Here is a 57671-nt window from a genome sequence, read left to right on the forward strand (position 1 = left end):
CTTAATCTTGTTAATTTTCTTCAATTTATCGTTTATTTTTTAATCTGTTTTAATTGTCGGCATTTTATGTGAATTAGTTCGTTTTTTCACTGACTTTAATTCAAATTTACACAACCAAGTACCTCAGAATCTTGCACAATTGAGCTGCTCATTTTGCGCTTTCATCTGCATAGAAAATCAATGACGCGTCACCTGTCCGGAAACCCATCAGAACCCGATTGAAAATGACACGTTTTAGATCTCTCTGAAAAGCCATAGAGCTCGCTTAAGCATTCAAATGAGCATGTTGCTATTACATCTTGAAACGGCTCAATCACCTCTGATTTCTTTGAGAAATTTTCAACAATAAAAAACGCTCTTGAGCAAAGCAGGAAAGCATTGCTTTCACTGCTTGCGCAAGAGCGTCTTTTTAAACAGGATTCAGGAATTAGATTTTAGAAACCAATTCTGGAATAACCGTGTTCAAGTCACCCACTAACCAGTAGTCAGCAACCGCATTGATTGGCGCTTCTTCATCTTTATTGATCGCAACGATCACTTTAGAATCTTTCATCCCCGCCAAATGCTGAATCGCACCCGAAATACCGACAGCGATGTACAAGTCAGGTGCAACGATTTTACCGGTTTGACCCACTTGCATGTCGTTAGGAACGAAGCCCGCGTCAACTGCAGCACGTGAAGCACCTTGAGCAGCGCCAAGCTTGTCAGCCAATGGATCAAGTACAGTGTGATAGTTTTCACCTGAACCCACACCACGACCACCAGAAACCACAATACGAGCCGCTGTGAGTTCAGGACGTTCAGATTTAACAATCTCTTCAGAAATAAACTTAGAGATGCCAGCATCTTGAACATCGCTTACAGCTTCAACTGCTGCAGAACCACCTGTAGTCGCTACAGGATCAAATGCAGTACCACGAACCGTTGCAACAACGATAGATTCAGAAGACTCTACAGTTGCAATCGCGTTACCTGCATAGATTGGACGTTTGAAAGTTTTAGGGCTTTCAACAGCAATGATGTCAGTGATCATGCTAACGTCTAAAAGTGCAGCAGCACGTGGCAGTACGTTTTTGCCCGTCGTTGTAGAAGCAGCAAGGATATGTGAATAACCTTTGCCTAACTCGGCAACTAATTTTGCAACGTTTTCAGCCAATTGGTGTGCATAAGCCGCGTTGTCAGCAAGCAATACCTTGCTTACACCCGCAACTTGAGCCGCTTGGTCAGCAACGGCCTGAGCGCCAGAACCAGCAACCAATACAGTGATATCACCACCGATTTTTTGAGCTGCAGCAACAACGTTTAAAGTAGCAGCGTTTAGTGCTTTATTGTCGTGCTCAGCGATAACTAAAATACTCATGATTTTATCCTTCTGTATTAGATCACTTTCGCTTCGTTTTTAAGTTTTTCAACAAGCTCGTCAACAGATTTCACTTGTACGCCAGCTTTACGCTCTGCTGGTGGTTCAACTTTAACTGTTTTAAGTTTAGTCGTCGCTGAAACGCCATAATCTGCAGGAGACTTCATATCCAGCGGTTTTTTACGCGCTTTCATGATGTTTGGAAGAGCAGCATAACGTGGCTCGTTCAAACGCAAGTCAGTAGTGATAATTGCAGGAAGGTTCAATTCAACAGTTTGTAAACCACCATCAACTTCACGAGTGACTTGAACTTTGTCGCCAGCAACATTCACAACAGAAGCAAATGTACCTTGACCAGCACCCAATAAAGCAGCAAGCATCTGACCGACCTGATTCGAGTCGTCATCAATGGCTTGTTTACCAAGAAGGATCAATTCTGGTTTTTCTTGTTCTACAATGCCTTTCAAGATTTTAGCCACTTCAAGTGCACCAATCTCATCAGCAGTTTCTACTAAGATACCGCGGTCAGCACCCAGCGCCATAGCAGAACGGATTTGTTCTTGCGCTTCTTTAGGACCGATAGAAACCACAACGATTTCTGAAACTGTTCCTTTTTCTTTTAGACGAACCGCTTCTTCCACTGCGATTTCACAGAATGGGTTGATCGACATTTTAACGTTAGTAAGGTCTACCCCACTATTGTCCGGTTTAACGCGAACTTTAACGTTGGCATCAACCACACGTTTTACAGCAACAAGAGCCTTCATGTAATCCTCGGCTGTTTTAGCAAAAGTAAATGTTGAGAAAAGTTAGAATAACTCTTCACTTAAAAATTTTTAGGTGCCCTATCTTGCAATGTGTATGGCATTTCGGTCAAGTCACAATTATCGAAAGAGCTGTAAAAATGCGTAAATTACTTGAACTAGGCGTTCATATTTTTTTGAAGTGTTTTTATTAAGATGAATTCGCTCAATATTTATTTATTTTTAAACATTGATTTTTATTATGTTTTTATCTAATTAACTTCATCAAAAGTTCTGATTTAACCCCTGTTTTCGATTATTTTTTAGCTCAAACAGCTTAGCCTTCTTGCACAAACGACAAAGTTGCGAACTGTCATTTAAGACAGATAAGAGGTTTTTCCCTGCTATAGCTGTAGCAAAAATGATCATTTTTTAGAATAAACTTGTAATAAATTACTTTTAATTTGCAAATCCAGTTCTACTTAAAAAGCATGCCATCATGACATGCTTTTTATAAGCGTGTTAATGAATGATGAGCCAGGTTGCAGCAAGCATTAATAAACCGCCCGAACCGCCATCAATCCATTTTTGTTTACGTTCATCAATCTGGGTTTTTTGGGTGATTTTGGCAAAAATCAAACTCAAACTGCAGTACACCACAAAGATCAATCCGATAAAAATAAACGATAAGATCAGACCTTGCGTCACGGTATCTCCGGCTTTATTGATAAATTGCGGTAAAATTGCAAAGTAAATCAACATGCCTTTTGGGTTCAGTAAAGCAGTAAAAAAGCCTTTTTGAATCGGTTTCGATGTGCTTTTGTTTTCAATTGCCAATTTTTTATTGCTAAAAACCGACTTGATTAAACTAAAAGCCAAAAATAACAGATACGCAATCCCGAGCCAGCGAATGGTTTCAAATAATACCGGGAAGGAAACGATAATGGCTGCAATGCCTAAGGCCACCAAAACAGAATGCACTAAATACCCCAGGCAAACCCCGACTGTTGCCATCATGCCTGCTTTTGCATCTTTTCCCATCACTTGTGACAGGATAAACAACATATCTGGTCCAGGTGTAAAAATCAGAGGGATAACCGTTAAGGCGAAGAGTGCAAATACAGACATTTCCTTTTCCCTTTCCATGTCTTGAAAGTGGAAATTAGTATCGAATAAATACCACAAAATAGGATTTCAAATTATTCTATAATTATGATTATTTTTCGAATTATATTCTAATTTATGAAACTATCTTCCAAGTATATTTCAGTAAAGCTGGATCGCACCGATAAAAATATCATTCGCGCACTGCAAAATAACGGTCGCATGCAAAATAACGATCTAGCACGTGAAATCGGGCTGTCACCATCTTCCTGTTTGCGTCGGGTGAAATTGCTCGAAGAAGCCGGTGTCATTCAGAACTACACCACTGTGGTTGACCCACAAAAAATTGGCTTGCAGCTGATTTTGTTTTCACGGATTTGGCTGGTCGGTCAGGATGCAGAAACGATCGATTGCTTTATTGAAGCGATGAAAGAACTGCCTCAAGTGATGGAGTGTTATATTATTTTAGGTGAATGTGATGCCATGCTAAAAGTGGTGGTACCCGACCTGGAAAGTTATCGTAAGTTTCAGTCCACGCATTTAACCAAGAAAAATGGCATTACCAGTGTCAAAACGGATTTACCCAGTCAGATTATTAAACAGAGTTTCCAACTTCCCCTGGATGATCTTTAGGACAGCATGATGAGTATACAGCTTGAGACATCGCGTTTAATTTTAAGAGCCTGGAAAGAGTCTGATCTTAAGCCGTTTTATGCACTGAACGCTAACACTGAAGTGATGCGTTATTTTCCCCATTGTTTAACTCGGGAACAAAGTAATGCGCTAGCGCATAAGTTTCAAAGAATGATCGAAACGCAAGGCTGGGGTTTCTGGGTAGTCGAATTAAAACAAGGTGGGGATTTTATTGGCTTCACAGGATTAAATGCCCAACCCAGTCAATTTACCTTTTCGCCCTGTACCGAAATCGCTTGGCGACTTGAGCAGAAATATTGGGGCAATGGTTTTGCGACCGAAGCTGCAACTGCTTGTTTAAACTTTGCTTTTGATTCACTCAAGCTAAACCAAGTGGTTGCATTCACTGCAGTACAAAACACAAAATCCCAAGCCGTTATGCAACGTTTAGGCATGCAATTTAAAGACTACTTCAATCACCCTGCTTTAGATAACAGTAGTCCCTTGCAAAGACATGTACTTTATCAAATAGATGCTGCTCAATTTAGGCAGACTAAAACCACCCATTAAACATGATAATGTTGTAAAAAATCACGGTGAATATGGCTTAAATCAATCAGGTCATATTCCTGAAGATTAAATATTTCCCAAACTTCCAAAAAGTCTTGTTTTAAGTCAACATCCGCCACAGCAATCGGTCGTTGCTGCCACTGCAAGTCTGAAATCCAGATATAGCCTTGTTTCGTCTCCGTATTGAGTGCTTGTACCTTGCCTTCAGCATTGATGCCTTGGACATGGGTATTTTCTGGTAAAGATGGCTCAATAGTGGGCAAACTTATTTCAACAAAATGCTTGACCTGACGCAGACCATAGCCTGCAAAAATCTCTTTTTGCTCAGTACTCAATCGGTCATATTTTTCTTGAATATCTGCCATCATTGTTTTCCCTATCATTTTTGACTTCCAAACTTTGTGTAACATCTAGTGAAACAACAAATTATTTCATTACACTGCATTATTCATGCCACCTATTTCATGTTTATAGTTGATTTTTATACCTGATAAATTGGCTTTTTATTATTCTACAATAGTTTAAAACGCCAGTAATATTGCGCAATATTACCGCTAGATTTATTTAAGTTTCATTAATTTATGTTCTTTTACTGAAAAAATCCAGAATCATTTTGAGACAAAATTTAGAGCTCTTTAGATATCTACTCCGATTTTTTCAGTTGTGCCCGTGGATGCGCCTGATCATACACCTGTGCCAAATGATCAAAATCAACGTGGGTATAGATTTGCGTTGTGGTTAAATTGCTGTGCCCCAACATTTCTTGTACAGCCCGCAAATCTCCACTGTTCGACAACATATGACTGGCAAAACAATGACGTAATAAATGCGGATGCAAGTCGACATTTACCCCTGCACGTTGCGCCTGTAATTTAACCCGATTTTCAATTTGTCGTGCTCCGAGCGGATTGCCCTTTTGGGTAATAAACACATTCGCATCAGGGACAAAGTCACCATTCCATAAGGGATAAACTTGCAGCCACAACATCACCGCATCTTTGGCTTTGGAACCAAAAGGCACCACACGGGTTTTATTGCCTTTACCGGTGATACGTAACAGCTGCCGATTAAAATCGATATCCTTAATGCGTAAGCCTTGTACTTCTGCCAGTCGCAGACCACTAGAATAAAGCAATTCCAAGATCGCTTTATCGCGTAACCACATTTGTTGTTCGACCGGTTTTTCAGGTTTGGGCTGATCTAAAATTTGATTAACGGTTTCAATATCCACCATACCCGGCAGTGGTCTAGGCAGGCGCTTTAACTGAAAATCATCAGCCGGATTAAAAGCCAGATATTGTCCTTGTTCGGCCCATTTCATGAATTGACGAATGGAAGATAAAAGCCGTTGCAAACTGCTGGAACTCAGTTGCTGCTGTTCAACTTTTTGCGCTAAGAACTCACGTAAATCGGTAGATTCAACATCGGCTAAATTGAGTTTTTTGATTTCACAAAAATTTAAAAAATCCGAGACATCACGTTCATAGGCCTGCAAAGTATGTTTGGACTGATTTTGAACTTCCCGCTCTTTTAACCACATCAGCAATAAATCAGCAGGAGAACGTATCTGCATCTCTGGATCAATCACGTTTTTTCTCACTGTATTTAAGGGGCGCTATCAACGGCAATATATTATTCATGTTTAACCAGATTAGCTTCAATAATCAAGCACACCCTAGGATACGCCCTTTCTTTTCATTGTATCTATTTTGATTTTAACTTGCACAACCCATGATTCCACAGATAAAAAAGCACCATCATCATGACAGTGCTTTTTCAGTCAAATTATGCGTTTTATTGCTGGTAAAAACTTAAATCGATACGACCTTCATAGACATTTGCAGTTGGACCGGTCATCCAAACCACATCACCTTCACGCCATTCAATTTGCAGCTTACCACCAGCAAGTTCAATTTCTACCGCATTTGCAAGCAAGCCACGGCGCATACCTGAAACCGCAGCGGCACAAGCACCCGTGCCACATGCCAGCGTTTCGCCTACACCACGTTCGAACACACGTAAACGCGCATGATTTTCATCAATGATTTGCATAAAACCGGCATTGACGCGTTGTGGAAAACGCTCATGCGACTCAATTTGAGGCCCCATGCCAGCAACATCAGCCGTAAGCACATCCGGAACAATGGTCACTGCATGCGGATTACCCATGTTCACCACATCAATGATAATACTTTCATCATTGGCTAAGGCTAAGCTGTATAGGTTTTCAGGCTCATCAGCAAGGAATGGAATCTGGTTCGGCAAGAATTTTGGATAGCCCATATTCACGCGAACCCAACCATTTTGCCCTAGTTCTGGCTCAACAATACCGGCTTTGGTTTGCACTTTAATTTTGGTTTTTGTGGTCAATCGACGTTCATGCACAAAACGGGCAAAACAACGTACGCCATTGCCACATTGCTCGACTTCCGAACCATCGGCATTAAAGATACGATATTTAAAATCGACATTTGGAAGATCTGGCGGTTCAACAATTAATAATTGATCGAAACCAATCCCGAAATGACGGTCAGCCAAGCGCTGAATGGTCATGGTATCCAGATAAGCGCGCTGGCTGATCAGATCAACCACCATAAAGTCATTGCCCAGACCATGCATTTTAGTAAATTCTAAAAACATCTTGCATTACTCCTTAAGGCAATAAGCGTTCTTTATCCCACAATGATTCAATGCTTTCACGCTCACGAATCAAATGTGCCTGATCACCATCGACCATCACTTCAGCAGCACGACCACGGCTGTTGTAGTTCGAACTCATCACGAAACCATATGCACCTGCACCCAATACTGCAAGTACATCATTTTCTTGAAGGGCAAGCTTGCGCTCTTTACCCAAGAAGTCACCGGTTTCACAGATTGCACCCACCACATCCCACTCTTTTGCTTCAACATCGCTACGTGGAGTGACTTCCTGAATATCCATCCATGCTTCGTATAAAGCAGGACGAATCAAGTCGTTCATTGCCGCATCAATAATGGCAAAGTTACGGTGATTGGTCGGTTTCAACAAATCTACTTTGGTCAGTAATACACCGGCATTGGCAGATATACTACGACCCGGTTCCATATACACTTTTAAACCGAGTTTTTCTAAAGCTGGTTTTAGTGCATTGGCATATTCAACAACAGTTGGTGGAACTTCATCTTTATAAGTCACACCCAAACCACCACCGATGTCGATGTGTTTTAGATTGATGCCTAGTTCTTTGAGTTTTTCAATCATCATGATCACACGATCGAGCGCATCCACGAAAGGTTGAGTTTCTGTGAGCTGTGAACCAATGTGACAATCGATACCGACTACATCCAGATTCGGCAGCGAAGCTGCATATTGATAAGTTTCAAATACGCTGTCTGATGGAATACCGAATTTATTTTCTTTTAATCCAGTCGAAATATAGGGATGAGTTTTGGCATCTACATCTGGATTTACACGTAAAGAAATCGGGGCTTTTTTACCCAGTTCAGCTGCCACTTTTTGAATGCGATCCAGTTCGGCATAGGATTCAACATTGAAGCAGGCAATTCCAACTTCCAAGGCTTTTTTAATGTCCGCTTCTGACTTGCCTAAACCAGAAAACACAATTTTAGAAGCATCTCCACCCGCTTTCAGCACACGAGCCAGCTCGCCGCCAGTGACAATATCAAAACCTGCACCCAGCTTCGCCAGTACATTCAATACCGCAATATTAGAGTTCGACTTTACCGCAAAACAAATTTGATGATCGATAAAGCTAAATGCACGATCCATATCGAGATAATGCTTTTCAAAAGTGGCTTTTGAATAAACATAAAGTGGCGTGCCAAATTGCTGCGCAAGTTGTTGCAACGAACATTGCTCTGCGTGCAGAACCCCATTAATGCGGGTAAAACTCATGAATGTATCCTTTCTATGAAAGCGTTAGCAGTTAAAAGCTAAGGGGTTGAAGGCTGATTAGAATCAGCAGGTGCTACCAGCGGTTTCTGTTCAGACGCTTCTTTCTGTTCAGACTGCTGTTTTGAATCGACATTGGGATATAACAAATATTTCGAACGCTTGTCGTAATTCTGATCACTCGGCAACTGTAAAGCTCCAGACTGACCACAACCGACCAAGGCAAAACCTGTTGCCAATAAACTGATGTAGCAAATGACAAGACGCATCTGACCACCTATCCTATGTTTTCGAAGAAGTATAACTCGATCACCGCCGTGACCAAAGTGCTAAACGCTAGAGATTATCGCTAGTTAAAAAAAAACGCCAGTTTCAGACTGGCGTTTTCACAAAAAAAGGCTTATTTATGTTTCGGTTTGTAGAAACCAAAGTAACCAATAATCAAGATAATGAACCAGATTGGACTCACCATCAGCGCTTTCATGGTATCTGCTTCCAAAGACAACACGTAAATCATGCCAATAAAGAAGATGATCACCACCCAGCAGGTAAACAATCCACCCGGTAATTTAAAGGTTGATTTGGCATGCAGTTCTGGACGGGTTTTATAGTAAACAATATAACTCCAGATAATCATCAACCAGACACAGATGAACAAGATGGTTGAAAGCGTGGTTGCCAAAGTAAAGGCTTCAACGGTATTCGGTACAAAGTACTGAAGTGCAGCTCCAAGTAACAAGCAGATCGCAGAGAAATATAAAGCATTGGCAGGAACCGCACGCTTATTTAAGTGTCCAAATGCTTTTGGACCTTGCTCTTCACGTGAAAGACCGAACAGCATACGGCTGGTCGAGAATACCCCACTGTTCATGGATGACATGACTGAAGATAACACCACCAGATTCATGATAATCGCAGCTGCTGCAATACCGGCTTGGCTAAACAGGTTTACAAACGGGCTAATATTCGGATCAATTTTATTCCATGGTGTCACCGACATCACAATCACCAATGCCAATACGTAGAAAATGATGATACGAATCGGAATCGAGTTGACTGCCTTAGGCAAGTTGCGCTCTGGATCTTTGGTTTCAGCTGCAGTTGTACCCACCAGCTCTACACCCACAAAGGCAAAAATCGCAATCTGGAAGCCTGCCAGGAAGCCGGTTACCCCGGTAGGGAAAATACCGTCATGTGACCAGAGATGGGTAAATGAAGCCACCTCACCTGCGGTTGAAGAGAATCCGGTAAAGATCATCCACAACCCAACAGCAATCAGCACCACAATGGCAATAATCTTGATTAAGGCAAACCAGAACTCTAATTCACCGAATAACCTAACCGTAACCAGATTCAGCCCCATAATAAAGATGATGGCGGCAACACTGATCATTACCCCTTCTCCAGGCGAAAATGGTAACCCCCCGTTAAAGAATTGCAGGTAATAAATAATCGCGGATAAATCAGCAATACCAATGGTGATCCAGCACAGCCAATAGGTCCAGCCGACAAAATAGCCTGCCCAAGGACCGATTAAATCTGTCGCAAAATCAATAAAAGACTTGTATTGCAGGTTAGACAGTAACAATTCGCCAAGCGCACGCATGACCAAAAAAACCATAAAACCAATAATCATATAAATGATCAGAATTGAAGGTCCGGCCAGGCTGATGGTTTTACCCGACCCCATGAATAAACCTGTACCAATTGCCCCGCCAATCGCAATAAGTTGCAAATGCCGATTCGATAAACTTCGCTGAAGTTCACCCTGTGCAGCAGATGAACCATGGTTTTCATTTGACATTGTTATTTTCGTCTCTCAAATTTCGTGTGATAAAAGTAGCTCAAATTAAAAAAAATAAATAAAGTTTTTTGAGCGATTATTTAATATTTTTCAAGCCTATGTGTATCTCTGTTGCTTTTTCATCCAAATTCAGTCCCTTTTGTATTGCTGTGTGCATTTCCATTAAATTTAGCAGTTTACGTGCCAACATATAGATTGACGAGATTTTATGCAAAAAATTGTATTTCCATACAGCTATTGCTACATTTCTCATCAATCTTCTTATTTATATAGATAACACTCCAATGAGCAAAGTCAAAACTGTGTACCGTTGCGAACAATGTGGAACTGACCATCCTAAATGGGCGGGACAATGTACAGATTGCGGTGAATGGAATAGTCTGACCGAAGTTCGTCTTGAACCCGCAGTGAGTCACCGTGCACAACCCAAAATGGGCGGCGGATATGCAGGTCAAGTGGCCAATATCACCACCTTAAATAAAGTTTCCGTTTCACATGAATCACGCTTAGCGACGGGCATCAGTGAATTTGACCGTGTTCTCGGTGGTGGCTTGGTCACAGGTTCTGTGGTGCTGATTGGCGGTGATCCAGGAATTGGTAAATCCACGATTCTTTTACAAACCGCGACCCACATGGCATCTGCACAAAGCTCTGCGCTTTATGTCACCGGTGAGGAATCGCTTTCGCAAGTGGCATTGCGTGCCCACCGTTTGGAGTTACCGACAGAGCATCTTCAAGTCATGGCGGAAACCTGTGTGGAACGCATTTGTGAAGTCTTGGCTCAAGTACGTCCTGCTGTTGCCATTCTCGATTCGATTCAAACGCTGTATACCGAAACCTTGCAATCTGCACCCGGTGGTGTTTCCCAAATTCGTGAATCTGCCGCCTTACTGACCCGTTTTGCTAAAAATAGTGGCACATCTTTATTTCTTGTGGGGCATGTGACCAAAGAAGGTGCTTTAGCGGGTCCGCGTGTTCTAGAACATATGGTCGATTGTGTTTTGTATTTTGAAGGTCAATCCGACTCACGTTATCGCATGATTCGTGCGGTGAAAAACCGTTTCGGTGCAGTCAATGAATTGGGCGTGTTTGGCATGACCGACAAAGGCTTACGTGAAGTTTCCAATCCGTCCGCTATTTTCTTAAGTCGTTATGACGAAGCCATCCCCGGTTCGATTGTGATGATTAGCCGTGAAGGCACGCGCCCACTATTGGTTGAAGTGCAAGCCTTGGTGGATGATGCACATGGTCAACCGCGTCGTGTGGCTTTAGGTTTGGAACAAAACCGACTGAATATGCTGCTTGCGGTAATGCATCGTCATGGTGGCGTACAAACTGCAGGACAAGATGTTTATGTCAATGTGGTCGGTGGTTTAAAAATTACCGAAACTGGCTCTGACCTTGCGGTTTTACTTGCCTGTGCTTCAAGCTTGCGTGGTAAAGCATTACCTCAGCAACTGGCGGTGTTTGGCGAAGTGGGGCTATCGGGTGAAATTCGCCCTGTGCCGAATGGTCAGGAACGCTTAAAAGAAGCGGTTAAGCATGGTTTTAAATACATTATTCTGCCTAGAGGCAATGCGCCACAAAAACCAATTCCAAATGTACAGATCATTTCCGTGGCACGGTTACATGAAGCCTTAAGCGAAGCCATGAGCTTAAGTGAAGAATTGGCTTAGGCTTAGACATATGAAACATTATGTAAAAAAAACACCAATTTGATATTGAAATTCGGTGCAAATGACTGCATAACTATAGGGCTATAATTTACTTTTTATTTAGGAAAAATTCGATGGAAGTTCGACAGCGTGGTTTGATGGCAGGTCTTTTAATGGCAGCTTTGGTGGTCGCACCAATGGCTGAAGCGAAACGTGCAGGTGGTGGTAAAAGCCATGGCATGAGTCGTTCTGCTACTCCAAGTCAATCTTACCAACAACCGCGTCAAGCTACTCCTGCCCCACAACCAACTACCGCACCTGCTCAACAATCTGGTTCTGGCGTAGGTAAAATGGTTGCTGCTGGTGTTGCTGGTGCTGCGATTGGTGCAGTTGCCGCGAATGCAATGGCGGATGACAAACCTGCTGCAAGCGGTGCTGATGCTACAGCACAACAGCAGGAAGAAAAAGGCGGACTTCCAAGCTGGATCTGGATTCTTCTGGCAGCTGCAGTCGCATTCTTCTTGTTCCGTAAATTCGGAGCAAAAAAAAAACTAGCCGCTAACAATCCTTATGCACCAAACAATGCTGGCAATACAGCACCGTTTGGTCAACAAACGGCAGCACCACGTACGTCGAATGACAACAGCAATATTTTTGGTCAAACAGTAGGTGGTTCTGCAGCTGCAGCAACTCAAGCACCTTTTGGCGCAGCTTCAACACAAAGTGGTAGTCAATTGCCAGACGGTACTGAACCTGCTGCATTCTTGCGCGTTGCCCGTCAGCGCTTCAACCATATTCAGTCGATGAATACAGCAAGCAACATTGCTGAAATTCAACGTTATTTAACGCCTGATCTTTATCAGTCGATGTATAACGACATTATGGCGAACCAAGACCAGGACGTTGCTGAATTCTCTAACCTAAATGCCATGGTTACAGATTCTGCAAATGAAAATGGTCAATATGTGGTGAGCGTACGTTTCACAGGTACAGTAAGCGAAGATTTAAACAGCTTACCGCAACCTTTTGCAGAAGTTTGGCATTTCACCAAACCTGCAGGTTCTAACCAGGACTGGTTGGTTGCCGGTATTCAACAAGAGGCTTAAGGTCTTTTGAGTTAAAAACAGCGACTTCGGTCGCTGTTTTTAATGAATGCTATAAAAGCAGATTGGATTAAAATCTTCTATAAACAGCCTCTAAGTTGATCATATTTATCTGCTCTGCTTTGTTTGTGGGCTTATGTTTGAGTTATTTTGAATTCAGGATTAAGAAGATTAAAAATGCAACAGTGATTATTTGAGTCGCGAGCACGACCCTTTAGCTCATCTAAAATTGAAAAGTGTAAAAAGCCAATCTTCAGATTGGCTTTTTTGTAGCAAACATTTAGGCTATAGCAATTATGCGCTCTGGATTTTTTAATGTCTGATCTCCCTATTTCTACCGAACTTTTTAACCGTGCGATGGCAGGCAATCGTGATGCACAATTTGAACTTGCTGAAATTTATATGCAAAGTGAAAATGATGAGCATGTTGCTCTTGCTGAAGAATGGGCACTCAAAGCCGCTCAACTGGGTCATATCGAAGCCATGTACTGGCTGGGTGAAGGTTATGCATTTTATGCAAAAGACATGCTGGAAGAAGATCCGGAGGAAGCAAAAACCTATTTTGAACATGCTTACCGTTGGTTAGAACAAGCAGCGAAACATAAACATCCTGCGGCTATTTTAGAGTTATCGAATTTTTATCGTCGTGGCGATGTAGTGGAAAAAGATGTGACCAAGTCGGTTGAATTGGTCAAGCAAGCCGCTGAACTGGGTGAAGTTCAAGCCATGCGTGATTTGGCCTGCATTTATGAACACGGCTTGGGTGTAGATGTGGATGATGAAAAAGCCGATTATTGGCATGATAAAGCACAAGCTGCTGAAGAATAATGGGATTAAAAAGCCCATCAAATGATGGGCTTTTGTTTGATACAGCTTTAAATCTTAACTTTCGATATAATTATGTGCTTCAATCACAATCACTTGTCGACAAATCCCTTCTGCTTGACGTTGTTGTTCAAATATAGTCGCGGGCATCGGATCAAAACTGTCAAAGAAACAGATTTCATCCGCGTTTACATCATAAACAAGTGAGTGATTACCCACATCTTCTAATGTGTCGTAATAGACAATCACAAATTTATTTTGATCAAATGCTTGCTGGATTTGCTGATAATTTAACGCAGGTAGAATAGGCAAACCTAGTTGCTCTGCTTCTTGATAACTGAGTTTTTCACCCTCTTGAAGATCAGGGTCATGATCGGTATAAAACTGAACATTAAAACCGAACTTTTTTAATCCAACAGCTAGACCGATGGTTGTCGTGCCATTTTCAGCATCATATCTACATACATCTACCAGTTGCTGAATATCAGCATCGATACCTAAATGTTGCAGCAACATCCATACCGCAAAAATCCCACCATTTGCTTCCAGATTGGCTAATTCTTCAGGCATTTCTAAAGCCATAATTTTCATCCAAAATATGATTGTGCTGATAATAATCAATTTCAGATTGGAACAAAATCGATTTCCAAGTACAATAGCCCGCTAGTCGAGGGATGCTGCGACTTTTTCACAGGCATATAAATGTGAAATCGCTAGGCTCGACGATTCGGTCAAAGCTTCTGTGAAATACAGGTTTTGATCAAAAACGGCATCCGCGAACATAACGATCCAATCTATTTTTTCTCTAGGAGATCCTGATGAACGCGGTTAATGCTTCATTTACAGATTATAAAGTTGCCGATATTTCACTTGCTGATTACGGCCGTAAAGAAATCAAACTTGCTGAAGCAGAAATGCCGGCACTTATGGGTTTGCGTAAACGCTACTCAGCAGCAAAACCACTTGCAGGCGCGAAAATTCTCGGCTGTATCCACATGACCATTCAAACTGCAGTTTTAATTGAAACTCTGGTTGAATTGGGCGCTGAAGTTCGCTGGACTTCATGTAACATCTTCTCGACTCAAGACCACGCTGCTGCTGCAATTGCTGCACGCGGTATTCCTGTTTTCGCTTGGAAAGGTGAAACTGAAGAAGAATACATGTGGTGTCTTGAACAACAAATCAATATCAATGGCACGCCTTGGGATGCCAACATGATTCTTGATGATGGCGGTGACTTGACTGCTGTTGTTCACGAAAAATATCCAGAATTGATTGCTAAAATCCACGGTGTGACTGAAGAAACCACCACTGGTGTGCAACGTCTTTATGAAATGTTACGTGACGGTACTTTGAAAGTTCCTGCAATCAACGTAAACGACTCAGTTACTAAATCTAAAAACGACAACAAATACGGTTGCCGTCACTCTCTAAACGATGCAATCAAACGTGGTACTGACATGTTGATGTCTGGTCGTCGTGCGCTTGTGATTGGTTACGGTGACGTAGGTAAAGGTTCTGCTCAATCACTTCGTCAAGAAGGCATGATTGTTCGCGTAACTGAAATCGATCCAATCTGTGCGATGCAAGCATGCATGGACGGCTATGAAGTTGTATCTCCATACAAAAATGGCGTGCAAACTGGCAAGAAAGAAGATATCAACCTTGACCTTCTTCAAAATACTGACCTGATCGTAACAACTACGGGTAACTACCACGTATGTGACTCTGCAATGTTAGATACATTAAAAGCAGGTTCAGTAGTATGTAACATCGGTCACTTTGACACTGAAATCGATACCAACTACTTACGTGGCTACAAATGGGTTGAAGTTAAGCCTCAAGTACACCAAGTGTATCGTTCAGAAGATGAAAGCAACTATTTAATTCTTCTTTCTGAAGGCCGCCTAGTTAACCTTGGTAACGCGACTGGTCACCCATCACGCATTATGGACGGTTCATTTGCTAACCAGGTATTGGCTCAAATGCATTTGTTCGCTGAAAAATTTGCTGATCTTCCTGAAGACCAAAAACAAGCTGCAATTCGTGTAGAACTCCTTCCTAAGAAATTGGATGAAGAAGTTGCTGCTGCAATGGTTGCTGGTTTTGGTGGTGTCTTGACTCAATTGACTCAAGAACAAGCGGATTACTTAGGTGTTCAAGTTGAAGGTCCATTCAAATCTGAGACTTATAAATACTAAGTTTTTATAAATACCTCTCCCTAGCCCTCTCCTTTAAGGAGAGGGAACATTCAATACTGAATGTGCTTGAGGGTAAATCCTCTCCTTCTAGGAGAGGATTTAGGAGAGGTTAAAAGAAATTAAAACAGTATTGATAAAAAAGGATTTGAAAAATGACCAAACGTGTCCCAATTTCGTTTGAATTTTTTCCGACCAAAACTGATGTCGGTGCGGAAAAACTTCGTGTTGTTCATAAAGAATTACAACTACTAAACCCTGAGTTTTTCTCTGTAACTTATGGTGCTGGTGGTTCTACTCGTGAACGCACACTCGCTGCAATCAATGACTTCAATGGTAAAGGTACTCCCGTAGCCCCTCACCTATCTTGTATCGGTGATGACAAAGCTCGTATTGCCGAGTTACTGGATTTATACAAATCACAAGGCATCAATCGTATTGTTGCACTGCGTGGTGACTTACCTTCTGGTCAGGTGGGCTTGGGCGAATTGCCTTATGCGCAAGATCTTGTTCGTTTCATCCGTGAACATTCAGGTGATCACTTCATTATTGAAGTCGCTGCTTACCCTGAAATGCATCCACAGGCAGAAAATTTTGATAAAGACATTCAACACTTTGTCGAAAAAGCCAATGCCGGTGCCAATGCCGCTTTAACCCAGTTCTTCTTTAATCCGGATGCCTACTTCTATTTTATAGACCGCATTCAAAAAGAAGGTGTGAATATTCCTGTTGCTCCGGGCATTATGCCCATTACCAATGCAAGCAATCTGATTCGCTTCGCAGATGGTACGGGCGCTGAAATCCCGCGCTGGATTCGTAAGCAATTGGCCACTTATGGTGATGACACCGCTTCAATCAAGGCTTTTGGTCATGAAGTTGTAGTGAAATTGTGTGAACGTCTGCTTGCAGGCGGTGCGCCAAGCTTGCACTTCTATACCATGAACACGACAGATCCAACACATCAACTCGTGATTGATCTTGGTTTAGCTTAATTTTTTATCTGATTTGTGAGTAATACTGAATGCCGCGTTTTTATATTGAGGCTGATTTGGCTGTTGATATGAATGTTGAATTAACCGAAACGGTTTTTCATCATTGGGTGAAAGTATTACGTGCACAAGTCGGTGAAAAAGCCACCTTGTTCAATGGACAAGGTGGTGAATACGACGTGACGCTTGTTGAAATTGCAAAAAAATCAGCGAGCGTTTCTGTCGATACATTCAACCCTGATGATCGTACCCCAGCATTCACAGCCTTACTGGGTCAAGTGATGAGTAAAGGTGATCGCATGGATTATGCCATTCAAAAAGCAGTTGAACTGGGTGTATCCAAAATCCAGCTTCTCACTTCTGAACGCTGCGAAATGCGCCTTAAATATGATCGTGATCAAAAGAAAATTGATCACTGGCAAGGTATTGCCATTGCTGCTTGTGAACAATGCGGGATGAATAAAGTCCCCGAAGTCTTAGCACCGATCTCTTTACAAGACTGGTTAGCCAATGAACTGCCTACCACAAAATTAGTGCTTGCACCCAATAAAGATCAAGTCGATGTTCTAGCCGATGCCACACCTGATATTGCACTTTTAATCGGTCCTGAAGGTGGACTCAGCGAGGCTGAAATACAATTATCCAACGATGCTGGATTCATTAATTGGTGTATTGGTAATCGCGTTTTACGTACCGAAACTGCTCCAATCGTTGCTTTATCTATTTTAAATTATAAAGTAACTGTATAGTTCATCTGATTTTAGATAAATAGTACCTGATTTGATTGATTTTTCTCAATAACATTATTAATCTTGATTTCAACATACAAATGTATATTTAAAATACAGTTTAGTTTTTTTAAACACGATTAATATTTAGAAAGCAATTTATCGCAAAACAAAAATAAGGTTTCTGCTTTTATGTCAGATATTCAAGATGAGTATATTAAACAGCATGTGAGTGCTGCCCAAATTACCAATACGATTCGACTCAGTCGATTCTTTCTTGTCAGTATTCTGATCGTTTCCTTATCTGTTTATTGCATTTACCAATTTTATTTTACAAAACCCTCTTTCTATTTCAATGTATGGTTTATTGCCACTGAACTGTTGAGTTGTTTAAGTTTGCTCATCATCAGTCTCTATTTTAAGCCACATCATTTCGCACTAAATCACGCACATCGCTGGCTGCAATTTCAATGTTTGGCAATAGGAAGTTGTATTGCTATTGGTATTGGTCTGATTTACTACTACTTACCGCAATATAACCCTAATTTCAGCCATGTGAATGCTTTAATTCTCTCGGCTTTATTACTGATTGTGAGCCAAGCCTTTGCTCTGACTTTCTTGACCCAACGTCTAAATTATTTTTGTTTGGCCTTTATTCCAGCCATTTTTCCTTATCTTGCCTCCCAGTTTTTTGCTACAGAGACCTCGAATTATTTATTCCATTTAACGGTCAATTTCACTGTTATTGTCATTTTACTTTGTGCAAATTCTACGACGCGCATTCATAAACGCATTTCAGCACTGTATTCCAAAAATAATCGCTTGGTTAAAAATGCCGAACAACAGGTTCTCTGGACAGATGAGTTATGTCAGCAGTTACAAACTGAAATTAATAAATCCAAAGATATTGAACTGCAATTACAATTAAATAATCAGCTTCTTGAACAGAAAGTCAAAGAGCGAACTTTTGATATTGCTAAAATGAATGCTGATCTGGAAAATCAGCAACAAAATTTGATGTTGGCACACGGAGTCGCGGGACTTCGACCGTGGGACTGGAATATTAAAGATCGAGAAATCCTAGTCACCAATTCTAAACACCAAAAGACCCTAAAACCTTCAAAACAGCACCATCATCAACTGCAAAATATCATTCATCCCGATGATCTCGAACACTTCCAAACCTCGATGAAGCAAAACTTACGCGGCCAAACCGATCAGTATGAAGCCACGTATCGAATTCAACCCAGTAATGGCAAATGGAAATGGGTCCATGATATTGGTAGAGTCATTGCGCGTGACCCTAACAATAACAAGCCTCTGCGTATGGTCGGGATTCGTCGTGACATCCATCAAGAACGGACCGATCAGGAACGCTTAAAACTTGCAGCAAGCGTCCTGCAACAAGCAGCTGAAGGGATTTTCATTCTTGACGAACAACTTTGCTATATCGACGTCAATCCATTCTATGAACAATTGACGGGTTTTAGCCACGAGCAAATTATTGGCAAGCATTTATTTGATATCGCTGCAAATTATAAACCGCATCAAAGAAACAGCCATTCTTCCATCATCAATCAACTAGATAAAATGGGGGAGTTTGATGGTGAGCTCAATGAAAAATTTCTTTCTGGTAAAGAACTTACTGTCTGGATGCGGATTAATGCCATTATCGATGAAAAAAATCGTGTCACGCACTATATTGGTATCGTCTCTGATTTAACGGAACGTAAACTGCAAGAACAACGTCTGTCTTATCTGGAAAATTACGATCCGCTGACCGACCTGCCGAATCGCTTTTATTACAACTATCAATTACATCAATATCTAGTCAGTCAAAAGGATTCGATTAAACAGCTCGCTGTAATTCGTCTGAATATTGATCGCTTCAGACCTTTAAATGAATTCCTGAGCAATAGTGGTGGTGATGAACTGTTACGCCAAGTGGCTCAAAGACTACGGCTCACCAATGCTGAAGCATTATTGGTCGCCCATTTAAATGGTGATGACTTTGCCATTGTCTATGAAATTTCGCATATTCGTCCATCGATTCAGCACCATTGTGAACGGATGAGCAAAGCATTTTCATTACCCTTTAACATTTTTGGTCAGGATCATATTATAACCCTGTCTATGGGGATTGCTTTCTATCCTGAAAATGGCCGCCAACTGGATTATCTGAATAATTGTGCAGAACAGGCATTAATCGAAGCGAAAAGCTTGGGTGGCAATACCATCCGTTCTTACTCCAATAAAAATACCGCCTTACTTGAGCAAGGGATTTATCTGGAACGCGATTTACGACTCGCGATTAACAACAATGAACTGATTGTTTACTATCAGCCAAAAATTAATTTTAGCGACCAAGACATTTATGGTTTTGAAGCTTTGGTTCGCTGGAATCACCCAAGCAAAGGCATTATTCCACCAAATTTGTTCATCCCCCTTGCAGAGCAAACCAGTTTGATTTCTGATATTGGCAGAATTGTTATACAACAAACCGCTAAGCAAATTAGAAATTGGAATGATTTAGGCTTTAATAATATATGTGTTTCGGTCAATGTGGTCGCACAGCAGTTGCAACGTGGACAGTTACTCGAAGACCTCGATCATGCCATTCAGACCTACAAAATTTCAGGCTCGAGCCTGGAGCTTGAGATTACCGAATCATCACTGCTTGAGAACTCGGTTACGGTTAAAAATCTGCTCGATGAAATCAAGAAACGGAAGATCAATATTTCTCTGGATGATTTTGGAACGGGTTACTCCTCCCTATCTTATCTTGCTGATTTTCCGATTGATATATTAAAAATCGACCGCAGTTTTATCTCCAGAATTGGGCAAGACAAACAAGAGGCGATTGTCAGTGCCATGATTGCCATGGGCAAAGCCATGGGCATGGTCGTGGTTGCAGAAGGCATTGAAACTGAGGAACAGCTTCAATATCTACAGGATCTTGAATGTGACATTGCTCAAGGCTTCCTGTTTTCAAAACCCTTACCCGAAAGTGAAGCAACAACCTTCCTGGAACAACACCGACTTATACCTTCTTAATATAAGTCGACACGTCTAAATATCAGTTTGCTTGAAAATGGTATATTCGCGACTGTGCTAAGGTCGCAACAAATGTTATATTCAGGTGAATTAAGCAAAAAACCACCACCAGCTCGGGCTGGACAACTCAAGTAACAATAGAGATACAGATGGACGATCAATCATTAAAACAGCAAGCTTTGTACTACCACGAATATCCAACACCAGGGAAAATCAGTGTTACGCCAAGTAAACAGCTGGTCAACCAACATGACCTAGCGCTTGCTTACTCTCCAGGTGTCGCAGCACCATGTTTAGAGATTGAACGTGACCCATCAACTGCAGCACTTTACACTGCACGTGGCAACCTTGTTGCAGTGGTAAGTAATGGTACTGCGGTTTTAGGTCTAGGTAACATTGGTCCTTTAGCATCTAAACCGGTTATGGAAGGTAAAGGCGTACTGTTTAAAAAATTCGCGGGTGTAGATGTATTTGACCTCGAAATTGCTGAAAACGACCCAGACAAAATTGTTGAAATCGTGGCTGCATTAGAACCTACTTTTGGTGGTATTAACCTTGAAGATATCAAGGCACCAGAATGTTTCTACATCGAGAAAAAACTTCGTGAACGCATGAATATTCCTGTGTTCCATGATGATCAACACGGTACGTCTATCATTGTGGGTTCAGCTTTACTCAATGCTTTACAACTCACTGGCAAAAAAATTGAAGAGATTAAAATTGTCGCTTCAGGTGCTGGTGCAGCTGCATTGTCTTGTCTAGATTTGCTTTGTGCTTTAGGTGCAAACAAACAGAACATTACCGTTGCCGATTCACGCGGTTTGTTGACCACTAAACGTGACAATCTGGATGAATCGAAAAAACGTTATGTTCAAGATATTGAAGGCACGCAACTAGCAGATGTTATTGCGGGTGCGGATATGTTCTTGGGACTTTCAGCGGCAGGCATTTTAACCAAAGAAATGGTTAAAGTGATGGCTGAAAATCCAATCATTTTTGCTTTGGCAAACCCGGATCCAGAAATTCTGCCTGAACACGCGCATGAAGTTCGTCCTGATGTGATTATGGCAACGGGTCGTTCGGATTATCCAAACCAAGTAAACAATGCTCTTTGCTTCCCATATATCTTCCGTGGTGCTTTAGACGTTGGTGCAACCACCATTAATGAAGAAATGAAAATTGCCTGCGTACATGCAATTGCACGTATGGCACACATTGAAGCGGATGCAGCATCTTATGGTGAAAAAACTGCATCATTTGGTCGTGACTATTTAATCCCACGCCCGCTTGATCAACGTTTAATTCTTGAAATTGCCCCTGCTGTTGCCCAAGCTGCAATGGATTCGGGTGTAGCGACTCGTCCGATCGAAGACTTCTCTGCATATCGTCAAAAATTGTCTGAGTTCGTATACAACTCTGCATTTATGATGAAACCAATCTTTGCCCAAGCAAAAACAGCACCGAAGCGTATTGCTTATGCGGAAGGTGAAGATCTTCGTGTACTTCGTGCAGTTCAAATTGCGGTAGATGAAGGTTTAGCGTTCCCAATTCTTGTTGGTCGTACTGCTGTCATCGAAGCAAACATCAAAAAATTGGGCTTGCGTCTTGAACATGGCGTGAACATTGAAATTGTGGATCAAGAGAAAAATCCAGATTACGAATTTTTTGCGGATGATTACTACCAAATCATGCAGCGTAAAGGTGTAACGCCTGAATACGCTCACCGTGAAGCACGTCGTCGCTCTACCCTGATTGCTGCAATGTTAGTGAAACACGGTCATGCAGACGGTATGCTTTGTGGTACATATTCAAGCTATGACATTCACTTAGATTTCGTGAAAAACGTGATTGGCTTAAAAGAAGGTCGTAGCACATTCTTTACCCTCAATGCGTTAATGCTTCAAGATCGCAACCTGTTCATTGCCGACACTTATGTAAACACCAACCCAACGGCTGAACAGTTGGCTGAAATGACCATTTTGGCGGCTGAAGAAGTGCGTCGTTTTGGTGTGACTCCACGTATTGCGTTGTTATCGCATTCAAGCTTTGGTTCTGACCAAACCGATGCAAGCGCACAAAAAATGCGTAAAGTATTTGAAATTTTAAGTGAAATTGCACCTGAACTTGAAGTCGAAGGTGAAATGCACGGTGATGCTGCACTGGATGAAAATATTCGTCATTTTGCATTCCCGAACTCACGTTTCAAAGGTTCTGCAAACTTACTCATCATGCCAAACCTTGATGCAGCAAACATTTCATTTAACCTGTTGAAAGCGACTTCAGGTAACAATGTAACGATTGGCCCAATTTTGTTGGGTGCTGCAAAACCTGTGCATATCTTGACACCGACTGCAACAACACGTCGTGTGGTAAATATGACAGCGTTGACAGTTGCTGAAATTCAACAGTCACAAGAAGGCTAGTATTTAACTTTAGCAAAAAGCTAAGGTTCTTTACTTGAGAAAACCTCTATTCTGTAGCATGATTGCTTGAAGAATAGAGGTTTTTTCATGCGAGTTTATTTAGTAGGCGGTGCAGTACGTGATCACTTACTCGGTCACCCTTATCACGAAAAAGATTATGTGGTTGTTGGTGCAACACCTGAACAACTTCTTGCTCAGGGCTATCAGCCGGTAGGTAAAGATTTCCCTGTTTTTCTGCATCCCCAAACAAAAGAAGAATATGCTTTAGCCCGTACCGAGCGTAAATCCGGTCAGGGTTATCATGGCTTTGAATTTTATACAGATACAAGTGTAACCCTTGAAGAGGATCTGATCCGTCGTGACCTGACCATTAATGCGATGGCAATGGATGAAGATGGCAACGTTTACGACCCTTATAAGGGGCAGCAAGATCTAACAGATCGAATATTACGTCATGTATCCAATGCTTTTGTCGAAGATCCGCTACGCGTTTTACGTATCGCACGATTTGCAGCGCGTTATAAATCACTTGGGTTCACAGTGGCATCTGAAACTTTGGCATTGATGCAACAGTTGGCGGAATCGGGTGAATTACAGGCATTAACGCCTGAGCGGGTATGGAAAGAAACCTCTCGCGCCTTGATGGAAGATCATGCCGATGAATATTTCGAAACGCTACGTCGCTGTGGTGCGTTAAAAGTCCTGTTCCCGGAACTAGATGCTTTATACGGTATTCCGCAACGTCCTGAATATCATCCGGAAATTGATAGCGGTATTCATACCATGATGTCGCTACAACAAGCCTGTAAAGCCAATTATTCACTGGATGTACGCTTTGCCGTTCTGGTTCATGATTTAGGTAAGGCACTCACCCCAAGTGAGGAATTACCAAGACATATCATGCATGAAGAACGTGGTGTCAAACCGGTAACCGAAGTGTGTGATCGCCTCAAAGTGCCGACTAATACCAAGCAACTTGCCATTGCGGTATGTAAAGAACATTTAAAATGTCATCAAGCCTTAAGCTTAAAACCGGGGACTTTATGGCGCTTATTGCAACGATTGGATGTTTTGCGTCGCCCTGAACGCGTTGAAGCTTATGTTCAAGCCTGTGAATGTGATTCACGTGGCCGCCTTGGCCTGGAAGATCGTGAATATCCACAATCTCAATATGTACTAGATGCAATGGAAGTGGTTCGTGGCATTAAAGCGCAGGATTTACCCCCCGATATTAGTGGTCCTGATATCGGTGAAATGTTGATTCAACGGCGCATTCAAGCACTTGAAGAATTAAAAGCCCGACAGATTATTGCTACTGTATAGTTCATAAAAAAGCTTCTCGTTTGAGAAGCTTTTTTATTTTAATCCCTCTCCTTGCGTAGCAGTGCTAATCATCTTTAAAAAATAAAGAACTTACCCCTTCCTTTTTTAAAAGAAGGTTGGGAAGGATTTATAGGATTTTTTAGCAATACAATTTAGCAATACAATTAAGAAACATCTGCAGGGAAAGTAATCACTTTTTCAAGTTTCATCTGTTCAGTCACGACCATTAATAAACGATCAATCCCTAAAGCAATACCTGAACATTCAGTCATATGCGGTAAAGCTGCCAGTAGATATTCGTCAATCGGCATCACATGCAAGCCAAGCTTTTCACGTTCCAGATTATCGGCTTCAAAACGGGAACGTAAAACTGTGGCATCAATCAGTTCATCATAGGCATTGGCCAATTCCAAGCCTTCGATATAAAGCTCAAAACGCGCTGCAACCTGTTCACCCTCTTCATCGACTTTAACTTTGGCAAGCGATGCCATTTCAGGTGGGAAATCGGTTAAAAATACCGGAGTATCAAAGCCTAAACTCGGTTCAACCATATGTGAAAATAACAGGTCGATATAACCCAAGCGGTCATTACCCAAATCCAGATTTAAACCGACTCGGTTACAGCAGTCTTTGAGCTGTTTTAAGCTGGCTTGTAATGGGTTGAGATCCAGACGATCCATAAAGGCATGTTTGTAACTTAAAATAGTCGGACGGACTTCACCAAAACGCTGTGCCAAGGTCACATTCAGCAAGTCGGTGACTTCAAACATCAGTTCTTTCAAGCTTAAATTTGGACGGTACCATTCCAGCATAGTGAATTCACTATTGTGTTTGCGTCCATGTTCATCATCACGAAAGACTTTACAGATTTGGTAAATTGGACCACTGCCACTGGCCAATAATCGCTTCATGGCAAATTCAGGTGAAGTTTGCAGATAATGGGTGTGTTTGCGGCCACCGAGATGACGCTGAGCCTGAATAGATGCTAGATGCACATCGGTGACACCCGCTTGTGACAAGATTGGGGTTTCCACTTCAAGCACATCCCGTTCAGCAAAGAACTGACGGATTTGCGCATACATTTTGGCACGGGCTTGAATGGCTTTTAAGTCACAAGTCGGTTGATAATTGAGGGTTTCTGGATTCGCCATACTCATGCTTTCGGACCTCCGTGCGCTGCCCATTCACGGCGTAAGGGATAGGTTTTACGTAAATAATCAAAGGCTTTTTGATCCACCTTACCCTCTTTCAAACAGGCACGCAGGTTGGCATCGTCACGTGCAATATCATAAATATGAGCAAGATACTGTTTCAGGGCTTGTTTTAAATCTTGATCTTGAAAATATTGCTCGCAGACTGGTAATTGGGTTTCAAATTTTTTATCTGCAGTAAAATTAAAGGTTTTGCAGAAAGCATCGTAAATCATTTGCGTGCCTCGTGCTTTACCTTCCAGGCTATAGCCCGCAATATGCGGCGTTACCAACCGAATTAGATTTAAGAGTTGTTCTGAAATTTCAGGTTCATGTTCAAATACATCTAACACCACTGAACGTTTGGTCTGTTCAATATCCGCAATCAGTGCCGCTTCCTCAACCACTGGACCACGTGCTGAATTAATCAATATCGCTTCAGGTTTCATTTGTGCCAAAGCATCCGCATTGATCAAATGAAAAGTCGGATGATTCCCTGTTTTAGTTAAGGGAACATGCGTGGAAATGGCATCTGCTGTTTTTAATAATTCTTCTAATTCAACTTGCTGGATCTGTTCACGATTCACAAAAGGATCATGACCAATCACATTCCAACCTAACAATTTTGCCATATAGGCCAAACGTGAACCGACATTGCCTAAACCAATAATACCGAGGGTGAATTGTTCATTTTTCTCGATTAAATTGGGTTGTAAATATAACAGTGTGGTAATCACATATTCAGCTACCGCCTGAGCGTTACAACCTGCCGCATTAGACCATGCGATATGGTGTTTATCTAAAGCAGGAATATCCAAATGGTCGGTACCAATGGTGGCACTGCCGACAAATTTAAGTACGGTATTTTGAATCAGTTGTTCATTTACTTGGGTCACAGAACGAACCAGCAAGGCTTCCGCAGCCTGTACATCAGCATGGGTTAAAGTCCGCCCCGCTGCTTGCTGAATTTCTCCAAAATCTGCAAAGAAATATTCGGTAAAGGCCAGATTTTCATCTGCAACGATTTTCATAGCGCGTTCCAATGACATGAAGACCGCTATGATAACCCTTGGAGGCGAATCTGACTATGCACGTTAAGGAAGAAGCAAATGCTTAAAGCGATATAAATGAATGAATATCCAAAATTTTAAGATCTTTTGGATGGTAGTTTTCTGCTGAACGTTCCTGCTCCAGCCTGCATATCATTATTCATTTCCATATCCCTCATTTTCCCAAATGAGTCATTGGCAGCCCTATTATTTCTCTACATTTGCCTAAGGTTCTTTATTATTTTTCTAGCATTCCGTTTGAACTTTAAGCGTGCAAATGCACGGATTTACAAGAATATTTCACGATAAATCTTTTAATTAAAGTTAATTATTGATTTTTTGAGACGAAATATCTCTAGGATGTTCAAGAATGAACATCCTGAATTGACGAACTCAATTAATTACCGAATGCTGCAATACCAGTCTGTGCACGTCCTAAAATCAAGGCATGTACATCATGGGTACCTTCATAGGTATTTACCACTTCCAGATTAACCAGATGACGGGCTACACCAAATTCATCACTAATGCCATTTCCACCCAGCATGTCACGGGCCAAACGTGCAATATCCAAAGCTTTACCGCAGTTATTACGCTTAATTAAAGACGTACCTTCGACTGAAGCAATACCTTCATCTTTCATACGGCCAAAACGTAAGGCGACCTGTAAGCCCAAGGCAATTTCAGTTTGCATATCGGCCAGTTTTTTCTGAATCAACTGATTCGCAGCGAGTGGACGACCAAACTGTTTACGGTCCATGGTGTATTGATGCGCGGTATGCCAGCAGAATTCTGCTGCCCCCATCGCACCCCAGGCAATCCCGTAACGCGCACTGTTCAGGCAGGTAAACGGTCCTTTTAATCCACGGACTTCCGGAAAGGCATTTTCTTCAGGAACAAAGACATTATCCATCACAATTTCACCGGTGATCGAGGCACGCAAACCCACTTTACCGTGAATCGCAGGGGCTGAAAGCCCTTCCCAGCCTTTTTCCAAGATAAAGCCACGGATGTCACCGACATTACCTTCTTTCGATACTTCTTTGGCCCAGACTACAAAAACATCGGCAATCGGACTGTTGGTAATCCACATTTTTGCCCCAGTTAAACGGTAACCACCATCGACCTTTTTGGCACGGCTAATCATGTTACCTGGATCAGAGCCATGATCCGGTTCAGTCAAACCGAAGCATCCGATATATTCACCCGTTGCCAGTTTCGGTAAATATTTCTGCTTTTGTTCTTCAGAACCAAATTCATTAATTGGCACCATCACCAGCGAACTTTGTACACTGGCCATGGAACGGTAGCCTGAATCGACATATTCAATTTCACGGGCAACCAGACCATAGCTGACATAGTTCAGCCCTTCGCCACCGTATTGTTCAGGAATGGTGGGGCCAAGCAGCCCCAACTCACCCATCTCGCGGAAAATTGAAGTATCGGTTTTTTCATGACGGAATTGTTCCAATACACGAGGTTGTAAACGCTCTTGACAGTAAGCATGCGCAGAATCACGAATCATGCGCTCTTCTTCTGTGAGTTGCTGCTCAATTAAAAACGGGTCTTGCCAGTTGAATTGAACTTTTGCTGTTGTTTTCGTATTGATCATTTGATTCATCGCTTCTTCTGCTCGATATCATGTTCTATTTATCTGACTCGATGCTAGGGCGGAAAAATGATTCTTTCAAACGATAAATTTGCATGCAGATATACCATTTACGCATATCTTATTTTAAGTAGATAGATAACAATGGATTTGGAGACTGTATTTATCAGACATGATTCAATTTTTAGACTAAAGTTGAATAGGGTTCGCATCTTCATATGCCATTTTAAAATATCTGGTTCAGATAAAAGGATTTATCTATGCGTCGTCATATCCCATCATTACAAGGTTTGTTGTGTTTTGAGTCTGCGGCTAAACATGCCAGTTATACGCATGCCTCACAAGAACTGTGTATTACCCAAAGTGCTGTGTCACGGCAAATTCAACAACTCGAAGAATTCCTTAAACTTGAATTATTTACCCGTACCCGGCATGGCGTGGAACTCACCCTTGCAGGACAGCAGTATTACAGTCTGATCAAACCCTATTTATTGGGTCTGGAGCAAAGCACTTTAGATATCATGGCGCACAAAGGTCTAGGGGGAACACTAAAATTAGGTGTGGTTCCTACATTCGCCACTTGCTGGCTACTCCCCAAACTGCACCGCTTTAATGAAATTTATCCTGAAATTACCGTACATCTGGAAACCAGCACCAAACCCTTTCTGTTTAATGAAACCATCTTTGATGCCGCAATATATGCCGGAACACCACAACAAATTGCGCACTGGCCAGGCGTACAAACCCATTATCTAATGAAAGAAGACCTGATTGCGGTTTGCTCCCCTCAGCTTATTTTAAAAATTTTTCCGGATGCACAAAGGATTAATGAATATAGCTATGATTTAAGTCCTGAACAGCTCATCCAACTTCCGCTGTTACAACAAACCACCCGTCCGACCATTTGGCATGAATGGTTTAAAACCCATCAAATATTTCATCCAAAATCTTATGATGGTCATCGGCACGAACTGTTCTCTATGTTAGCGGTTGCAGCCAAGCAATCCATGGGCATGGCACTCATTCCACAAATACTGATTAACCCAGAATTACACAACAAAGAATTAGTCATTGCCTCAAGTAAAAAATTGGAAGGAAGCCGTTCTTATTATTTAGTTCATTCCAGTCAAGAATCCTCTCCTCTGATCCAAAAATTTATCGATTGGATTCAACAGGAATTGCTGCTTTCATCCACTCATAATGATAGAAATATAGAAGAATAAAATGACTCATCTCTATGCTTTTTTAGTTCAGCTGAGATCTCTATGATGAATTTAAATAGTGTTTTTAGGCTATTTATTTTTAATCCTAATAAAAGGTGTATTTGCACTGCGTGAAGCAATCTTACCTTCCGCAATCATTCGCAAATCTTAATAATCAACGCTCAATAAGTACCCGCTTAAAGAGTTTTATATTCAATCTTTTAAGTTATTTGTATCCACTGAATACGCACAAATTTATCCAATGTTCTTCTTTATTTAAATTTTAGTATTTTTTATGAATAAAAAATTTAGGCAATAAAAAACCCCGATCAATGATCGGGGTTTTGAATTTGGCGGAAGCGGTGAGATTCGAACTCACGGAGGACTCACACCCTCGTCGGTTTTCAAGACCGGTGCATTAAACCGCTCTGCCACGCTTCCAATGGCGGCTATGATATAAATAAAAATCCATCTTGGCAAATACTTTTATGCTTTTTTCTTACCGAGTGATTAAAATAAAATCAAAATAGATTAATTTGCTGAATTTTCAGGCTTTTCATAACGAATTTGATTGATATACCACTGTTTCTTGCCTAATGGGGTCAGTACCTCAACTTCATCATCAACTTGCTTTCCAAGTAAAGCGCGTGCCATGGGCGAATCAATTGAAATATGTTGTGGATGGTGATCATAAATTTCATCTACGCCGACAATACGTAAAGTTTTTTGTTCGCCTTCATCATTTTCAATATCCACCCAGGCACCGAAATATACTTTGCCCTCTTGCTCAGGCGAAAAATCAATAATTTTAAGCTCTTCTAAACGCTTACCCAAATAACGAACACGACGGTCAATCTTACGTAAAATTTGCTTGTTGTACTGGTAATCCGCATTTTCCGAACGATCGCCGAGACTCGCCGCCCAGTTCACTTTTCGGGTAATTTCTGGTCGTTCTTCATGCCACAAATGCTGTAATTCTGCGACCAGTTTGTCATGTCCAGAACGTGTAATTAAGTTAGATTTCATAGTATTTTTTGATGTTATGCTTACAATTTATTTACAAGAATGGGCTATTTTATCCGCTATTTACACACAACTAAAGTTTATAAAATTAATTCTTCAATTAAATTAATTCTTTATGTTACATATCTCTAAAAAGTTTAGTACAAAATTTGACAAGTTTATTTTTCACGCTTATTATTCGCGCATGTTTTTAAATCGCTTACTTTTTAATCTATGTAGAAATTCTACATTATTCTCCTTTTAATCTAATGTCATTTTGAATGACGTCATGACTGCCCAACCCTTATTGAATTTATCAAACTTGAAAAAGCTTGAGGCATGTGCGCCTTTGCTTTTTAGGGCATAAATTACTTGTAGCGGAGACAACATGCACAGTAGTTCAACTTCTGGGGTGAGGCTTTGCCTTAACTCTTTAAAATCTTCTTTCTCCTTAAAAATTCTTGCGTTCAGTACCCTGTTAATTCCGTTTCATAGTATTAATGCAAGTAAATCGTACCAATACGATTCTGTAGTCAACGGCAAGCAACTCACCGTTGTTTCAGTTGAAAATTCAACTACAGTATTTAAAGATGGCGCGCATCTACATGGGTTTGGTTATGACCTCGCGCGTAACTATGCCAACAGCTTAAACGTCAAACTGGTGTTTAAAACTGTGCCTGATAATGCAACTGCACTGAAATGGGTCTCGCAAGGTAAAGCCAATTTTGCCATGACCACAGCTGATGTCAGTTCAATTGAACAAAAGCGTCTGACTTCTTTTTCAGCAACCTGTGGTGATATCGGCAGCCTGCAACAAAATGGCTTAAATACAAACCTGAATTGGGTCTTTAAACATGCAGATGATCCACTGACACAAACCGCAAGTGGTTTTGTGTGTAAAGGGAAACAGTCCGGTTCGATTCGACAACTTGCATCATTTTATAATCAGAATGCTGTAAAAGAAGAATCATGGGATAGCATTCAGCGTGATTTAAATCAACGTATGCCTATTTATAAAGCCAGCTTTAAAAATACCGCTGCAAAATATGATTTAGATTGGCATCTATTGGCAGCCATTGGTTATCAGGAATCGTATCTGAAACCCAATTCTGTATCACCTACCGGTGTGCGTGGTTTGATGATGCTGACCAACAGTACCGCAAAAGCCATGGGTGTAAGTAACCGAACTGACCCGGCTCAAAGTATTGAAGGTGGCGCGAAATATTACGACCAGATGTTAAGTCGCTATGAAGATGTTCCCTTTCCTGACCGTAACTGGTATGCGCTTGTGGCCTATAATATGGGACCTGGTGCAGTCAATCAGATTCAGAAACGAATTCAGGCACAAGGTAAAAATCCAAATAACTGGGTCAATCTGTATAGTTATTTAGATCGTAACAAAGCCAGCAATGGTCGTTACCGTCAAGCAGTACAGTATGTAACGCGTATCCGCTCTTATTTAGAACATATTAAAACCACACAGTTAGTGAATATTTAATCTCTTCTAGATACAAAAAAAAGCTTACCCAAGGGTAAGCTTTTTTTATACTTAAAATGAATTAAGCAAAGTTCTTAAGTCGTTTGTTCAAGTACTTTCTTGAACAAATCTTTTTGTTCTTGGCTTGGCTTGGCCGTTTGTAAAGCCATCAATTGTGACATATCGCCTTGAACTTTAATTTTGCCGGTCATGAATGCCTGCATAGCAGCTGCCATATCAAATTCCAGGAACACTTTACGAAGGGTTTCACCATCCATGTTCAAAGTGGTTTTAGCATTTGGAGACAGACCTTTTTTGATTGCACCACCATCCAAAGACAACTCTGTATTGCCTTGTGAATCTGTAACGACTAAGTTAATTGCTAAATTTGCAAGTGCAGGTGCCAAGTTTAAGTCGCCCGCTTGAGCAGTTAAGCTTTCTACATTTGAAAACCAATCATCAGTTAAAAAGGTAGGCATGATCTTTCCTCAATTTATTCGTTCATTTGTGTCGCCTATCCAGACAACATCTTTGTGAAGCTATTTGTGCTTGACGCTTGTTATAGCATGTAAAATTGTTTTCTGCTTAACGTTTTTTGCACGACACGTTCAATTTTTATATTTTTAATACATTATTTAACTAAATCAAATATATAAAATAGACACCAATCCTAAAACCGGTGTCTACCGCAACCATTATTCAGCAGCAAAACCTAAATTCACCATATTGATGCGTTTGCTCTGTGGTTCATCTTCTGTTGAACAGCTACCGGTGAAATCAAGTTCACGTTGTTCATCTAAAGCTTCAAAGTCAAACAATTCACGATCGGCCAATTGTGAAGGCGATACGTTTTGCATGGCACCAAAAATACTATGTAAACGCTTCGGATATTGGGCATCCCATTCACGCAACATATTGTTGATCATCGCGCGCTGTAAATTTTCCTGTGAACCACACAAGTTACACGGAATAATCGGGAACTGACGCATTTCTGCATACTTGATGATGTCTTTTTCTTCCACATAAGCCAGTGGACGAATCAGGATATTCTTCTTGTCAGATGACAAAAGTTTTGGTGGCATGGCTTTCAAGCTGCCGCCATGAAACAGGTTCAAGAAAAAAGTCGCCATAATGTCATCACGGTGATGACCTAAAGCTACTTTAGTCGCGCCAATTTCTTGTGCAAAACCATATAACGAACCACGACGTAAACGCGAGCACACTGCACAATACGTTTTGCCTTCAGGGGTCAATTTTTTGGTAATGCTGTAGGTGTCTTTTTCCAGAATGTAATATGGAATGTTATTTTCTTCCAAATAACGTGGCAAGACATCTTCAGGGAAACCCGGCTGCTTTTGGTCAAGGTTCACCGCAACGACATCAAAGTTTATTGGTGCAATGCGTTTAAACTGCAACATAATGTCCAGCAAGGTATAACTGTCTTTACCACCAGAAATACATACCATCACCTTGTCACCTTCTTCGATCATTTTAAAATCACGAATGGCATGACCGACTTGGCGGCGAAGCTTTTTCAACAAACGGTAATATGCCGAACTTGTTGGCAGTTCTGGTTTGAAATTAAATCCTTGTTCGGACTCAACTGGCGAGTACATAGACGAGATTTACCCATAAATAAAAATACCGCGCAATTTTATCCGATTCAGCCTCACATCGCACCAAAAGAATGTAATTTCTGAAAATTGATTATTGTTGTCATTTTCATGTAATCAACCCCATGTTATTTTGGACGGTACAGTTCAAATTTTAGCCACAATGCTTACCAATTGTACTTTTCCACAGTTGTCCACAAAACCTGTGGATAACTTTGTGGATTTCAAAAGGCTTGACAAGGTGTCCGACCTATTATTTAAGGCTTCTATTTAAATTGATCATTTTTTGATCGATTTTATTTTAAATAAAAATCAACAACTTAATAGTGTCAAGTTATCCTGATTAAAAAAAAATTAAAATATTTTTTGATTACTATCTCTGCAATTAGCACTTGCTTTTTACAAACTTGCAGAGAAATTAGTTCCAGAATACTTTTAATTGTGTTTTTTTTTGTTAAACTCCTGTTGAACTGTCTGGAGCAGATTTTTTTCTATATAAAAAAATGAAAAATAACATTGTAAGCATGGGACTTTATTTTTTGGGGTGTGTAACAGTTGGTTCTGTTGCATCGACCAGTTATGCCGGTCAAACCATCTACCAGTTAAAAGAATCGAATGGCACCACCCTACTCACGAATAAAAAGGCTCGCTATAACCATCTAAAAGTGGAAAAAAAGACCTATTATCCGGACAGTAATATCCATAGTTATAGCAATTGGGGCAGCTCTGAAGCTTCGGTATTGCCTAGCTATAGCCGTAATAAAAATGCCTTTGACCCTATTATTAAACAAGCGGCGTCACAACATGGGATCTCTGAAGGCTTAATTAAAGCAGTCATGCATACTGAATCTGGGTTTAATGTCAATGCACGTTCACCTGTCGGTGCACAAGGACTGATGCAACTGATGCCTGCAACGGCGCGACGCTTTAATGTTTCCAATGCATTTGATCCCCACCAGAACATTATGGGTGGGGCAAAATATTTATCTTGGCTGATGAAACGTTTTAACGGCAATACTTCCCTAGTTTTAGCCAGCTATAATGCTGGTGAAGGCAATGTTGCAAAATATGGTGGCATCCCCCCGTTTAAAGAAACCCAAGATTATGTTAGACGGGTCAGCAGCCGTTATAGCAACTTATATTCCAATGGTCTGGGTAACAGCTCAAGTTCAACCAAACCGAGTTCTAATGCTGGAAAAATTGTTGCTCAATCCAACAATTATGAAACAGCCTCATCAGATGTAGCACCTCGTTACAGTTCGCAGCGTCAAATTATTATGGCATCCGATGGCAGCTTCACTGATGCTCCCGGCTCGTACACCACGGCACATGCCACAGCTACTGCGAAAATTTCAATTACAGACTAACAAAGTCATTTTTTGAAATCTGCATCATCCAACAGAATTACTTATTTTTCTTCTTGAATTTTTAAGACTTACACCTCATATTTAGTAGATGATTTTTGATTCATAAATCAGATTATTTTTTTATTATAAGAGGATTCTCTCAATGATGCGGATTGGTTTGTTCTTGCTTACCAACCTCGCGGTACTGGTTGTAGCTGGCATTATTTTGTCACTCTTCGGTGTCGGTAGTTACCATGGCGCGGGTGGCTTAAATCTAGGCAACCTATTAGTCATCTGTTTTGTCTTTGGTATGGTTGGTTCTATCATTTCCCTGTTCATGTCAAAATGGATGGCGAAAAAAACCACTGGGACAGAATTAATTGAACCGAATGCGCCTCGTAACCAAGCCGAAGCATGGTTATTACAAGAAATTGCACAATTGTCGCAACGCGCTGGTATCAATATGCCAGAAGTGGGTATTTTCCCTTCTTATCAGTCCAATGCTTTTGCAACAGGTTGGAACAAAAACGACGCTTTAGTAGCCGTTTCAACGGGTTTACTCGAACGAATGAACAAAGACGAACTTCGTGCAGTACTTGCGCATGAAATTGGTCACGTTGCCAATGGCGATATGGTGACCCTTGCCTTAATTCAAGGTGTCGTCAATGCCTTCGTCATGTTCTTTGCACGTGTCGTTGGTGATTTTATTGACCGTAACGTGTTTGGTCGTGAAGACGGCGAAGCACCGGGACTGGCTTACTTTGGTATTACCATCATCCTGGATATCGTGTTTGGTATTTTGGCATCTTCTATCGTGATGTGGTTCTCCCGTCAGCGCGAATACCGTGCCGATGAAGCGGGTGCACGTTTAGCCGGTAAACAAGCCATGATTTCAGCATTGTTACGTTTACAGGCAGAATCAGAACTACCTGATCAAATGCCTAAAGAAATGAAAGCGTTTGCAATTGCGGAAGGTAAGGAAGAAGGTTTCAGCTTGGCGGCTTTGTTCCAAACTCACCCAACCATTGAGCAACGTGTAGCAGCATTACATCAGTTAAACTGCCCATAATATGGTTTGATTAAAAATACTGGTTGATTAAATTGAATATCAAAAAGCCTCCACATGGAGGCTTTTTTAATGCTGCCAAATCCTCACCCCGAATACACGCACTCTGCCAAGAGCGTTTAGGATCGAGTTCGGAATGATGAGAAAATTCCAGAGTCAAACTGCCACGATGCAGAATCATCCATCCATTGATTGGATTGATCGGTAGATTGAAAACCAAGCATGCGATCAAAATTAATTATGGGTAAATTCGCAGCAATATAATCCATGGTTCTTATCCATAAACCTTATCGAATAAAATCAAAAAGCACTCAATCCTTGAAACCATTGCCATAACCAGCTCAAACCGAACCACATCGCAATCAGCATCAGTACCAAAACGATTGCCCCCAGAAGATCTGGAATATGTAACCACAGCCAGGCCACCACAGGATTTCGCCAAAAGGCTGAGCTCTGCTGTTTATTTTCCAGGCTTTCATGCAAAAATGGATGAACCACATGTGAATCACTGTGAATCTGATATTCCTCTCGAATATGCTCATGCACAATGGTTAAGGCTTTACGGCTTGGACGTATAAAGATATCAAAAACTGTTCCAAGCACTGGAATAAATCCGACCACAGCATCAACCATGGCCAGTTTCATCACTGAATTGAGTTTGCTTTGTGGCACTCCTATTTGCTTGGCTTTATAAATCGCATAACAGGTCAATACAAAACCTGCGACATCACCAGCCACAGGAATCGTACTCAATGCGGCATCTGCCCCGACCCCTTGCTTAGTGAATGGGATACGCACCACGGAGTCCATCATATTGGCAAACTTGGCTAAATCCCGCTCTAGACGCACCACTTCTTGCTGGCTGAGTTTTTTTTGTTGTTGCTCTGGCATAGGCCTCAATTCCAAGGAAAGCATTATCTAAACATTTGAGATTACACCATATCTTCTCTACATACTGTGTAGCGTTATGATAAGTAAAACCGTTAACTGAACTGCCAGAACAAATCCAGATTTAGAGTGCATACATTTTTTAGCTCATAAAATGCAGCGATCAATTAATGACTCGGCAGGCCTCCTGAAAATACCTCTAAGGTGATTGTGATTACTCAAGATTCCTGTTGAGCTTTGCCCTTAAATACAGTTCGGATCAGGACATACATAAATGGAATAAAAATCAGTACCAAGATCGTGGCAAAAATTACCCCACCTAGCACACTGACTCCAATTTCTTGACGACTGACCGCTCCCGCACCAAAGGCAAAGACCAATGGAATCACACCTGCGCCAAAAGCCAATGAAGTCATGAGAATCGGGCGTAACCGCAGGCTTGCCCCTTCCAGAGCCGCTTCAATGACACTGCGTCCTTGCGTCTGTGCAAGTGATGCAAACTCCACGATTAAAATGGCATTTTTACATGACAAGCCAATGGTGGTCAGTAACGCAATCTGGAAATAGATATCGTTGGGAAAGCCGGCAAAATAACTGAACAAAATATTGCCGCCACCCCCCAAAGGAATAGCACTCAATACCGCAGTAGGAATAGACCAGCTTTCATATAAAGCAGCCAAACACAGGAAAATGAAGCCAATTGAAATCAAATAAAGTAATAGTGCCTGATTACTTGATTTCTGTTCTTCGAAAGACACACCACTCCAGGCTAAATCAATTCCGGAAACTTTGCTGACCAGCTGATCAATATCCCGCATTGCTTCCCCGGAACTTGCATTAGACGCTTTATCAGCTTCGAGTTCGATAGCCGTATAGCCATTAAACCGGTTCACAATTTCTGGAGCACCCGACCAGTTGACTTGAGAAAAATTGGTGAATGGCACCATTTCATTATTGCTATTTCTGACCGACCAATATTGCAAATCTTCCGGTTTGGCACGATAAGCTGCATCACTCTGCATAATGACTCTTTTAATTCGTCCGCGATCAATAAAATCATTAATATACTTGCCCCCCAAAGCTGCAGACAGGGTACTGTTAATATCCGTTGGAGTTAAACCGGAAGCCATCGCAGCTTTTTGATCAATCGTCACCTTAAGATTGGCTTTTTCAGGTGCGGTTCGTTTATCCAGATTTTCAAATGATGAATACTGTTTCGAATCTTCTTTAAGCTGATTAAATTTTTGCGTTAAAACTTTGCGACCTTGACCATCAATATCGCGAACCCAAAGGTTTAAACCACTGGTGTCTCCCAGACCATTGACCACTGGTGGCATAGAAACAGTAATACGTGCATTCTGGTTTTTACGGAAAAACTGGGTCGCACGCTCCTTAATTGCATCTGCGGTATTTTCTTTGCCAGAACGTTGATCCCAGGGTTTTAACTTGATAAAACCCTGTGCCAGATGCTGCCCAGTCCCGGTACGGTTTCGACCATAACGCAGCATCACCAAATCCACATTGTCTTTTTCATTTTCCAGAAAATAGCGACGCACCGTTTCCCCCATTTCAATGGTTTTGGTCATCGGTGCATTGTCTTGTAAAGTCACTTGCAGGCTCAGTGAACCCTGATCTTCACTAGGTAAATAACTGGTGGGCAATGCACGGTAAAACAAGGCAAAAACACTGACTAGAGCCAAAGCAACGACCAAAGTAATCAGGCGGTTTTGAATGGTCAAAGAAGACAGTTTAAGATATTTACCTTTCACCTGATCCAGCAAATGGTTAAACCAGTTTGCCCAGCCATAAGGTTTTTCTATCGGTTTTAACACCAATGCACACAATGCCGGAGTCAGAATTAAAGCAACAGCCAAGGAAATGGTCATCGCCGTAACTAAAGTTATGGAGAATTGACGGTAAATCACACCTGCTGAACCACCAAAAAATGCCATCGGAATAAATACCGCAGTCAGCACCAGAGTAATCCCGATCAATGCGCCACTAATCTCCTGCATGGACTGGATTGATGCCTGCTTGGCATCTAAGCTTTGTTCATGCATCAGCCGTTCAACATTTTCAACCACCACGATGGCATCATCCACCAGCAACCCTATCGCGAGCACCAAGGCAAACAGGGTTAAGGTATTGATACTCAGACCCAGCACATATAACACTGCCATAGTACCCAGAATCACCACAGGTACAGTAATCGCAGGAATAAGGGTCGCGCGCCAGTTTTGCAGGAAAATAAACATCACCACAATCACCAGCAAAATGGCTTCAAACAAGGTTTTTACCACCTCATGAATTGATTGCTGAACGAAAGGTGTGTTGTCATTTGGATAGACCAGCTTATAACCTTTAGGCAGTGTTTTGGAAATATGCTCGACCGTTTCATTAATCAGTTTTGAGGTTTGAATGGCATTGGCACCGGATGCAAGAGAAACCGCCATACCGGCTGATGGATAGCCATTGGTCGTATTATAGGATTGATAATTCTCCGCCCCAATTTCTACACGGGCAACATCCCTTAAGTAAACATATTCCCCAGCTTGACTAGACTTGATAATAATATTGTTAAATTCATCAACCGTTTTTAAACGTGTTCCTGATGTGACTTTGGCATTTAAATATTGTTCTTCCAGTCCAGGCAATTCGCCTACTCCACCCGCTGCAACCTGAGTATTTTGTGCTTCTACAGCTTTCTGAATATCGCTGGGCATCAACTTATACTGTTTAAGCTTATTTGGATCCAGCCAGATGCGCATGGCAAACTGTGAACCAAATACATCAACTTCACCTACGCCCTCTACACGGGCAATTTCCGCCTCTAAATAACTTAACAAATAGTCAGATAATTCAATGTTGCTGCTTTTTCTGGTTTCATCATATAAGCCAATCACCATATGGGTATCACCCAGAGATTTGAATACATTCACCCCTTGGCGCTGTACATCTTCAGGTAATCGGCTCACGACGCTATTGATGGCATTTTGTACTTGAACTTGTGCAGTATCCGGGTTGGTGCCATTTTCAAAGCTGATATTAATCCGGCTACGGCCAGTAGAGTCACTGCTAGAACTAAAGTAAAGCAAGTGGTCTAAACCTTTAATTTGCTGTTCTAAAATCTGGGTGACACTTTCTTCAACGGTCTCGGCATCCGCCCCCGAATAAGTGGCGCTAATCGCAATTCTAGGTGGAGCAATATCTGGATAACGCTCTACCGGTAAATTAATGACTGCAAAAAGTCCCAGTGCCATAACAATAATGGCCAATACACCGGCAAAAATAGGTCGTTGAATAAAATATTTCGACAGCATATGATTTAATCGCAGTATAAGTAAGTGGAACTAGGCAATAAAAACTGGTTCTAAAATAGCAAATTAAAGCAGCTATACAGTAACTAAAAGTTAAAAACACAAGATTATGGATATGAAATCTTATTTTTCTCCCTAAATAAGAAGAAGCTATGGAGACACACCGCTTAATCAGTTGCTAAGCGTATGCTTCATCCCGCATCTTTACCATTAGACTGTGAATAGATTATTTTACAAAGTCATTTCATTAAAAAGAAAAGACTGGGCTTTGAATAGGGCAATTTTATTTAACTAAAATTCAGCAAATTTTTTTGTAATATAAAAATACAACTTTCAAGTTTTTTAGAATTAAGCCATATTTAAGCCTTATGATCTATCTTTCCTGAAATTTAGCAAAAAAATTAAGCCATGAATCAACCCTCTCCATACAAAGGCAAAACCGGTTTTAAGCGTGTGATTAATGCAACCCATTATTCTATTTCAGGTTTTAAAACTGCATTTATCAATGAAGCTGCATTTCGTCAAATTGTATTCATAAATTTAATTCTGATTCCAAGTACTTTTTTCCTGAATATATCGCGCGTAGAACAAGCTGTGATGATTGCAGTGTGTTTATTGGCACTGATTGTTGAATTATTTAATTCAGCGGTTGAAGCTGTCGTAGACCGTATTTCTTTGGAAAAACATGAACTTTCAAAAAATGCCAAAGATATGGGCAGTGCTGCGCAATTTGTTGCACTGGCGATTATTTTCTTTACATGGCTGATTATTTTAGTGCCCTAAGCTTTATCTTTCTTCAGTCATTAAAATAAAGAGATAGTTCATTGCGATGCAATTCGCTACATAAAATGAAAAAAGGGAACATAAAAATATGTTCCCTTTTTTATATTCCGTTTTGATCAGCCATAAAAAAACCCTGCTTTCGCAGGGTTTTTGTTGAATCACTCGGGAGGATTAACCACCGAATTGGTTCATTGTGTTTTTAGCGTCATCACCAGCTTTAAGCGCATTGTCACCAGCGAAGATTTCTTTGTGGTCATCACCGATGTCAGAACCAGCCATTGCTTGGTGTTTAACACATGCGATTGTACCGCGGATTTCTTTACGTTGTACGCCAGCAACATAAGCAAGCATACCTTCATCACCGAAGTAACCTTTAGCAAGCTCATGAGTAGAAAGAGCAGCTGTGTGGTAAGTCGGAAGTGTGATCAAGTGATGGAACACACCCGCTTCACGAGAAGCATCTGCTTGGAATGTACGAACTTTTTCATCAGCATCAGCAGCCAATTCAGTTTCGTCATACTCAGCGCTCATTAATTTAGCACGGTCATAAGCAGAAACGTCTTTACCTTCAGCAACATAACGGTCATAAGTTTGTTGACGGAAGTTTAAAGTCCAGTTGAATGATGGGCTGTTGTTGTAAACAAGCTTAGCATTTGGAACAACTTCTTTCACACGGTTAACCATGTGAGCGATTTCGTCAACGTTTGGAGTCGCAGTTTCGATCCAAAGTAAGTCAGCACCGTTTTGAAGGCTAGATACACAGTCAAGTACAACACGATCAATTTGAGTGTCAGCACGGAACTGGTAAAGACCAGAAGGTAAACGTTTAGGACGGTGTAATTTACCGTTACGTTTGATTAGGATTTCATCTTCTTGCGCTTCAGAAATATCAATTTCAGAAGTTTCTAAGTAGCTGATGTACTGAGAAGCGATGTCGCCTGGCTCTTTAACCACTGGGATTTTTTGAGTCAAGTCAGCGCCTTCAGAGTCAGTACGCGCAACGATGATACCGTCATCAAGACCCATTTCCAAGAATGCATAGCGAAGTGCGTGGATCTTAGCGATGAAGTCTTCGTGTGGAACGGTTACTTTACCCGCTTGGTGACCACATTGTTTCGCATCAGAAACTTGGTTTTCGATTTGTAGTGCACATGCACCCGCTTCGATCATTTTCTTAGCAAGTAAGTAAGTCGCTTCTTCGTTACCGAAACCAGCATCGATGTCCGCAATAATTGGAACGATGTGAGTTTGGAAACCGTCGATTTGAGCAGTGATTTCAGCCGCTTTAGCAGTATCACCCGCTTCGTTTGCTTTTTTAAGCGCACGGAACAAGTCGTTTAATTCTTTTGCGTCAGCTTGACGAAGGAAAGTGTAGATTTCTTCGATCAAAGCAGGTACTGAAGTTTTTTCGTGCATAGATTGGTCAGGAAGTGGACCGAATTCTGAACGAAGAGCAGCAACCATCCAACCAGATAAGTAGATGTAGCGTTTGTCAGTTGTACCGAAGTATTTTTTGTTCGCAATCATTTTTTGTTGTGCGATGAAACCGTGCCAGCAACCCAAAGATTGAGTGTATTTGCTAGAATCAGCATCATATTCAGCCATATCACGACGCATAATAGCAGCAGTATATTTAGCAATGTCTAAACCAGTTTTGAATTGGTTTTGCATTTGCATACGCGCAGCATCTTCTGGGCTGATATCGCGCCAAGTGTTGCCGAATTTTGCTTTTAATTCGCGGATTGCGTCAATCGCTGTTTGGTATGTAGTCATGATATTTTCCTGTATATAATTTTAGGACTTCATCAATCAAAGGACTAAATCTGCAAGATATTAATTTGTTCAGATTTAGAGCGCTTCGTTGCAATGGACACAGCTTAGTTTGACTAAAAAAATTAATCCAATAGTCTGCAAGAATCTTCAGTATTTATTTAAAAAATATGTAGATTAAAGTCTAATTATAATTGTCGCTAAATTTTATAAGTTATTAATTTATAAAATTATATTAAAAATATAAAAAGTCTTTTTTTGTATAACAAATAATCAAAATGCTGTTTTATTCTTCATTAGACCTAAGTATAGGGTTTAATAAAAAAGACTCGTCTTTTCGTTTTTATCTCTTTTTTCTTATTTTATCGTCATTATCTTAAAAATGTAATTGCATTTTATTTCACCAAACAAAGTGCGTTTACCTTTTTCTGCATTCCAATCCTTAGCTGCAAAAAAAAACCATCTTCTTTTTCAGTATAGATTTATGAAATACAACTCTTCCTCTAAAAAAACCATTCTATTTAAGGGAATTCAATACAATTAAAACCCGTCTATATGGTGCAATTGGATGAGCTGCAATTCAAGCTTCAAACTACAGTATTGAAGATAGGCAAATCATCAAATTCATATTTCAATCTGTTTAAAACTCAATTGATAATCACAGAGAATTCACACCCAATAAGAATAGTCAATATCGTAACAAAACCACTTTTAGGCCGGCTTTTTTTTCATCATATTTCCTACACAAGCCTTACTGCTTATGGCATAATCAATATAATTTCATGGTTTTATTGTTGGTATTTTTTATATGAATCTGGAGCGGGTCGATCTCAATCTATTAATTTACCTTGATGTTCTTTTACGTGAAAAAAATGTTACCCGCGCAGCAGAACAATTGGGTGTTACCCAACCCGCTATGAGTAATATTTTACGTCGTCTACGTAATTTATTTAATGATCCGCTTTTAATCCGTTCTTCTGAAGGCATGACACCTACAGAACGTGCTTTAGAATTACAACCTCGTATTCGTGATGCGCTTTCTGATCTGTCGATGATTTTAGAACCTCGTACAGAATTCCGTCCTTATACCTCGAATCGTGTTTTCCGCATTATGACCTCTGACTATGCCGAAGCGACTTTAGTTCCTCGTTTGGTTAAAGCATTGCGTTCAGAAGCGCCGAATGTCGTTCTCGACTTTTTAACCCCAAGTGACGTGTCTTACCGTGACATGGAACAAGGTAAAGTCGATTTAGCCATTAACCGATTCAATGAAATTCCACAAAGTTTCCACCAGGTCTTGGTTTGGCGTGACAGTTTTTCTTGTTTGCTGAACAACAAACACCCTGCCAGCGCCAACTTAAATCTTAAAAGCTATTTAGATGCACAACATATCTGGGTGTCTAAAACCGGTATGGGCGTTGGCTTTGGTGTCAATCCTGATAAACAGGCAGGTCTGGGCTGGATTGATCAAGCTTTAGAACGTATTGGTCAAAAACGTAAAATTTCGGTCTTTACCCGTCATTATCAAATGCCGGCACTTTTGGCATCCAATGTTGATTTGATTGCAACGCTGCCAAGCCGTATTGCAAGACTGCAATCGAACAATCCAAACCTGCTGATCAAAGACCCACCATTTTATATTCCTGAATTTGAACTCAAAATGGCGTGGTGTCCGTTGTTGCATCATCATCCTGCACACCGTTGGTTACGCCAGCTTATTCTGTATGTAGCCCGCCAAATGATTGAAGAAGAAAATCGCGAATTTTTAAGCAATAACTCACAATTTTCTCACTATTAATCGTAAAAATTCTTAAATTATTCTTTTTTAAGATTATACTGTGCTCATCAAGGTAGTAATTTACTTACTACCTTCAGTTCTTTTGTGTTAAAAATATTCCATAATAATGATGATCTACAGGTGGATTCGTGAGCCTTTTCCAGAATATCCTCATCATCGTGATACTGATTGCCGGAGCCGGCTTTCTCTCTTTAACCGAGATTGCCCTTGCCGGTGCCCGTAAGGTTAAACTTAAAATCCTTGCAGAATCGGGCGATGAACGCGCTCAAAAAGTTTTAGACTTACAAGAACAATCTGCTGATTTCTTTGCGGCTTCGCAAATTGGCTTAAACGCGGTTGCCATTCTCGGTGGTATCTTGGGTGAAGCGGCATTTCGCCCCTATATCGTAAATTTTGTGAATCGCATTTATCAAGGTCCATGGACTGAAAACATTGGCTTTATTCTCTCCTTTAGCTTAGTTACCTCGCTGTTTATTCTTTTTGCAGATTTAATGCCAAAACGCATGGCCATGATTGCACCAGAAAAAATTGCGGTTTCTGTTATTAACCCAATTCAAGTTTTTATCAAAATTTGCAAGCCACTCGCTTGGGTGATTAATGCCATCGCAAATTTGCTGTTCCGTTTGTTTAAAATCAACACCATCCGTGATGATAATATTACCTTTGCCGATATTTCTGCAGTGATGGATGCGGGTGCACAAGCCGGTGTACTACAAAAGCAGGAACATCATTTCATTGAAAATGTATTTGAACTTGAAGAACGTAATGTCCCTTCAAGCATGACCACACGTGAAAACGTGGTGTTCTTCACTTTAAAAGAGTCTGAAGCCAGCATTCGCCAGAAACTCGCAGAATATCCTTATTCCAAGTTTTTGGTTTGTAGTGAAAATATTGATGATGTGATTGGCTATATTGATGCCAAGGATATTTTAGTCCGTATTCTGAATAACCAGTCTTTACTGCAACTGAATGAAAATACCATTCGTAGTGTACTGACCATTCCAGATACGCTAACGCTTTCTGAATTGCTAGATCGCTTCCGTTCAACCAAGGAAAAATTCGCGGTTGTCATTAACGAATATGCACTAGTGGTAGGTGTGATTACCCTCTCCGACATTATGATTACCGTGATGGGCGACTGGGTGACGACGATTGAAGCCGATCAGCAAATCATTAAACGTGATAATAATTCATGGCTGATTGATGGCAGCACGCCGATTGAAGACATCAAGCATGCGCTTGAAATTGATGAAATGCCGGATGATGAAAACTATGAAACCATCGCTGGTTTTATGATGTACAAACTGCGTAAGATTCCACGTCCTGCAGATGCAGTGATATTTGGTGCTTATAAGTTTGAAGTGGTGGATGTCGATCATTTTAAAATTGACCAATTACTGGTGACACGCCTACTCGAAAGACCAGCAGAAAATGATAGTCAGGAACAAGCAGAGTAATCTGCTTTTTTCTTTTTTATTGAATATATGATCACTACTAAAAATAATAAAACTGGATAATGATAATGAATATTTCCTTGTCAGCATTACTCGCCTGCTTAAGTTTTTATTCTGGCATTTATATGATTTACTATTTTTTTTTGCAAAACAACAACAACCACTGATCATCTTCATTGCGATTGCACTGCTGATTTTCGCTTGGTGGATTACGCCTCATAGCTATGAACGTGATCGGAAAAGTTATGATTCAACCCTGCGTATGGGGGAGTTTCTCTGAAATCCACTCATTACATGGTGGAGACTTTTTATTTGGCCAATCAGTCTATTACTGGCTTGGCTTTATCAGTAAAAAATCAAAGGGAACATAAAAAAAGCACCATTCCACTGGTGCTTTTTTTAATTTGAATGAAGGCTATTTAAAGTTTTCAATCAAGTTTTCGATCACGAGAGCATAGTGAATACCAATATCTTCTTCTAAAATATTGTATGCATTATCAAACTGAACCATAGGCCAGCCTTCTTTCCAGAATGGGAAAATATTGTGTAGATCATGCGTTACAATTGCATCTTCACGCAGAATTGCTTGCGCAATCTGTGATAAAACTTGGGCTGTTTCAGCGCCATCAATCGCCATGTAATCAATACCACGTACTTTTAAAATACGGATACGATCTTTTTTATATTTAATTTTTTTGGCTTGTCCGGCATTTAATCCCAATGCCAAAGTCACTGCTTCAACAAAGTTTTTTTCAAAAGCGTCATGCAAAGCAACAATTGCCTGTTTATGTGCTTCTTGACGACCAGCTTTACCACCATTACGGATAATCTCTTTCGCTTCAGTATTCAGCACATCGTCTTTCATGGACTGTAAAATGTCTAAAATTTCGATATCGCTTAAAGATTCAGGAGATTGATCAGTCATGAACTGTCCTTGGACAAAAATAATAAAGGTCTATTTTCGCATAATTCATCATTTAATACAGGTAATACAGGAATAAAATCTGCTTCAGCACATTCTTCATTAACTACTGATCGAAAAACAATACTTATAAATAGCGCTATTGATATAGCAACACTGAAATATCTTTAGCGACTAAAAAATTTATAATTTTGTGAGTACACAGCAATAGATCTATCTAAAAAGCTGAACTCGACTTAAATAACTAAAAGATGACCTTACTTTTCCTCTGTCATATTCTGTTAAATCATTTATATTACATTTACTTTTTATGCCCCCTTTAATTCTTATGATCAGCAATAAACAAACCGCCCTTTTTTTAAAACAAATGCGGGAGCAACACCCGTCAGCGTTTAAAAGAAATTATTTGTTTTATAGCATGATTAAAACCAAGGGCATTTTAGATGAACTTAAAGAACTGATTCCGTGGGTTCTTGCAGCGATGATTTTTGTATCACTTTCGATGAGTTTGGGTCATTTTATTTCGATTCAATTCCCCCAATTTGATACTTTTCGCTCGCATGGCATTGCTGTTTTAGCCATCATGTTGCTGTTTATGCTCTACACTCCACTCGTCATCAAGCAAATCAAACATAGTTCAACCTCCCTGTATCAACACCTGCGTCACACCCCGATTAAACTCGCTGTGCTGATTGTGCTTCAAACCATTAATATTGCTTATATTGAAAGTACTTTTTTAGAAGTCATTCTGTTTTTCTTTGCCTTAAGTTTTGGTTTTGTACGCTTTTATAAGGAAAATATGTTCCGTGAAGGCACTCAAAATGAGCAATATTTTTATCTGCAAGAAACACGTCGCATTTGCTTTTGGTCATATAAACAAATTTTAAAAATTAAATTTAAAATTTTATTGAGTGCAAAAAATTCAAAGGCACGTCATGCCCTTCAACAACAAGAAAAAAAGTTTATCGAGCTCCATATTCAGCTTATTCGTTATGAAAATGAATTGTGTAAAACTCATAAACATGTTGATGTTGAAACCTATTTAGATAGCTTGATGTAAATATCAAAAGCTGTGTTCCCTCCTCTAGATTTCATTTAGAAAATGATTATTTTTACATCCCCTCAATCAATAGAAAAAATAATAATGATCTCGAAAACTTGTAAAAATGAATTATTTTATAGTCATAAATACATGAATTGATTGAAAAGAAAGCAAACACACCGAAAGATACTTGCCAAGTTTTATTTCGTCCTCTATTATTGCGCACATGCCCGAGTGGTGAAATCGGTAGACACAGGGGATTTAAAATCCCCCGCCCACAAAGCGTGCCAGTTCGAGTCTGGCCTCGGGCACCATTTTAATACTTCTTAAAATGGTGCAATAAAAGACCCAGCGATAAGCTGGTTTTTTTATGCCTAAATTATTAAAATACAATCAAACCAATAAAAAGAAATAATAAAAATGAACACAAATAACTTACAACACATGCTGTATTGCAGCCTGTTTATATTGCTCATCTCATCCTTTTCTTATGCAGCAGAGCCAGAAGTTAAAGCACCAACTCAGGTCATTTATTCTTTATTTTCTGGAACGATTATCCTAGATAAAGATCAGCTGATTTTACATCACTGCACTTTAGGCAAAGATCCGTACCTACTTGAGTTTAATCATGCACAAGATGAAAAACGGATTCGTACACTCCTGCAACAAGAACCAAATTTTTGGCTTAACTTAAGAGCCAGCGCTTACTTTAAAAATGAACAACGCTACTTAAAAGTGGATGGAATCTCTGAGCTCCATCTCAAAGAAAGCTGCCATCTTTCCAAACTGTTGTCTGATTTAAATAAATCTTAGAATATCAAGCTAACCGATAGAGAGTAACTTACCACTCTCTATTGGATACCAATTCTTCCATTTCAATATCCATATAACCGTGATCTTGCACCACCATCATCATAGCTTCAGCAATATAATCCGCTGCAGTATCATCTAATGATGAATCAAGATCCTCAAACTGGGGTTTCATCTTATTAATTAAAACCACTGTTTCGGCAGCAAAACGATAAATTTCCACTTCAGACAAATCAGACTTTGCTATTTTCTTCGCAAACTGTTTAATGGTCTGCTTGACTTCAGCCACCAGAATATCGGGATAATATTCATCATCAAACATCGGGAGAAGTAAATCTTCAAACATACAAAACTCAAAAAAGATACACATTAAAGCGAGCCTGTATAACACAAAGCAACAAAATTACCAAACCAAACCACAAAAAAGCGAGGGGATTTTTACCCCCACTCTCTTTTATTTAGACTTCTTGCATACCATTAAGCTTGGCTCATTGCATACTACACTTCAATTGCATCACTCATCGCTTTTCTAAAATATTAACCTACCCTAGCTAAACCTAAAATGGATTATTTTCATACTCGCTCTTACTTTCTGTAGTTAGGGCATAGTAAAAGATAATAAGAATAATTAAATTCACCCTCACAAAACAAAATAAACCACTAATTTATTTAAACTTTTTAAATTAATGTAGGGGTTTGGTTGAATTTTCGATACATTCGATAGCATTACTATAATTTAAATAAAACTTACTTTATAAAATAAAAACATAATTTTTATAGGGAAATGTTATGAAAGCCATTTTAGTTACATTTCTTGGAATAACATTAACAGCATGCTCTACCACATCAACGCAAGATACTCAAAAACATACTATTTCTGAACCCGAAGTAATAGCGGCACAGCAAGCTTGGTGTAAATCATTACTTGATATCAGTTCAACCTACGATAAAACTGGAAAACAAGCAGCAAATGATCTCGCAAGCAAGGTGATTGATACTGCATATTTTTATCAGAATGGGCCTGTTTTATTTAAACCAACATTAACAACCAATCCACAAACATTCAGAACCACAAAAGAAGGCGCTTTATCTTATTTCGTGGGAGGAAATCCAAATTTTCCTAATGACAAAGGGTTTGCACTCGGTGGGTGGCAAAATTGCGAAATCGATAATGCAGCTATAAATATAACGGGTAACAGCGCGACTACTTTAGGCAAAGTTCATTTCACCAATAAAAATGGTGAAGTGACGACTGTAGATAAAAGCTGGAAATTTGTAAAAGATAACGCAGGTAAATTACGAATCGTTGTTCACCATTCTTCGCTTGAGAATAAAGGAAAATAATTACATCTTAAAGCAAAAAGCTCGATACCTTATCGAGCTTTTTCTTATTTATACACCTAGATTATTCATTGCATTGAAAACTTTAATTGCATCCGACATCGCTTTGACATCGTGTGCACGTACCATAGAAGCACCCTGCTGAATACTCATCAAATGCGCTGCTACCGAGCCTATAGCACGATTTTGTGCATCAGCTCCACCCAGTGCTTCGCCAATAAAACGCTTCCGGGAAAGTGCAGATAAAATGGGATAACCCATATCATTTAATTTATAAAATTCATTTAATAATTTTAAATTTTGCTGTGCATTTTTAGCAAAACCAAAACCGGGATCAATCATGATATTTTCAGGTTTCACCCCTGCTCTTAAAGCATCATCGACACGCTGCTGTAGCTCTTCAATCACATCCGTCGCTACATCATTATATTGATCTAAATTATTCATGGTCGTGGGTTCGCCACGCATATGCATAATAATCACGGGAATATTCAGTTCAACTGCAGTTTCAAGGGCCTGGGGACGTGTTAATGCACGGACATCATTCCAGATATGGGCTCCAGCTTTTACCGCAGCTTTCATTACTTCTGGTTGTGAAGTATCAATCGAGATAATGACATCATGCTTAGATAATTCTTCTACCACAGGCACTACACGACGTATCTCTTCATCCACTTCTACCGCAGATGCCCCTGGACGTGTGGATTCACCACCTACATCAATAACAGTCGCTCCATCAGCCATCATTTGCAGTGCATAGGCTATGGCTTGATCTTTTGCATTATGCTTTCCGCCATCACTAAAAGAGTCTGGAGTGACATTCAAGATCCCCATAACATGCGGTTGAGATAAATCCAGACTGAGTCGTCCACATTGTAATACTCGTTTTGGTAATGGCATCAACCGCATAACAACTCTCCTTAATATCTAACCCATAGTGTATCAAGAGTTGCTTTTACTCTTACTAAAATATTTTCAAACTCTAAACTTTTAAGCATAAAAAAGAGCCTCAATTGAGACTCTTTTTTATACCGAACCTAAACGATTAGTTTGCAGGTAATGGTGGTGGTGTTGCTGGACCATCAGTTGGTGTTACATCAATTACTGGATTATCAGCAATATACACCTTAGGTGGTTGAGGTTCACGACCTTCCATGATGTCACGGATTTGATCACGATCAATCGTTTCCCATTCCATCAATGCTTTAACCATCGCATGAGCAACATCTTTTTTACTTTCCAAAATATCACGTGCGATTTTATATTGCTCATCTAGAATTCGACGAATTTCACGATCCACTTCTAGTTGCGTAGTTTCAGAAATACTGCGACTACCAATACTGCCCATGAAAGATTGCTGTGCATCTTCTTCATAGACCATCACGCCCATTTTTTCAGACATACCATATTTGGTCACCATTGCACGTGCCATTTTCGTTGCACGTTCAAAGTCGTTTGATGCGCCTGTAGACATTTGATTAATGAATACTTCCTCAGCAATACGACCACCAAACAAAATTGAAAGTTCATTCAACATTTTGTCTTTGTAATGGCTGGTCTGATCAAATTCAGGTAACTGCCAAGTGACACCCAAAGCCCAACCACGCGGCATAATCGTTACTTTGTGCACAGGGTCTGTACCCGGCAAACTTTCAGCAACAATCGCATGACCGGCTTCATGGTAAGCCGTAGCTCGACGTTCTTCATCACGAAGCACCATCGATTTACGTTCAGGCCCCATGTACAATTTATCTTTTGCATCTTCAAAATCATGCATATCGACTGTGTTCTTGTTACGACGCGCTGCAAATAATGCCGCTTCATTTACAAGATTCGCCAATTGCGCACCTGAAAAGCCAGGCGTACCACGTGCAAGAACTTTTACGTCTACACCTGTGACTGAAGGCAATTTCTTCATGTGAACATTCAGAATTTGTTCACGACCTTTAATGTCTGGCAAGCCAACCATCACTTGACGGTCAAAACGACCCGGACGAAGTAAAGCTTTATCCAGTACATCTGCACGGTTGGTTGCAGCGATAACAATAATACCTTCGTTACCTTCAAAACCATCCATTTCTACAAGCATCTGGTTTAGTGTTTGTTCACGTTCATCATGACCACCACCAGTACCTGAACCACGATGACGACCAACAGCATCAATCTCATCAATAAAGATGATACATGGGGCGTGACGTTTTGCTTGTTCAAACATGTCACGGACACGAGACGCACCCACACCCACGAACATTTCAACAAAGTCAGAACCAGAAATACTGAAAAATGGAACTTTTGCTTCACCCGCAATGGCTTTTGCAAGTAAAGTTTTACCGGTACCTGGAGGACCAACCATTAGCACACCACGAGGAATACTTGCACCGAGACGTTTAAATTTGGTTGGATCTTTCAGGAAATCGACAATTTCCACAACTTCTTGTTTAGCTTCATCACAGCCCGCAACATCAGCAAAAGTAACTTTAATTTGGTCTTCAGAAAGCATTTTTGCTTTTGACTTACCAAAACTCATTGGGCCGCTTTTGCCACCTGCACCACCACCCATGTTTCGCATAAAGAACATGAATAACAAAATGATTAAAAGTACAGGGAAGCTGGCGATAAGAAGTTGCATCAACAAGCCTTGACGTTGAGGAGCAGTACCCTCTACGACAACACCATGTTTAATGAGACTTGGCATAAGTTCTGGGTCTTGAATCGCAGGACGAATACTCTCAAACTCTGAGCCGTTTGTTTTTTCACCACGAATTCTTTCACCATCAATTGTGACTTGCTTAATTTGACCAGCATTGACCGCTGAAACAAACTCTGAATAATTCATTGCAGTCGGTTGATTGCGGTCACTGATGTTGCTGAAAATCAGAATCAGCACACCAAGTATAACCAGCCACAATACGGCATTCTTGAAGAGATCGCTCAAAGCTTTATTCCCATATCAATCTAATTTGATCATGCCCAAAACGGGTGACCTTAATTTAAGCTGAAGATCAGCTTTGCAATATTTTAAAAATGTACAAAATGCACAATTTTTAACGTCTTGGCAAGTAAACTTTATTTAGAAGCCTTCTTGCGCCCTTGTCCGATCAAAAATACTTCTTTAGAACGGGCACGTGAAGCAGCAGGTTTTGCTGTCTTTAATACATCAAAGCTATCTACGACTTGTTTACGGAATTCATCAAATCCTGTGCCCTGGAAAACCTTGACCACAAACTGCCCTTTCGGTCCTAAAACTTTGTTGGCGAAATCTAAAGCAAGCTCACACAAGTAAATTTGACGCGGTTGATCTACAGCCTTATTACCTGATGTATTGGGGGCCATATCTGAAATTACAACGTCTACGGTCCGTCCGTTTAAAAGATTTAACAATTTTTCGAAAACTTCTTCTTCTCGAAAGTCACCTTGCAAAAAGGTGACATCAGGTAATGCATCCATCTCCAAGATATCTGAAGCAATCAGCAAACCTTTATCGCCGACCAATTTCCCGGCAATTTGCGACCAGCTTCCTGGGGCAGCACCCAGATCGACCACGGTCATGCCTGGCTTAATAATTTTATATTTTTCTTGCATTTCAAGAAGCTTATAAGCAGCACGCGCACGATAGCCTTCCTTCTGTGCTTTTTTCACAAACGGATCGTCTAGGTGCTCGCGCATCCAATCTCGACTGCTTTTCGATAACTTTTGGTTGGTAATGCGTGTCGCCATAACTCTCTAAATAATAAAAAACTTCTAATTCATGATTGTACGTGAAAAACACAGACCTTGCAGTATACATCTGTATCTAAATCCGATCTTTGGTATGTTTTTTTCAATAATCGAAATTGATTTTTTCAACAGAATATAAAGCGTTTAAACCCGACATTTGCTATACTAAGCCGTTTTTAAAATTAGGTTATCTTTATGGCGGCTTTATCAATTCAGGAACGCAAGCGTTTGCGTCAAATCGGACATGCACTTAACCCGGTGGTTATGCTTGGCGGTCAAGGTTTGACTGAAAATGTCATCGAAGAAACAAACCGTGCTTTAAATGATCATGAACTGATTAAAGTTAAAATTGCCGGTGAAGATCGCGAAGCACGTGTTGCGGCAATTAACGAAATTGCTCAAGTGACTGGCGCTGAAATTGTACAAACGATTGGTAAAATTGTGCTGCTTTATAAAAAAGCTGCAAAACAAAATCCAAAACTTTCGAACCTTGTACGCCACGCACATTTGTCTAACTAAGCTGTATGGCCAGTTACGAACTTAACGCTTTTGATCGTCGCTTTCAATCTATCTCCTTAGTAGGCGCGATTGAACAACAAGGCTCATATGGTTTAAATGTGGGCTATTGGTTACGTGATCCAAATCAACTCATGCAATGGCCTGACTTGATACAAGGTAATCCACGTCAAGATTTCTTATGGGAAAATACCTGTTATGAAATTTTTATTGGCGTTCACGGTGAAGATTTTTATCGAGAAATCAACCTCTCCCCTTCACAAGCTTGGCAAGTCTATCAATTTGAGGAATATCGTTATCCTGAAGATATGCCTCCGCAAGCTGCGAATGACATTGAACTCAATCAATTAAAACGCACACATTACGGTTTGAATGTGAGCCTGGATTTGACCGAGTTTATGTTAAAGCACAAATTACAATGGTCGAATATGTTCTTAGGTTTAAGTGCTGTACTTAAAACCTCGCAAGGTCATCAATACTATGCGATGCAACACAGCAGTCCTAATGCAGACTTTCACAACAAACGTGACTGGCTACATCAGTTCTAAAACGTAGCACTGATATTCGACAAATAAAAAAGTGAGGCATACGACCTCACTTTTTTATGCTCTCAATACTTAGATTGAGGAAATATGGCATATTTCCTACCCCCTAGTCTGGCAGTTACGCCTTGAATAATAAATCAGCTTTTTACTGTTGGTTTTTCCTCAGCTTTCTCTGACACTTTTTTCCAGACGTCTAAAGTATGTTCTTTTGAACGTTTGAAGGTTTCAGTTAAATGATCTTTATGCTTAACAGAAATTTGACTGACATCGTCTTTCAACTCTTTACCTAATTTTGATAAATCATCAATCACAGCATTGAATTCAGATTTCACAAACTCCTTCAATTCACTTAAGTCTTTTTGTGAAAAATTGAGTTGTTTTTTAATGATGTCAATGCGCTGAAGAATATCCTGTTTCAGATTTTGCACTTGATCTTGTACATTTGTCTGCAGTTCTTTCGCTTCAACCTTAACATTTTCAGCCGATTCAGTCACCGCTTCTGTTACTTTCTGCTGTGCCTCTTTAGATGCTTGTTCCAACTTTTCCACACCCTCAACAACCACCTCTTTTAAGGCAGGTTTAGCTTTCACTTGTTTTTGTTCTGTCGTCATGGCCTTGTTCCTAGAGTTATTACATGAGAGATACAGACTAGTCGATTCGATAAAATTTAAGTTTTGATTTGTCTGACAATTATCATTTGCTTACATTTTACATACACTGTCTCAAAAACAGACTTTCGTTCAAAACACAAGGTATTTATCTTACATATTCGGCATAAATAGAATGGACTTCAAACTACTTCCTCCGTATAATGCCGTGTTAAGTTCAAGCGAGCAGACATAGGGAGGGTAGGTTAAAAAAATAGCCTTCCTTTTTTTTCGTCTTCTCGCTTTTTTACAGCCTAAATTTCAGGAGCTTTGGTTTGAGCACTCCCGCCATTTTAGCCCTCGCAGATGGAACGATCTTTAAAGGTACGTCTATCGGTGCATCGGGTAGTACGACTGGTGAAGTCGTTTTTAATACAGCAATGACTGGCTATCAAGAAATTTTGACTGACCCAAGTTATGCACAGCAACTTGTGACTTTGACTTACCCGCATATTGGTAATACAGGTTGTAATGATGAAGACGCTGAGTCAGGTCGAATTCATAAAGTATGGGCCAACGGTTTAATTATCCGTGACCTTCCTTTATTGCATAGCAATTTCCGTGCGAATCAATCTTTGGGTGAATACCTTCAACAACATAATGTTGTTGCGATTGCCGATATCGATACACGTAAATTGACACGAATTTTACGTGCGAAAGGTGCGCAAAATGGTTGCGTCCTAGCGGGTGACAATATTACAGAAGAAGAAGCTTTAGAAAAAGCACGTGCCTTTGGCGGTCTGAACGGTTTAGACCTGGCGAAAGAATGCTGTGACCCAGAAGGTTTTGAATGGACTGAAGGTTCTTGGACACTTGGTCAAGGCTTCTCTCAACCTGAACTTAAATTCCATGTTGTTGCATATGATTACGGTGTCAAAACCAACATCTTACGTATGCTGACTGATCGCGGATGCAAACTAACTGTAGTTCCAGCTCAAACGCCTGCAGAAAAAGTTCTTGCATTAAATCCGGACGGTGTGTTCTTGTCGAACGGTCCTGGCGATCCAGCTGCATGTGATTATGCAATTGAAGCTGTAAAAACAATTGTTGAAACAACTGAAATTCCTGTATTTGGTATCTGCTTAGGTCACCAAATCCTTGCGCTTGCTTCTGGTGCTAAAACTGTGAAAATGCCTCACGGTCACCACGGTGCAAACCATCCTGTACAAAATCTTGAAGATGGTACAGTGATGATTACTTCTCAGAATCATGGCTTTGCAGTGGACATTGATACCTTACCTGCAAACCTGAAAGCGACGCACATCTCATTGTTCGATCAAACCCTTCAAGGTATGCATCGCACGGATAAACCAGCATTCAGCTTCCAGGGTCACCCTGAAGCGAGTCCTGGTCCACATGACTGTGCCCCTTTGTTCGATCATTTCATCGAACTTATCGAAGCGTCTAAGAAGTAATTAAGGAAGCGATCATGGCTAAACGTACAGACATTAAAAGCATCTTAATTATTGGTGCGGGTCCGATTGTGATCGGTCAAGCATGTGAGTTTGACTACTCAGGTGCGCAAGCATGTAAAGCCCTTCGTGAAGAAGGCTACCGTGTCATTTTGGTAAACTCTAACCCAGCAACCATCATGACCGACCCGGCAATGGCTGATGCAACGTATATCGAACCGATTACTTGGCAGACTGTTGCACAAATCATCGAGAAAGAGCGTCCAGATGCTGTCCTTCCGACTATGGGTGGTCAAACAGCATTGAACTGTGCGCTTGCACTTGATGAACACGGCATTTTAGAAAAATTCAATGTTGAATTGATCGGTGCGAGTAAAGATGCCATTGAAATGGCTGAAGACCGTAAATTGTTTGATGACGCAATGCGTCGTATTGGTCTTGAATGCCCACGTGCTGCTGTTGCAAGCACTATGGAAGAAGCATTCGAGATTCAGGCAAAACTAGGCTTCCCTTCTATTATTCGTCCATCATTCACCATGGGTGGTTCAGGCGGTGGTATTGCTTACAACCGTGATGAATTTATTGAAATCTGTGAACGTGGTTTCGACCTTTCGCCAACTCACCAACTGTTAATCGATGAATCATTGATTGGTTGGAAAGAGTACGAGATGGAAGTTGTTCGTGACAAAAACGACAACTGTATCATCGTATGTGCGATCGAAAACTTCGACCCTATGGGTGTTCACAC

51 protein-coding genes and 2 tRNA genes (1 of these 53 only partly in view) are annotated in these 57671 nt (G+C 40.6%); 26 read left to right on the forward strand and 27 right to left on the reverse strand.

What is annotated here, in order from left to right; translation table 11 throughout:
* Positions 1 to 427: 427 nt before the first annotated feature.
* The 3 genes from HLH18_RS08335 to HLH18_RS08345 all read right to left on the reverse strand — a co-directional run bounded on the left by HLH18_RS08335 (position 428) and on the right by HLH18_RS08345 (position 3231).
* Positions 428 to 1360, reverse strand: a complete 933-nt coding sequence (locus HLH18_RS08335; RefSeq protein WP_171546461.1) for an FAD-binding protein — start codon at positions 1358 to 1360, stop codon at positions 428 to 430.
* 17 nt (positions 1361 to 1377) lie between these two features.
* Positions 1378 to 2127 (reverse strand): electron transfer flavoprotein subunit beta/FixA family protein, encoded by a 750-nt coding sequence (locus HLH18_RS08340; protein WP_131289822.1) that lies wholly within the window; start codon positions 2125 to 2127, stop codon positions 1378 to 1380.
* A 498-nt stretch (positions 2128 to 2625) separates the two neighbouring features.
* A complete protein-coding gene (locus HLH18_RS08345) occupies positions 2626 to 3231 on the reverse strand; it encodes a LysE family translocator (protein WP_171546462.1) in 606 nt (201 codons plus the stop codon).
* 114 nt (positions 3232 to 3345) lie between these two features.
* Between HLH18_RS08345 and HLH18_RS08350 the strand changes: the two genes are divergently transcribed.
* Together HLH18_RS08350 and HLH18_RS08355 are read left to right on the forward strand one after the other, a co-directional pair.
* On the forward strand, positions 3346 to 3840 hold the full coding sequence (locus HLH18_RS08350) for an Lrp/AsnC family transcriptional regulator (protein WP_171528497.1): 495 nt from the start codon (positions 3346 to 3348) through the stop codon (positions 3838 to 3840).
* A gap of 9 nt (positions 3841 to 3849) precedes the next feature.
* Positions 3850 to 4410: a GNAT family N-acetyltransferase gene (locus HLH18_RS08355; protein WP_250852394.1), complete on the forward strand. Its 561-nt coding sequence runs from the start codon at positions 3850 to 3852 to the stop codon at positions 4408 to 4410.
* Here HLH18_RS08355 and HLH18_RS08360 read toward each other — a convergent pair.
* The 6 genes from HLH18_RS08360 to HLH18_RS08385 form a co-directional block, all read right to left on the reverse strand.
* Entirely contained in the window at positions 4407 to 4778 is a 372-nt protein-coding gene (locus tag HLH18_RS08360; protein WP_171546557.1) for a hypothetical protein, read from the reverse strand. The genes HLH18_RS08355 and HLH18_RS08360 overlap by 4 nt on opposite strands.
* A 275-nt stretch (positions 4779 to 5053) precedes the next feature.
* The gene (xerA, locus tag HLH18_RS08365) at positions 5054 to 5950 is read right to left on the reverse strand and encodes a site-specific tyrosine recombinase/integron integrase (protein ID WP_171546558.1); all 897 of its coding nucleotides are present in this window, start codon (positions 5948 to 5950) and stop codon (positions 5054 to 5056) included.
* Positions 5951 to 6204: 254 nt separating this feature from the next.
* Positions 6205 to 7050, reverse strand: coding sequence for a diaminopimelate epimerase (gene dapF / locus HLH18_RS08370; protein WP_131289830.1), 846 nt, complete (start codon positions 7048 to 7050; stop codon positions 6205 to 6207).
* Between the two features lie 13 nt (positions 7051 to 7063).
* Complete coding sequence (lysA, locus tag HLH18_RS08375) at positions 7064 to 8308, reverse strand: diaminopimelate decarboxylase (protein ID WP_171546464.1); 1245 nt, start codon at positions 8306 to 8308, stop codon at positions 7064 to 7066.
* A gap of 38 nt (positions 8309 to 8346) precedes the next feature.
* Positions 8347 to 8574: an LPS translocon maturation chaperone LptM gene (gene lptM / locus HLH18_RS08380; RefSeq protein ID WP_171528494.1), complete on the reverse strand. Its 228-nt coding sequence runs from the start codon at positions 8572 to 8574 to the stop codon at positions 8347 to 8349.
* Positions 8575 to 8705: 131 nt separating this feature from the next.
* Entirely contained in the window at positions 8706 to 10109 is a 1404-nt protein-coding gene (locus HLH18_RS08385) for an amino acid permease (RefSeq protein ID WP_171546465.1), read from the reverse strand.
* A 284-nt stretch (positions 10110 to 10393) separates the two neighbouring features.
* Here HLH18_RS08385 and radA point away from each other — a divergent pair, with 284 nt between their 5' ends.
* From radA to HLH18_RS08400, 3 genes are all read left to right on the forward strand, one after another.
* Complete coding sequence (gene radA, locus HLH18_RS08390) at positions 10394 to 11785, forward strand: DNA repair protein RadA (protein WP_171546466.1); 1392 nt, start codon at positions 10394 to 10396, stop codon at positions 11783 to 11785.
* A gap of 113 nt (positions 11786 to 11898) precedes the next feature.
* Positions 11899 to 12870: a Tim44 domain-containing protein gene (locus HLH18_RS08395; RefSeq protein ID WP_171546467.1), complete on the forward strand. Its 972-nt coding sequence runs from the start codon at positions 11899 to 11901 to the stop codon at positions 12868 to 12870.
* A 312-nt stretch (positions 12871 to 13182) separates the two neighbouring features.
* Positions 13183 to 13695: a tetratricopeptide repeat protein gene (locus HLH18_RS08400; protein WP_171546468.1), complete on the forward strand. Its 513-nt coding sequence runs from the start codon at positions 13183 to 13185 to the stop codon at positions 13693 to 13695.
* Between the two features lie 54 nt (positions 13696 to 13749).
* On the opposite strand, the gene HLH18_RS08405 is transcribed toward HLH18_RS08400, so the two are convergent.
* Complete coding sequence (locus HLH18_RS08405; RefSeq protein WP_171546469.1) at positions 13750 to 14274, reverse strand: cysteine peptidase family C39 domain-containing protein; 525 nt, start codon at positions 14272 to 14274, stop codon at positions 13750 to 13752.
* A gap of 236 nt (positions 14275 to 14510) precedes the next feature.
* On the opposite strand from HLH18_RS08405, the gene ahcY reads away from it, so the two are divergent.
* From ahcY to HLH18_RS08435, 6 genes are all read left to right on the forward strand, one after another.
* Positions 14511 to 15893 carry an adenosylhomocysteinase gene (gene ahcY / locus HLH18_RS08410; protein WP_171546470.1) on the forward strand — a complete coding sequence of 461 codons (1383 nt, stop codon included), beginning with the start codon at positions 14511 to 14513 and terminating at the stop codon, positions 15891 to 15893.
* A 152-nt stretch (positions 15894 to 16045) separates the two neighbouring features.
* Positions 16046 to 16882: a methylenetetrahydrofolate reductase [NAD(P)H] gene (gene metF / locus HLH18_RS08415; RefSeq protein WP_171546471.1), complete on the forward strand. Its 837-nt coding sequence runs from the start codon at positions 16046 to 16048 to the stop codon at positions 16880 to 16882.
* A gap of 29 nt (positions 16883 to 16911) precedes the next feature.
* The gene (locus HLH18_RS08420; protein ID WP_171546472.1) at positions 16912 to 17628 is read left to right on the forward strand and encodes a 16S rRNA (uracil(1498)-N(3))-methyltransferase; all 717 of its coding nucleotides are present in this window, start codon (positions 16912 to 16914) and stop codon (positions 17626 to 17628) included.
* A 171-nt stretch (positions 17629 to 17799) separates the two neighbouring features.
* Complete coding sequence (locus HLH18_RS08425; RefSeq protein WP_171546473.1) at positions 17800 to 20661, forward strand: bifunctional diguanylate cyclase/phosphodiesterase; 2862 nt, start codon at positions 17800 to 17802, stop codon at positions 20659 to 20661.
* 149 nt (positions 20662 to 20810) lie between these two features.
* Positions 20811 to 23084, forward strand: a complete 2274-nt coding sequence (locus tag HLH18_RS08430; protein WP_131289855.1) for an NADP-dependent malic enzyme — start codon at positions 20811 to 20813, stop codon at positions 23082 to 23084.
* Positions 23085 to 23171: 87 nt separating this feature from the next.
* Positions 23172 to 24407, forward strand: a complete 1236-nt coding sequence (locus tag HLH18_RS08435; protein ID WP_171546474.1) for a multifunctional CCA addition/repair protein — start codon at positions 23172 to 23174, stop codon at positions 24405 to 24407.
* A gap of 164 nt (positions 24408 to 24571) precedes the next feature.
* On the opposite strand, the gene epmA is transcribed toward HLH18_RS08435, so the two are convergent.
* The 3 genes from epmA to HLH18_RS08450 all read right to left on the reverse strand — a co-directional run bounded on the left by epmA (position 24572) and on the right by HLH18_RS08450 (position 28267).
* Positions 24572 to 25558, reverse strand: coding sequence for an EF-P lysine aminoacylase EpmA (epmA, locus tag HLH18_RS08440; protein WP_171546559.1), 987 nt, complete (start codon positions 25556 to 25558; stop codon positions 24572 to 24574).
* A 2-nt stretch (positions 25559 to 25560) separates the two neighbouring features.
* On the reverse strand, positions 25561 to 26628 hold the full coding sequence (locus tag HLH18_RS08445) for a 4-phosphoerythronate dehydrogenase (protein ID WP_171546475.1): 1068 nt from the start codon (positions 26626 to 26628) through the stop codon (positions 25561 to 25563).
* Between the two features lie 415 nt (positions 26629 to 27043).
* A complete protein-coding gene (locus HLH18_RS08450) occupies positions 27044 to 28267 on the reverse strand; it encodes an acyl-CoA dehydrogenase (protein ID WP_171546476.1) in 1224 nt (407 codons plus the stop codon).
* A 248-nt stretch (positions 28268 to 28515) separates the two neighbouring features.
* Here HLH18_RS08450 and HLH18_RS08455 point away from each other — a divergent pair, with 248 nt between their 5' ends.
* Positions 28516 to 29478, forward strand: a complete 963-nt coding sequence (locus HLH18_RS08455; protein WP_171546477.1) for a LysR substrate-binding domain-containing protein — start codon at positions 28516 to 28518, stop codon at positions 29476 to 29478.
* A gap of 330 nt (positions 29479 to 29808) precedes the next feature.
* Here HLH18_RS08455 and HLH18_RS08460 read toward each other — a convergent pair.
* Positions 29809 to 29898 (reverse strand) — tRNA-Ser (locus tag HLH18_RS08460).
* A 90-nt stretch (positions 29899 to 29988) separates the two neighbouring features.
* A complete protein-coding gene (greB, locus tag HLH18_RS08465; RefSeq protein ID WP_171542633.1) occupies positions 29989 to 30483 on the reverse strand; it encodes a transcription elongation factor GreB in 495 nt (164 codons plus the stop codon).
* 364 nt (positions 30484 to 30847) lie between these two features.
* Between greB and HLH18_RS08470 the strand changes: the two genes are divergently transcribed.
* Positions 30848 to 31957, forward strand: a complete 1110-nt coding sequence (locus tag HLH18_RS08470; RefSeq protein WP_171546478.1) for an MltF family protein — start codon at positions 30848 to 30850, stop codon at positions 31955 to 31957.
* Between the two features lie 74 nt (positions 31958 to 32031).
* Here the strand turns inward: HLH18_RS08470 and HLH18_RS08475 are convergent, their stop codons facing one another.
* Together HLH18_RS08475 and ttcA are read right to left on the reverse strand one after the other, a co-directional pair.
* A complete protein-coding gene (locus tag HLH18_RS08475; protein WP_131289872.1) occupies positions 32032 to 32415 on the reverse strand; it encodes an SCP2 sterol-binding domain-containing protein in 384 nt (127 codons plus the stop codon).
* A 216-nt stretch (positions 32416 to 32631) separates the two neighbouring features.
* The gene (gene ttcA, locus HLH18_RS08480; RefSeq protein WP_171528467.1) at positions 32632 to 33552 is read right to left on the reverse strand and encodes a tRNA 2-thiocytidine(32) synthetase TtcA; all 921 of its coding nucleotides are present in this window, start codon (positions 33550 to 33552) and stop codon (positions 32632 to 32634) included.
* A 500-nt stretch (positions 33553 to 34052) separates the two neighbouring features.
* Here ttcA and HLH18_RS08485 point away from each other — a divergent pair, with 500 nt between their 5' ends.
* Together HLH18_RS08485 and htpX are read left to right on the forward strand one after the other, a co-directional pair.
* Positions 34053 to 34916, forward strand: coding sequence for a lytic transglycosylase domain-containing protein (locus tag HLH18_RS08485; protein WP_171546479.1), 864 nt, complete (start codon positions 34053 to 34055; stop codon positions 34914 to 34916).
* Between the two features lie 142 nt (positions 34917 to 35058).
* Positions 35059 to 35964, forward strand: a complete 906-nt coding sequence (gene htpX / locus HLH18_RS08490; RefSeq protein WP_171546480.1) for a protease HtpX — start codon at positions 35059 to 35061, stop codon at positions 35962 to 35964.
* 116 nt (positions 35965 to 36080) lie between these two features.
* Here htpX and HLH18_RS16315 read toward each other — a convergent pair whose 3' ends face one another.
* The 3 genes from HLH18_RS16315 to HLH18_RS08505 form a co-directional block, all read right to left on the reverse strand.
* The gene (locus HLH18_RS16315; protein ID WP_171546481.1) at positions 36081 to 36230 is read right to left on the reverse strand and encodes a VOC family protein; all 150 of its coding nucleotides are present in this window, start codon (positions 36228 to 36230) and stop codon (positions 36081 to 36083) included.
* A 31-nt stretch (positions 36231 to 36261) separates the two neighbouring features.
* A complete protein-coding gene (locus tag HLH18_RS08500) occupies positions 36262 to 36852 on the reverse strand; it encodes a DUF4112 domain-containing protein (RefSeq protein WP_171546482.1) in 591 nt (196 codons plus the stop codon).
* Positions 36853 to 37067: 215 nt separating this feature from the next.
* The gene (locus tag HLH18_RS08505; RefSeq protein WP_171546483.1) at positions 37068 to 40169 is read right to left on the reverse strand and encodes a multidrug efflux RND transporter permease subunit; all 3102 of its coding nucleotides are present in this window, start codon (positions 40167 to 40169) and stop codon (positions 37068 to 37070) included.
* 405 nt (positions 40170 to 40574) lie between these two features.
* On the opposite strand from HLH18_RS08505, the gene HLH18_RS08510 reads away from it, so the two are divergent.
* Positions 40575 to 40949, forward strand: coding sequence for a diacylglycerol kinase (locus HLH18_RS08510; protein ID WP_171546484.1), 375 nt, complete (start codon positions 40575 to 40577; stop codon positions 40947 to 40949).
* 171 nt (positions 40950 to 41120) lie between these two features.
* Here the strand turns inward: HLH18_RS08510 and HLH18_RS08515 are convergent, their stop codons facing one another.
* A complete protein-coding gene (locus HLH18_RS08515; protein ID WP_171546485.1) occupies positions 41121 to 42722 on the reverse strand; it encodes an isocitrate lyase in 1602 nt (533 codons plus the stop codon).
* A gap of 805 nt (positions 42723 to 43527) precedes the next feature.
* Between HLH18_RS08515 and HLH18_RS08520 the strand changes: the two genes are divergently transcribed.
* Both HLH18_RS08520 and paeA read left to right on the forward strand, forming a co-directional pair.
* On the forward strand, positions 43528 to 44517 hold the full coding sequence (locus tag HLH18_RS08520; protein ID WP_171528460.1) for a LysR family transcriptional regulator: 990 nt from the start codon (positions 43528 to 43530) through the stop codon (positions 44515 to 44517).
* Between the two features lie 128 nt (positions 44518 to 44645).
* The gene (gene paeA / locus HLH18_RS08525) at positions 44646 to 45974 is read left to right on the forward strand and encodes a polyamine export protein PaeA (RefSeq protein ID WP_131289896.1); all 1329 of its coding nucleotides are present in this window, start codon (positions 44646 to 44648) and stop codon (positions 45972 to 45974) included.
* Between the two features lie 412 nt (positions 45975 to 46386).
* On the opposite strand, the gene HLH18_RS08530 is transcribed toward paeA, so the two are convergent.
* Positions 46387 to 46896, reverse strand: coding sequence for a hypothetical protein (locus HLH18_RS08530; protein WP_171546486.1), 510 nt, complete (start codon positions 46894 to 46896; stop codon positions 46387 to 46389).
* Between the two features lie 325 nt (positions 46897 to 47221).
* Here HLH18_RS08530 and HLH18_RS08535 point away from each other — a divergent pair, with 325 nt between their 5' ends.
* The 3 genes from HLH18_RS08535 to HLH18_RS08545 all read left to right on the forward strand — a co-directional run bounded on the left by HLH18_RS08535 (position 47222) and on the right by HLH18_RS08545 (position 48748).
* Positions 47222 to 47953: a hypothetical protein gene (locus HLH18_RS08535; RefSeq protein WP_171546487.1), complete on the forward strand. Its 732-nt coding sequence runs from the start codon at positions 47222 to 47224 to the stop codon at positions 47951 to 47953.
* 210 nt (positions 47954 to 48163) lie between these two features.
* A tRNA-Leu gene (locus HLH18_RS08540) sits at positions 48164 to 48249 on the forward strand.
* A 106-nt stretch (positions 48250 to 48355) separates the two neighbouring features.
* Entirely contained in the window at positions 48356 to 48748 is a 393-nt protein-coding gene (locus tag HLH18_RS08545; RefSeq protein WP_171546488.1) for a hypothetical protein, read from the forward strand.
* Between the two features lie 28 nt (positions 48749 to 48776).
* Here the strand turns inward: HLH18_RS08545 and HLH18_RS08550 are convergent, their stop codons facing one another.
* On the reverse strand, positions 48777 to 49091 hold the full coding sequence (locus HLH18_RS08550) for a DUF5713 family protein (RefSeq protein WP_214647305.1): 315 nt from the start codon (positions 49089 to 49091) through the stop codon (positions 48777 to 48779).
* 443 nt (positions 49092 to 49534) lie between these two features.
* On the opposite strand from HLH18_RS08550, the gene HLH18_RS08555 reads away from it, so the two are divergent.
* Positions 49535 to 50089 (forward strand): metal-independent carbonic anhydrase family protein, encoded by a 555-nt coding sequence (locus tag HLH18_RS08555; RefSeq protein ID WP_171546489.1) that lies wholly within the window; start codon positions 49535 to 49537, stop codon positions 50087 to 50089.
* 48 nt (positions 50090 to 50137) lie between these two features.
* On the opposite strand, the gene folP is transcribed toward HLH18_RS08555, so the two are convergent.
* The 3 genes from folP to rlmE all read right to left on the reverse strand — a co-directional run bounded on the left by folP (position 50138) and on the right by rlmE (position 53803).
* The gene (gene folP, locus HLH18_RS08560) at positions 50138 to 50995 is read right to left on the reverse strand and encodes a dihydropteroate synthase (protein WP_214647306.1); all 858 of its coding nucleotides are present in this window, start codon (positions 50993 to 50995) and stop codon (positions 50138 to 50140) included.
* A gap of 136 nt (positions 50996 to 51131) precedes the next feature.
* On the reverse strand, positions 51132 to 53021 hold the full coding sequence (gene ftsH / locus HLH18_RS08565) for an ATP-dependent zinc metalloprotease FtsH (RefSeq protein WP_171546490.1): 1890 nt from the start codon (positions 53019 to 53021) through the stop codon (positions 51132 to 51134).
* 131 nt (positions 53022 to 53152) lie between these two features.
* Positions 53153 to 53803 carry a 23S rRNA (uridine(2552)-2'-O)-methyltransferase RlmE gene (rlmE, locus tag HLH18_RS08570; RefSeq protein ID WP_131268099.1) on the reverse strand — a complete coding sequence of 217 codons (651 nt, stop codon included), beginning with the start codon at positions 53801 to 53803 and terminating at the stop codon, positions 53153 to 53155.
* Between the two features lie 195 nt (positions 53804 to 53998).
* On the opposite strand from rlmE, the gene yhbY reads away from it, so the two are divergent.
* Together yhbY and HLH18_RS08580 are read left to right on the forward strand one after the other, a co-directional pair.
* Positions 53999 to 54322 carry a ribosome assembly RNA-binding protein YhbY gene (gene yhbY / locus HLH18_RS08575; protein ID WP_067724243.1) on the forward strand — a complete coding sequence of 108 codons (324 nt, stop codon included), beginning with the start codon at positions 53999 to 54001 and terminating at the stop codon, positions 54320 to 54322.
* Between the two features lie 5 nt (positions 54323 to 54327).
* Positions 54328 to 54867, forward strand: coding sequence for a DOMON-like domain-containing protein (locus HLH18_RS08580; protein WP_131289914.1), 540 nt, complete (start codon positions 54328 to 54330; stop codon positions 54865 to 54867).
* A gap of 134 nt (positions 54868 to 55001) precedes the next feature.
* On the opposite strand, the gene HLH18_RS08585 is transcribed toward HLH18_RS08580, so the two are convergent.
* Positions 55002 to 55475: a hypothetical protein gene (locus tag HLH18_RS08585; RefSeq protein ID WP_171546491.1), complete on the reverse strand. Its 474-nt coding sequence runs from the start codon at positions 55473 to 55475 to the stop codon at positions 55002 to 55004.
* A gap of 311 nt (positions 55476 to 55786) precedes the next feature.
* Here HLH18_RS08585 and carA point away from each other — a divergent pair, with 311 nt between their 5' ends.
* The gene (carA, locus tag HLH18_RS08590) at positions 55787 to 56926 is read left to right on the forward strand and encodes a glutamine-hydrolyzing carbamoyl-phosphate synthase small subunit (RefSeq protein WP_171546492.1); all 1140 of its coding nucleotides are present in this window, start codon (positions 55787 to 55789) and stop codon (positions 56924 to 56926) included.
* A 14-nt stretch (positions 56927 to 56940) separates the two neighbouring features.
* Positions 56941 to 57671, forward strand: partial view of a carbamoyl-phosphate synthase large subunit gene (gene carB / locus HLH18_RS08595; protein ID WP_171546493.1) — the 5' portion only. The gene runs 2500 nt beyond the window's last position; only the first 731 of its 3231 coding nucleotides appear in the window; its start codon is at positions 56941 to 56943; its stop codon lies off the right edge, out of view.

The sequence above is a fragment of the Acinetobacter sp. ANC 5414 genome (assembly GCF_013004295.1).
Taxonomy (GTDB): Bacteria; Pseudomonadota; Gammaproteobacteria; order Pseudomonadales; family Moraxellaceae; genus Acinetobacter.

What these genes read in the sequence shown, in the direction of transcription:
- HLH18_RS08335 (WP_171546461.1), bottom strand. Translation starts at nt 1,360, where the DNA reads ATGAGTATTTTAGTTATCGCTGAGCACGACAATAAAGCACTAAACGCT.
- HLH18_RS08340 (WP_131289822.1), bottom strand. Translation starts at nt 2,127, where the DNA reads ATGAAGGCTCTTGTTGCTGTAAAACGTGTGGTTGATGCCAACGTTAAA.
- HLH18_RS08345 (WP_171546462.1), bottom strand. Translation starts at nt 3,231, where the DNA reads ATGTCTGTATTTGCACTCTTCGCCTTAACGGTTATCCCTCTGATTTTT.
- HLH18_RS08350 (WP_171528497.1), top strand. Translation starts at nt 3,346, where the DNA reads ATGAAACTATCTTCCAAGTATATTTCAGTAAAGCTGGATCGCACCGAT.
- HLH18_RS08355 (WP_250852394.1), top strand. Translation starts at nt 3,850, where the DNA reads ATGAGTATACAGCTTGAGACATCGCGTTTAATTTTAAGAGCCTGGAAA.
- HLH18_RS08360 (WP_171546557.1), bottom strand. Translation starts at nt 4,778, where the DNA reads ATGATGGCAGATATTCAAGAAAAATATGACCGATTGAGTACTGAGCAA.
- xerA (WP_171546558.1), bottom strand. Translation starts at nt 5,950, where the DNA reads ATGTGGTTAAAAGAGCGGGAAGTTCAAAATCAGTCCAAACATACTTTG.
- dapF (WP_131289830.1), bottom strand. Translation starts at nt 7,050, where the DNA reads ATGTTTTTAGAATTTACTAAAATGCATGGTCTGGGCAATGACTTTATG.
- lysA (WP_171546464.1), bottom strand. Translation starts at nt 8,308, where the DNA reads ATGAGTTTTACCCGCATTAATGGGGTTCTGCACGCAGAGCAATGTTCG.
- lptM (WP_171528494.1), bottom strand. Translation starts at nt 8,574, where the DNA reads ATGCGTCTTGTCATTTGCTACATCAGTTTATTGGCAACAGGTTTTGCC.
- HLH18_RS08385 (WP_171546465.1), bottom strand. Translation starts at nt 10,109, where the DNA reads ATGTCAAATGAAAACCATGGTTCATCTGCTGCACAGGGTGAACTTCAG.
- radA (WP_171546466.1), top strand. Translation starts at nt 10,394, where the DNA reads ATGAGCAAAGTCAAAACTGTGTACCGTTGCGAACAATGTGGAACTGAC.
- HLH18_RS08395 (WP_171546467.1), top strand. Translation starts at nt 11,899, where the DNA reads ATGGAAGTTCGACAGCGTGGTTTGATGGCAGGTCTTTTAATGGCAGCT.
- HLH18_RS08400 (WP_171546468.1), top strand. Translation starts at nt 13,183, where the DNA reads ATGTCTGATCTCCCTATTTCTACCGAACTTTTTAACCGTGCGATGGCA.
- HLH18_RS08405 (WP_171546469.1), bottom strand. Translation starts at nt 14,274, where the DNA reads ATGGCTTTAGAAATGCCTGAAGAATTAGCCAATCTGGAAGCAAATGGT.
- ahcY (WP_171546470.1), top strand. Translation starts at nt 14,511, where the DNA reads ATGAACGCGGTTAATGCTTCATTTACAGATTATAAAGTTGCCGATATT.
- metF (WP_171546471.1), top strand. Translation starts at nt 16,046, where the DNA reads ATGACCAAACGTGTCCCAATTTCGTTTGAATTTTTTCCGACCAAAACT.
- HLH18_RS08420 (WP_171546472.1), top strand. Translation starts at nt 16,912, where the DNA reads ATGCCGCGTTTTTATATTGAGGCTGATTTGGCTGTTGATATGAATGTT.
- HLH18_RS08425 (WP_171546473.1), top strand. Translation starts at nt 17,800, where the DNA reads ATGTCAGATATTCAAGATGAGTATATTAAACAGCATGTGAGTGCTGCC.
- HLH18_RS08430 (WP_131289855.1), top strand. Translation starts at nt 20,811, where the DNA reads ATGGACGATCAATCATTAAAACAGCAAGCTTTGTACTACCACGAATAT.
- HLH18_RS08435 (WP_171546474.1), top strand. Translation starts at nt 23,172, where the DNA reads ATGCGAGTTTATTTAGTAGGCGGTGCAGTACGTGATCACTTACTCGGT.
- epmA (WP_171546559.1), bottom strand. Translation starts at nt 25,558, where the DNA reads ATGGCGAATCCAGAAACCCTCAATTATCAACCGACTTGTGACTTAAAA.
- HLH18_RS08445 (WP_171546475.1), bottom strand. Translation starts at nt 26,628, where the DNA reads ATGAAAATCGTTGCAGATGAAAATCTGGCCTTTACCGAATATTTCTTT.
- HLH18_RS08450 (WP_171546476.1), bottom strand. Translation starts at nt 28,267, where the DNA reads ATGAATCAAATGATCAATACGAAAACAACAGCAAAAGTTCAATTCAAC.
- HLH18_RS08455 (WP_171546477.1), top strand. Translation starts at nt 28,516, where the DNA reads ATGCGTCGTCATATCCCATCATTACAAGGTTTGTTGTGTTTTGAGTCT.
- greB (WP_171542633.1), bottom strand. Translation starts at nt 30,483, where the DNA reads ATGAAATCTAACTTAATTACACGTTCTGGACATGACAAACTGGTCGCA.
- HLH18_RS08470 (WP_171546478.1), top strand. Translation starts at nt 30,848, where the DNA reads ATGCACAGTAGTTCAACTTCTGGGGTGAGGCTTTGCCTTAACTCTTTA.
- HLH18_RS08475 (WP_131289872.1), bottom strand. Translation starts at nt 32,415, where the DNA reads ATGCCTACCTTTTTAACTGATGATTGGTTTTCAAATGTAGAAAGCTTA.
- ttcA (WP_171528467.1), bottom strand. Translation starts at nt 33,552, where the DNA reads ATGTACTCGCCAGTTGAGTCCGAACAAGGATTTAATTTCAAACCAGAA.
- HLH18_RS08485 (WP_171546479.1), top strand. Translation starts at nt 34,053, where the DNA reads ATGAAAAATAACATTGTAAGCATGGGACTTTATTTTTTGGGGTGTGTA.
- htpX (WP_171546480.1), top strand. Translation starts at nt 35,059, where the DNA reads ATGATGCGGATTGGTTTGTTCTTGCTTACCAACCTCGCGGTACTGGTT.
- HLH18_RS16315 (WP_171546481.1), bottom strand. Translation starts at nt 36,230, where the DNA reads ATGGATTATATTGCTGCGAATTTACCCATAATTAATTTTGATCGCATG.
- HLH18_RS08500 (WP_171546482.1), bottom strand. Translation starts at nt 36,852, where the DNA reads ATGCCAGAGCAACAACAAAAAAAACTCAGCCAGCAAGAAGTGGTGCGT.
- HLH18_RS08505 (WP_171546483.1), bottom strand. Translation starts at nt 40,169, where the DNA reads ATGCTGTCGAAATATTTTATTCAACGACCTATTTTTGCCGGTGTATTG.
- HLH18_RS08510 (WP_171546484.1), top strand. Translation starts at nt 40,575, where the DNA reads ATGAATCAACCCTCTCCATACAAAGGCAAAACCGGTTTTAAGCGTGTG.
- HLH18_RS08515 (WP_171546485.1), bottom strand. Translation starts at nt 42,722, where the DNA reads ATGACTACATACCAAACAGCGATTGACGCAATCCGCGAATTAAAAGCA.
- HLH18_RS08520 (WP_171528460.1), top strand. Translation starts at nt 43,528, where the DNA reads ATGAATCTGGAGCGGGTCGATCTCAATCTATTAATTTACCTTGATGTT.
- HLH18_RS08530 (WP_171546486.1), bottom strand. Translation starts at nt 46,896, where the DNA reads ATGACTGATCAATCTCCTGAATCTTTAAGCGATATCGAAATTTTAGAC.
- HLH18_RS08535 (WP_171546487.1), top strand. Translation starts at nt 47,222, where the DNA reads ATGATCAGCAATAAACAAACCGCCCTTTTTTTAAAACAAATGCGGGAG.
- HLH18_RS08545 (WP_171546488.1), top strand. Translation starts at nt 48,356, where the DNA reads ATGAACACAAATAACTTACAACACATGCTGTATTGCAGCCTGTTTATA.
- HLH18_RS08550 (WP_214647305.1), bottom strand. Translation starts at nt 49,091, where the DNA reads ATGTTTGAAGATTTACTTCTCCCGATGTTTGATGATGAATATTATCCC.
- HLH18_RS08555 (WP_171546489.1), top strand. Translation starts at nt 49,535, where the DNA reads ATGAAAGCCATTTTAGTTACATTTCTTGGAATAACATTAACAGCATGC.
- folP (WP_214647306.1), bottom strand. Translation starts at nt 50,995, where the DNA reads ATGCGGTTGATGCCATTACCAAAACGAGTATTACAATGTGGACGACTC.
- rlmE (WP_131268099.1), bottom strand. Translation starts at nt 53,803, where the DNA reads ATGGCGACACGCATTACCAACCAAAAGTTATCGAAAAGCAGTCGAGAT.
- yhbY (WP_067724243.1), top strand. Translation starts at nt 53,999, where the DNA reads ATGGCGGCTTTATCAATTCAGGAACGCAAGCGTTTGCGTCAAATCGGA.
- HLH18_RS08580 (WP_131289914.1), top strand. Translation starts at nt 54,328, where the DNA reads ATGGCCAGTTACGAACTTAACGCTTTTGATCGTCGCTTTCAATCTATC.
- HLH18_RS08585 (WP_171546491.1), bottom strand. Translation starts at nt 55,475, where the DNA reads ATGACGACAGAACAAAAACAAGTGAAAGCTAAACCTGCCTTAAAAGAG.